We start from the raw sequence: 57,343 nt of genomic DNA on the forward strand, positions 1-57,343 counted from the left end.
ACCCGATGGACGGTCATGGCGGCATTCTAGCGAAAGTGGGCATTTCTGCCACTCGTGGACGCCGGACGACGTAGCGATGCTCAAGGCATGACCGGATCCGAACGCGTACTGCCCGCCGCCGGGAGCCCGCCGCGACACGGCGAGGCCGCCGTCCCCGCGCGGCGTCCCGGCGTCGGCAGCCTGGTGCTGCTGGCCTCGATCGTCATATCCTTCCTGGCCGCCTCCAGCGCGCCGACCCCGCTGTACGCGACCTACGCCCGCATGTGGGACTTCTCGCCGATCACCACCACCGTCGTCTTCGGCGTGTACGCGATCGCGGTGCTGCTCGCGCTGCTCGTGCTCGGACGGGTGTCCGACAACATCGGTCGCCGGCCCGTGCTGCTGGCCGCGCTCGCGGTGCAAACGGTCGCCGTGGTGGTGCTCACCACTGCGGGCGGGGTCGGTGCTCTGCTGGTCGGCCGGGTGCTGCAAGGCATCTCCACCGGCGGGGCACTCGGCGCGCTCGGCGCGGCGATGATCGACGTCGACCGCAGGCGCGGCACGGTGGCCAACGCGGCCGCGCCGGGAATCGGTACCGGCACTGGAGCGCTGCTGTCCGGGCTGCTGGTCCAGTACGCGCCGGCACCCACCCACCTGGTCTATCTCGTGCTCGTCGGCGTCTTCTTCCTGCAAGGCATCGGAGTGGTCCTGATGCCGGAGACCGTGCCCCGCAAGCCCGGTGCGCGCGTCGCGGTCCTCCCTGAGTTCACGGTGCCCGCCGGCCTGCGCGGCCCCGTGCTCGCGGCGGCGCCGATCTTGTTCGCCGTGTGGGCGCTCGCGGGTTTCTACGGATCGCTCGGTCCGGCGCTGGCGAGGCAGCTGTCCGGCTCCTCCTCTGTGGTGCTGGGCGCGCTCGGATTCTTCCTGCTCGCCGTGGTCGGCTCGCTGTCGACCGTCATGCTCGGCCGCATCGCACCCCGCACCGTGATGCTGGTCGGTATCACCATGCTCGTGGTGGCCGAGGGATGCACGATGGTCGCGGTCGACCAGTCCTCGACCGTCGGGTTCCTCAGCAGCACCGTCGTCGCAGGCGTCGGTTTCGGGGCCGGGTTCCAGGGCGGCATCCGCACCGTCGCCCCCCTCGCCGCCGCGCACGAACGGGCCGGCCTGCTGTCAGTCCTCTACGTCATCTGCTACCTGGGCATGGGCGTGCCCTCCGTCGTCGCCGGGGTGCTGGTCGTACACGGCGGAGGGCTCATCGCCACCGCCCGCGACTACATGTTGTTCGTCCTCGTACTCGCAGCCGCGGCCTTGGCCGGACTGCTGCTGACGAACCGCTCGGCATGACCCGCGCGGATGCTCAGCTCAGGCGGGCTCGCAGGAGGCAGAATTCGTTGCCTTCGGGGTCGGCCAGGACGTGCCAGGGCTCCTCGCCGGTCTGGCCGACGTCGGCCGGGCGCGCGCCGAGCTTCAGGAGGCGTTCGAGTTCGGCGTCCTGATCGCGGTCGGTGGCGTTGACGTCGAAGTGCAGCCGCAGCTTGCCCGTCTTCGGTTCGGTAGTGGGGCTGAAGATCAGAGTCGGCTGCAATCCGCCGAACCCTTCCTGCGGTCCGATCTCCACCGCGCCTTCGTCCTCGGTGTCGAGCACGATGAAGCCCAGCACCTCGCACCAGAACGCCGCCAGCCGCTGCGGATCCCGGCAAGGGATTATCAGCTCAGAAATGCGACAAGCCATGACCGGCACCCTACGAGGCATCGACCGAACACAGCCAATCATTAACGACCCAGGGCCGCGGCGCAGTGGGCATCCGGTCCCACCGCCAGGAAGCCCACCTCCCGGCTGCGGGGCTTTCAGCCGGCGCCGGCGTATCGCTTTGCGACGGTCACCAGGGGCTACGACGTGCGCGGCGTGCCGGTGCCGGCCGACAGGGCGGCCATGAGCGGCTTGGTCAGGATGGTCATCTCGGTCGGTGTTCGCGGGCATCCGCGCTGCAGCCAGTCGGTGGCCACACCGATGAGTGCGCCGGCGACGAACGCGGCGGGAACGTCGTGCGGGATGCCGGACGGGTCCGCGGTGTCCGGCGGCGGGGCGTCGTCCGTGGCGGGAAGCTGTCCGGAGGAGTGGGCGGCTGCCATGGTGCGCAGGCGTACGTGCTCGATGACGCGGGCGCTTCCTGTCGATCCGAGCAGGCTGCGGTAGAGGCCGGCGTGCTCGGCGAAGTGCGCGAAGAAGGCCGTCAGCGGCGGGTCGGGGTCCTCCGGGGGATCGGACGGGTTCGCGTGGGCGGGGTCGAGGGCGAGGACGAACCCGATCAGGTCGTCGATCATCGAGGTGCAGGCGGCCTCGGCCAGTTCGTGCACGTCCCGGTAGTGGCCGTAGAACGTCGAGCGGTTCACCTCGGCCCGGTCGACGACGTCGGCGACGCTGATCTGCGAAAGGTCCCGCTCCTCGACGAGGTCGATCAGGGCGCGCTGCAGGGCCGCCCGGGTGCGCCGCACGCGTCGATCGCCTGGCAGGGCGCTGCTGCTCTTGGTCATGCCCATGTGCCAGAGCGTACCTTCTCTCGTATCACATATCCAACATGTGTTGATTTTCAGTCATGTGTTGGAAAACCGACATCTGTGGGTTAACGTGAGCTCGGAACCGTAACCGCTGCGGGCCACCCATCCGGTTCGAGGCGGTCGGCCGCAGGCGGCCGGGCGCGACGACCGACTCCATGAGCCGAACCGGGGAACCGGTCTGGCCGACATGCTCACCATTCGCGTCTTGTACCTACAGCTCAGTAATTGGAGTGTCGTGAACCTCAACCTCACCGCCAAGACGGCTGTTGTCACCGGTGCCGGCCGGGGCATCGGACTCGCCACCGTCCGGACCCTGACCGACGAAGGCGTCCGCGTCGTGGGCGCAGCCCGCACCATCACGCCCGAACTGGAGGAAACCGGCGCACACGCGGTGTCGGCCGACCTGAGCACCGCGGAAGGAGTCTCCGCCCTCATCGACACCGCTCTCGCCGAGCTGGGCGGCATCGACCTGCTGGTGAACAACGTGGGAGGCGGGGACAAGGCGACCGTCGGCTTCCTCGAGGTCGACGACAGCGAGTGGGCCGGCACGTTCGACATCAACATGCTCAGTACCGTCCGTGCCACTCGTGCGGCTCTGCCCAGCCTGATCGAGCGTCGGGGAGCGATCGTCAACGTCTCCTCCATTCTGGCCCGGATGCCTGGGGGCTTCCCGGTCGCCATCAGTTCGGCCAAGGCGGCACTCACCGCGCTCGGCAAGTCCCTGGCCGAGGAATTCGGTCCCCGAGGCGTGCGCGTGAACACCATTTCCCCCGGTCTGGTCCGCACCTCCGTCTACACGGACCCCGATGGCCAGGTCGGCAAGTGGGCCGCCGCGGCCGGCACGAGCCTTGCCGAATTCGTCCAGCAGATGGCGAAAGCCCAAAACGTCACGACCGGCCGCATGACCGAACCCGAGGAAGTGGCGGCCCTGATCGCGTTCCTCCTGTCCGACATGGCCGGCAACATCACCGGCGTCGACTACGTCATCGACGGCGGCACGATCAAGACGATCTGAACCGGAAGCACGCCGCCGAAACGATCAGTCCGAACGGTGGCGCCGGCTTGGCGACGACACCGTTGCCAAGCCGGCAACGGTCAGGTCGGCGAAGGCGGCCCGAACGGCGAACGGAGTGAACGGCCAGAACTTCCCGCCCGTGACGCTGACGACCTGCTATCACCTCGAGCTCAATCCCGAATGGACGGATTACCCGATGCGACAAAATCGCGGCCGATTCGAGCCCCATCCGTGATCGAGCCGGTAGGGAAGGCCGCCGACTTTGATCGTCGATCATTATCGCCAGGCCGGCGACGCGGATTGGCTCCAGCGTGCTCTAGCCGGACTCTTGCCGACGAAGCTCCTTTACCTTACATTTAATGCGCAGGCCTTCGGGGGATAAAAAGGTCTGCGGTGAAACGGGTGGGAGGGTGCATGAGCTGGTATCTCGCCGTACTCAGGAATTATGCAGGTTTCGACGGGCGAGCACGTCGCACGGAATACTGGATGTTCGTCCTCTTCAACGTCATCATCACCTTCGTGCTTGATTTGATCGGCATGGCGGTGAGGGCGGTCGGCATCCTCGGCTTCGTTTACGGACTCGCGGTGCTCATCCCGTCGCTCGCGGTGGGCGTCCGTCGGCTGCACGACACCGGGCGGACCGGATGGTGGTTGCTGATCGGCCTCATCCCCATCATCGGGACCATCATCCTCATCGTCTTCATGGCCACCGCCGGCGACCGCGGAGACAACGCCTACGGTCCAGACCCGAAGCTGGAGCCGCAGCCCACGGCCTGATTCGTACGCGCCACGAAAGGCTGCCGTCTCGCCGGTAGCCTTTCGTGGGTGCGGATCGTGTGGACGACGAGTTCGGGTGCCGATCCCCGCCTGTGCCGCGCATTCCCGCAGGCTCGGGCCGACGCCGTCGTCAGCGCCGTGGTCGATGGTGTGCCGGTCTATGTGACGGCGACCGATGTCCACTACGACGGCGATTGTGCACGGCCGGACACCCACGACTGCGCCGCGACGGCGGTACAGGTGTGGGACGCCGCGACCGGCGAGTTGGTGCGCACGATCCACGATGCCGGCGGGACACATCTTGTCGCCACGGCCGTTCACGGCCGTCCGGTGGCCGTCACCTGCGACTGGAGCGCAACCCCGAAGCTGATCGACCTGGAGTCCGGCGTCGTACTGGGTGAGATCACAGGCCACAGGGATGTCGTGCAGGGGTTGGCGACCGTCGCGCTGGACGACGGACCGGCCGTGGTCTCGGCGGGCTGGGACCAGAGCATCCGCATCACGCACCTGACCACCGACGAAGTGCGGGTGATCGACACCGGAGAGCGACTCAACGCCGTATCGGCGATGGCCGTCGGTGGCCGCGCCGTCGCGGTCGCCGCAGGCGATGTCATCGGGCTGTGGGACCTGGAAGCAGGCGTGCGGATCGGCTCTCTCCCGGCCGCGTCGAAGACGAGGAAGATCGCCACCTGGCCGGGCGGGCACGCTCTGGTCGCCCTGCTGTCGTTCGACGGCGACGTGGAGGTCTGGGACACCGCCTCGGGGACGCGAGTGAACTGCCGGATGGCCGGCCATCGGATGGCGCATGACATCGCCGGCGTGGTCGCAGCCGACGGCCGGTGCCTGCTGGCGCTCAGCGACCACGAGACGGTGCGCCTGTGGGACGTCGACGCCGACCGGTCGGCGGGGCTGCCCATGGTCGGACCGACCAGCTGGTGCGCGCTGACCACTGACGGTCCGGGGACCGTGGTCACCGCGTCCGGCACCGACGAGGCCATCGGAGTCTGGCGGGTCGGATCCGAGACACGGCATCCGGGTGCCGGTGACGGTGCCGGTCATACGAGCACGATCCAGTGCATCGCCGTCGCCCCCGGAGGCCACGTCATCGCCGGTGGCACGGACGGGACCATCGGCTCATGGCGGCTGAAGGACGGTATGCGCGAACCAATGGTCGGTGCGCTGCCCGCGCCGGTCCGCGCGGTCGTGGCGACGCCGGTCGGCGGAGGCGCCGCTGTCCTGGCCGGCGGCGGTGACCTGCACGGCGCGCCCGATGGCGAGTTGCACCGATGGTCCGACAGCGGTCCGGATCAGCCCGTCATCGTCGACCATCGGGGTGAGGTGCGCATCGTCGTCATCGCCGACCTCGACGGTCGTCCGGTCGTGCTCACTGCCGGCTGCGACGCGACGCTGCACATCACCGACCTCGCCACCGCCGACCGCGTCGGCGACATCCCCGGCCGGCATCAACCCGACGGCATCGCGGTCGGTGACCTGCGCGGACGCCCGGTCGTCGCGGTCAGCCGCGCCTTCGGGCCATTCCAGCTGTGGGATCTCGCCGGTCGCGTCCCCGTGGCCACCCCGGTCACCGATGCCATCGACGTTCTTGAACGCGTGCACGCCTTCGCCCAGCTCGATGAAGGACCGGCGATCGTCACAGTGCGCCACCATGTGGTGCGCATCAGAAACCTCGGCACGGGCGCCACGTGGCATCTCGACCCGGACAACGACGACGCGGTCACCGCCCTGGCGGTCCACAGCCTCGGAAGGCCCTTGGCCGCCGTGGCCCGAACGGACGGCTCGGTGTCCCTGCTCGACCTCGTGGCAAGGACGGTCGTCGACGTGCTGGCACTGCCGTACCCGGCCACCGCACTCGCCTGGGCGCCTGACGGTGACCTGATCGTCGCATGCCGCAGAGATCTCCTCCGCGTCAGCCGGTAGAACGGGCCGCCGGGCCCGGCATCGAACGCACGCTCATGCCGCCGACCGCGCGACGGTGCCGATCCTGAGCAGTACTCGCCGCTGCCGACGGGCGAGTGTCGGGTTGCTGGGCCGGGGTCTGTGTGGCCGCCCTCGTACCGGCTGGACTCTCGTTCAGGGGCCCCAGCCGTTGTCGGCCACGTGGACGAAGCTGCGGACCAGCGGATTCCGTCCGGTCTTCGGCCACGCCACGACGAGGTCGCTCGGCGGGCGATCGGCGAACGGGACTGCGATGAGGCCGGCGGGCAGCGGTTGATCGATCGGGGCGAGCGCCGACGTTCCGTTCCACAGGGCCGCTTGCAGGCACTCTTGGATCGTTCGCATGACCGGCGATGGGTCGTCGTGCGCACCGCCGGTCCAGTACGCGGTCCACATCGGATCGGTGCCGTCCGGCAGCCGGACCCACCGCCGGCCGGCCAGGTCGGCCGAAGACACCGAAGCCCGACCCGCCAGCCGGTCATCGTCACGCATCACCACGCCGACGGGAACCGAACGCAGGACGCGCATGCCGATGCCGGTGTCGTCGAAGGGAGTTCGGGTCAGCGCCACATCGACCAGGCCGGCGCGAAGCCCGGCCGTCGGATCGCCGAGGTCCGATTCGTGGACACCGACGTTCACGTGCGGATGACGTGCCCGGAAGAGCGGGACCAGCCGACCGCCGACCTGTTCGGCCGCGTCCGCCAGCGTCCCGACGGTGAGGGTCGCCGCCCCCGCCATGGCGGTCACGCGGCTGCGGATCCGGTCGGCCTGCCCCAGCAACGCACTCGCTTCGTCGTACAACGTGGTTCCGGCGGGCGTGAGGGTGACTCCCTTCGGGGTGCGCTCGAACAGGGTGACGCCGAGTTCGTCCTCGAGTTGCCGGATCGCCCGGCTGAGCGGCGGCTGCGTCATGTGCAGGCGGCTCGCCGCCCTGCCGACGTGGCGCTCCTCGGCGACGGCGACGAAGTACCGGAGCGCGCGTAGGTCCACCGCGACACGATACCCGTGCGGTATCGGACGTGCCGAGATGGTCTTGGACAGCCGGTCCGCGACTGCCAACGATGGGAGGCGGTAACGCTGATGGGGAGTGATATCCATGACCGACCCCGCTCTCACGATCGGGTGCTTCCAGTACGACACGACGCGGCCGCTGTTCGACGGAAGCGCCACCGTCGACGGCATGAACGTCACGATGGAAACCGGGGCCACTCTGCCGGAGATCTTCGAGCGGCTGATCCGCGGAGACGAGTTCGACGTCGCCGAACTCGGGCTCACGTTCTACCTGCGGCTCCTGGAGACGGGCCTGCCGTTCGTAGCGTTGCCGATCTTCCCGAATCGCGTATTCCGGCACTCATGCGTCTTCGTCAACACCCGCAGCGGAATCACCGAACCAGGTGATCTCGTGGGCAAGACCATCGGTGAGTTCGGCACCTATGGTCAGGACTCCGGCGTGTGGGCCAAAGGGGTCCTGATGGACGAGTACGGGTTCAAACCCGAAGAAAGCCGTTGGGTGATCGGTGGCCTGGAACACCCCGCGGCCCCCTTCGACTTCATCCCCCACCCGCATCCCGCCGACGTCGACGTGACCGTCGCGCCGGAGGGAGGGACACTGAGCGCGATGCTCGACGCGGGCGAGATCGACGCCCTGTTCTCGGCGAACGTCCCACAGTGCGTGCTCGACGCATCCCCGAACGTCGCAAGACTGTTCCCCGACTTCGAGCCGCTGGAGCGCGACTACCACCGGCGAACCGGGATCTTCCCGATCATGCACACGATCGTCGTACGGCGGGATCTCCTCCGGAACCGTCCTGACCTCGCGCACGACCTCTACCGCGCATTCTCCGAGGCGAAGGACACCGCCGCCGACCGCTACCGCCGGAACCGCAGGCTCTACCAGGTCCAGACCATGGTGCCGTGGATGAACGCCCTGGTCGATCGCAACGGCGAAGAATTCCCCGAGGACTGGTGGCCGTACGGCATCTCGGCCAACCGCGCCACCCTCGATACCTACCTGCGGTATCACTACGAGCAGGGCCTGTCCACCCGGCAGTGGAGGATCGAGGACGTCTTCGCCCCGGAACTGCTCGACACGTAGGACGGTGGCAGCGCCGGTCAGGACCGGCGTTCCGCGTCGGTCATCGCCTGGAGGGCGACGGCGTGGGAGTAGGCGTCGCCGGTCTGCTGGAAGGCATGCTCGCTTTCGCCGGCTCGGCGCAGGTTCAGCAGGGCACTGCCATAGCCGGCCCAGGCCATCGCCTCGCCCGGCTGGTCTCCTACCTGCCGGGCGATCGGTTTCGATGCCCACACGTGATCAAACGCTGATGCGAGACGGGGCGGAGCCATCGGTGGCTGCCTCCGCCTCGTCAATGCTCGGTTCGTCACAGGGTCCCGGTGTCGATGACGAACCGGTAGCGCACGTCGCTGGAGAGCACGCGTTCGTAGGCGTCGTTGATCTGGTCGGCGGAGATGAGCTCGGTCTCGGGGGCGATACCGTGCTCGGCGCAGAAGTCGAGCATCTCCTGCGTCTCGGCGATGGAGCCGATGCCGGAGCCCGCGAACGATCGGCGGTTGCCGAACAGGGTGAAGATCGTGATGGGAAGCGGCTGCGCGGGGGCGCCGACGTTGACCATCGTGCCGTCCAGGCGCAGCAGCGTCAGGTACCGGTCGAGGTTGAGGGGTGCGCTCACGGTGTTGATGATGAGGTCGAAGCTGTTCGCGAGTGTGTCGAACGTGGCGTCGTCGTCGGTCGCGAAGTAGTCCTTCGCTCCGAAGGCGAGCCCGTCGTCTTTCTTCGCGAGCCTGCGCGAGAGGACCGTCACCTCGGTGCCCATGCTGACGGCGATCTTGACGGCCATGTGTCCGAGGCCGCCCATCCCGACGACCGCGACGCGCTTGCCCGGCCCGGCGTTCCAGTGCGCCAGCGGGGAGTAGGTGGTGATGCCCGCGCACAGCAGGGGAGCGGCGGCCTCGTACGGGATGGCCTCGGGGACGCGGAGGACGAAGTCCTCGTCAACGACGATGTGCGTGGAGTAGCCGCCCTGGGTGATGGTGCCGTCGCGGTCGACGCTGGTGTACGTGCCGGTGTTGCCATTGAGGCAGTACTGCTCCATGCCGGCGCGGCAGTTCTCGCACTCGCGGCAGGAGTTCACCATGCAGCCGACGCCGACGCGGTCGCCGACCTGGTGCTTGGTGACCTCGGAGCCGATCTCCACGACCTCGCCGACGATCTCGTGGCCGACGACCTGTGGGTAGGCGATCGGGCCCCAGTCGCCTCGGACGGTGTGGATGTCGGAGTGGCAGATGCCGGCGTAACGGATGGCGATCAGGACGTCCTTCGGGCCGACGTCCCGACGTTCGATCGTGGTCGGGATCAGGGGTTCGGTCGCGGACGGCGCCGCGTAGGCCTTGACGGTGAGCAATGGTTCTCCTTTTGTGGCTGGTGCGCAGTGGGTGTTCGTGCCCAATTGCCGTCGCGCCGGTGGCCCGCGGCACCCACGTCGGGCTTTCGTGACCATCGGCCGTTCGTCGCGTCTGCTGGCCTATCCGTCCGAGGCTCGTTGCTGCTCATTCCACGTATTGGCCGGTCAGAAAGATGACTGGGAGGACCTGTCAGGCCACCCCGGCGAAGGATGTGAGGCATTGCTTTCTTCGGCGGCCACGGTCTTCACGCAGCGAGTCGTCCGATGCGCGAATTGCAGCATCGAGCGGCCGGCGCGCGGTGTAGCCCGCGCTCTCGCAATGTCGGCGTCAGTCGTCGTCGACGTCGTCGCGGGCTTCGGTCACCTCGAAGTCCTGCGTGGCCGCCCAGGCGGCCAGGAGGATCAGCTTGTCGGCCGACGGGCTGCCCTCGTCAGCGTTGAAGGTGACGATCTGCAGGCCGGGTTCGCCGGGCATCTCGAGGTTTTCGAAGTCCAGCTCGAGGTCGCCGACGGCGGGGTGCCGGTAGGCCTTGGTCCCGGTGCGGTGTTCGTGGACGTCTTGGTCTGCCCAATCGCGGCGGAACTGAGGACTGCGCGTGGACAGCTCACCGATCAGGGCCGTGAGTTCCTCATTGAGGGGGTCCTTGCCGGCTTCGAAGCGGAGCGTCGCCGCAGTGAGGCTGCACGCCATCGGCCAATCCTGGTAGAAGTGCGGGGCGCGGGAGTCGAGGAATGTGAACCGTGCCATGTTGGGCCGGTCGGATTCGAAGTGCGGCGCGAAGAGGGCTCGCCCGAGGACGTTGGCGGCGACGATGTCCTGGGTGACGTTGTACAACACCGCCGGCGCGGTGAACGCGTTGAGCATGCGTCGCACAGACGGACGAATCACGGTTGTCCGACCGGCGGACGCTGCGTGCGTGACCGGGGCAGGCCGGGCGAGGTCGAACAGGTGCTCGCGCTCGACGTCGGTGAGCTGCAGAGCGCGCGCGATCGCGTTGAGGACGCTGTCCGAGGCGCCTTGAATGTTGCCTCGCTCCAAGCGCGTGTAGTAGTCCGTGCTGACACCGGCCAGCTGCGCGACCTCCTCACGGCGCAGGCCCGGAACACGGCGCTCGTCGCCGTAGTCGGGCAGCCCCATCTGCGCCGGGGTGACGTTCGCACGGCGCGAGACGAGGAACTGCCGAATCTCTTCCTTCGACCGCATGCCCACCACTTCTTCTACCTCACAACGACGATATGTCGATCCCGCGTGGGGTGGGAGGTCCGGTGAAGACCGTCCATCCCGGCTCCTTCCAGGATCAGACGGTGAGGAGCACCTTGGTGGCGCGGCGCTCGTTCATCGCCTTGTACCCCTCCGCGGCCTGCTCGAGCGATAGGGTGAGGTCGAAGACCTTCCCGGGGTCGATCTTCCGGTCCCAGATCAACTGGATCAGGTCCGGAAGGAACCGGCGCACCGGGGCGGGGCCGCCGAGAGTGTGGATGCCGGCGAAGAACAGCTCGATGCCGGGAATCTGCACTTCGTGGTTCACACCGACATAGCCGAGATGGCCACCGCCGCGGGTGGCACCGACCGCCTGCATGAACGACTCCTGCGTGCCCACCGCCTCGACCACCGAATGTGCGCCGAGACCACCAGTGAGTTCTTTGATCTTCGCGACACCCTCATCGCCGCGCTCCTCAACGATGTCGGTCGCGCCATAGAAGCGAGCCAGCTCCTGTCGATCCTTGTGCCGGCTCATTGCGATGATCCGCTCGGCACCCAGCTGCTTGGCCGCGAGGATCGCCATCAGACCGACCGCACCGTCACCGACCACGGCCACCGTCTTGCCCGGGCCCGCCTCGGCGGCGGCAGCGGCAAACCATCCGGTGCCGAGAACATCGGATGCCGCCAGCAGCGACGGGATCAGCTCCGGGTCGGGCTGACCAGGGGTAGCCACCAGGGTGCCGTCGGCGAGCGGGATACGCGCCCTCTCCGCTTGCGTGCCCGCTACCGCGTTGGCGAACTGCGCGTGCACGCACTGCGATTGGAATCCCGCCTGGCATATTTCGCACGTGTTGTCGGAGATGACGAACGAACCGACGACGAAGTCACCGACCTTGACGTTCTTCACCTCCGCGCCGACCTCCTCCACCACGCCCACGTACTCGTGACCCATGATCTGGTGGTCGACCGGCTCCACACCCCGATATGCCCACAGGTCCGACCCACAGATGCACGTCGCCGTGAGCCGGATGATCGCATCCGTCGGCTCGGCGATCTTCGGGTCGTCCCGGTCCACGACACGCACGTCACCGGGGGTATACATCACCACGCCACGCATGGCGCCTCCTCATGATTCCGAGCTTCGTGATCGCGTCGGGCCTGCCGTCGCGAAGATTCGACTCCACGTTACGAGCGCGGTCGCGCTGGCTGAGAGGGTCTTTCAGACCCCCCCGATCCAGGCGAAGCGAACGGACTCACGATGGGCTGGGGCCTGGGGGGTGCTGACCGGCTTTTCGAGAAACCCCAGGTCGGCGGGGATCGGTGACATTCCTTGATGCCGGTTCAGATCAGTTCAGCGGCCTGCGGCTTTCCGGGCGTCGGGGCCGTCGTCCAGCGTCCCTCGGCCTCGGGGGGAGCTCAGGCCTTGAGCAGCGCGGCGGTGAGTTCGGCGGGGCGGGTGAACTGGGCCTCGTGGCTGCCGGCGTACTCGATGACCGGCGTCCCGGCGCCGAGGCGTTGCGGGAATCTGGGGGTCCAGCCGAGTTCACCGGGCGGCAGCGCGAGGTCGTCCGGACTGGTCACATAGGCGGCGGGCACGCCGAGCGCCGCGGGATCGATCGGCGTAACGGTCTCCGTGAAGTAGCGCAGCGGCTGCGGCACGAGTAGGCCGTGCACCATGCGCTGGACGCTCTCGTCGGCGTCCTGCATGAACGCGGTGCGGAAGACCTCGAGGGGAAAGACGATGCTGTTGTTCCCGGATGCCGCGGCGACCTGCCTGAACATCTCGGCGTAGGACGGCGGAACCTCCTCGATCAGTGGTGTGTCCTCCGCCGGGACGAAGGCGCTCCAGTAGACGAGCCTGCGCAGCCGGGGGGCCAGTCGCGGCGCGGCGGCGGTGAGGGGATAGCCGCCCCAGCTGTGCCCGACCAGGGTGACGGCCCGCAGATCGTGGTGCTCGACGAGGTCGACGATGAAGTCGGCGACGTTCGCCAGGCTGTATCGCTCCGGGTCGTCGCCGTCGGCCAGTCCGGGCAGGTCCGGGGCGAGGACCCGGTGACCCGCGGCGCGGAGTTCCTGTGCCACGAGGCGCCAGGTCCAGCCGGGGTGGCAGGCTCCGGAGATGAGGACGAACGTCTCTGTCATGGCGTCTCCTTCGGAGTGGACGATCGCTCGGTACGGCGCGTGGCTAAAATGTGATCCATGTTAGAGACGGCCGTCAAGAAGATGACACGAAATTCCGCCGAACTGTCACGGGATCCCGAGGAGACGCGCATGAAGCCACGGTCACTGGTGCTCGACCTGTTCGGCGACTACCTGCGCTACCGCGGCGGCAGCGTCCGGCTGCGTGGCCTGGTCGCACTGATGGACTGTTTCGGCGTCCCCGAGACGACGGTGCGGGTCGTGGCGGCTCGGATGCGCAAGGAGGGCTGGCTGGAGAGCCGCCGCGAGGGCAGGGAGACCGTCTACTCTCTCACCGACGCCGCCTGGCAGCTGCTCGACGAGGGCAGAGAACGGATCTTCGCGCGCGAGTCCGGACCGTGGGACGGCCGGTGGCACATGATCATCTACTCGGTGCCCGAGACCGATCGCGCGCTGCGTGAGCAACTCCGCAAGCGGCTCTCCTGGCTTGGGTTCGGCATGCTGTCGGCGTCAGTGTGGATCAGCCCGCACGACCGCTCGGCGCAGGTCCGGCAGAGTTTCGCCGACCACACCTCGGTCCGGCTCGACGTTCTCCATGCCCGTTCGGAGAGCGCCGCGGCCGACCGGGACATGGCGGCCAGGTCCTGGGACCTGGTCGGCCTGAACAAGGACTACGGCTCATTGCTCGACCATTACCGGTCCCGGCTCGCCCGCCATCGCGCCGGCGAGCCGCGGGGCCGTGAGGCGCTCATCGAGCGAATGCGCCTGGTCCATGACTACCGCCTGTTCCCCTTCCGGGACCCGGATCTGCCGCCCGAGTTGCTGCCCGAGGACTGGACCGGCCGCGCCGCCCATGAGGTGTTCCTGGAGACCCACGGCCTGCTGCGCCGCGAAGCCGAGGCGTACGTCGACCGGCTGCTCGCGATCCAAGAGTCACCGACTTCGACGGAAGAATAGTGTCATCTAGTAGACGCTCGTCGACTAGATGACTTATGTTCGCGTCAGGTGAACCGACGAAGGAGAACGCCGCCGTGACGATCAGCGAGGAGACCGAGGAGCAGGCCGCGCTGGAGAAGCTCTACGCCGACTTCGCCGCCGCCCACCTGACCCCGTTGTGGACTCAACGCGAGGGCCTGATGCCGCCCCAGCCGCAGCCGGACGCCGTGCCGGCGCTGTGGCGCTGGTCGGTGCTGTACCCGCTGGCCGCCCGCAGCGGCGAGCTGGTGCCGGTGGGCCGGGGCGGCGAGCGCCGCGCCATCGCGTTGGCCAACCCGGGCCTGCCCGGAACCGCGTACGCCACGCCCACCCTCTGGGCGGCGATCCAGTACCTCGGCCCGGGCGAGGAGGCCCCGGCGCACCGGCACACACAGACCGCCTTCCGTTTCGTCGTGGAAGGCGAAGGCGTGTGGACCAACGTGGAGGGTGATCCCGTCGCCATGCGCCGCGGCGACCTCCTGCTGACCCCCGGCATGCACTTCCACGAGCATCACAACACCACCGACCGGCCGATGGCCTGGATCGACGGCCTGGACATCCCGCTGGTCCGCGGACTCGACGCCGGCTTCTTCGAGTTCGGCCCCGACCGGCTCACCACCAGGGCCACACCCACGGTCTCCCGCAACGAGCGGCTGTGGGGCCACCCCGGACTACGCCCCGTCGGAGCACCCGCGACACCCGCGTCACCGCTGCTGGCCTACCGCTGGAAGCACACCGACGCGGCGCTCACCGCTCAGCTGGAGCTGGAGGACGAGGGCTTCCCGGGCGTCGTCGAACCCGGTCACGCGGTCGTGCGATTCACCGACCCGGCCACCTCCCGCGACGCCCTGCCGACCATCCGCACCGAGATGCACCGCCTCCGTCCAGGCGCCCGCACCGCGACCACCCGGGTGGTCGGCTCGGCCGTCTGGCAGGTGTTCGCCGGCACGGGCACGGTCACCGTCGGCGACCAGCGCTACGACGTCGCCACCGGCGACCTGTTCGCGGTTCCCTCCTGGGCTCCGCTCACCATCATCACGGAGAGCGGGCTGGACGCCTTCCGCTTCTCCGACGACCCCGTGTACGAGGCCATCGGCCTGGCCCGCACCCACCGAGAGGAACCGACGGAATGAGGCTCGCGACGATCCGCACCGCCGACGGCACCCACGCCGTACGCGTGGACGAGGACGCCGCGGTCGAACTCGGCCACGCCGACCTCGGTGCGCTGCTGCGACGTCCGCAATGGCGCACCGAGGCCGCCGCCGCGGACGGTCCCCGGCACGACCTCGCCACTCTGGACTACGCGCCACCCGTGCCATCGCCGGAGAAGATCTTCTGCGTCGGGCTCAACTACCGGAACCACATTCTCGAGATGGGCCGGCAACCGCCCGAGCACCCCACGCTCTTCGCCAAGTTCGCGCGCGCCCTCGTCGGGGCGTACGACCCGGTGATCCTGCCGGCCGGATCGACCGCGGTCGACTGGGAGGCCGAACTCGGTGTCGTCGTCGGGGCCGAACTGCGGCACGGCACGCCCGCACAGGCCCGCGCCGCGATCGCCGGCTACACCGTGGTCAACGACGTCACCGCACGCGACTTCCAGAACCGCTCGCCGCAGTGGCTGCAGGGCAAGACCTTCGAGTCGAGCACGCCGGTCGGGCCATGGCTGGTGACGGCGGACTCGGACGATGAGCCCCTGTCACGCGAGCTGACCTGCACCGTCGACGGAGAGCCGACGCAGAAGGCCGACACCGCGGATCTGGTCTTCGGCCCTGCGGAGCTGATCGCCTACATCTCGCACATCATCACCCTCACTCCCGGCGACCTGATCGCCACCGGCACGCCGGGGGGCGTGGGGCACGCTCGCAGGCCTCCGCGCTACCTGCGGGCGGGCAGCGAGCTGGTGACCCGGATCGAGGGCGTCGGCGAGTGCCGCAACATCGTCCGTGCCGGGGAAGGGTGACCCGGCCATGCCCACGCCCATCCGCATCGGTGTCGCCGGAGGCGGTCCCGGAGGCCTGTTCTTCGCCGCCCTGATCCGGCACGCCGTCCCCTCGGCCGAGGTGACCGTCTTCGAGCGCAATCGCCCCGACGACGCGTTCGGATTCGGGGTGGTCTTCTCCGACCGTACGGTCGCCGCCATCCACGACGCCGACCCCGTGCTGCGGGAGGCACTCAAGGCGCACGGCCGCCACTGGCAGGACATCGAGGTGCGGCTGAAGGGCGAGCGGATCCGCTGCGGCGGCAACGGAATGGCCGCGATCGCGCGACGCACCCTGCTCGCCCTGCTTCAGGAGCAGGCCCATGACAGGGGCGCGCGACTGCGCTTCCGCACCGAGGTCACCTTGGCCGATCTGGACGACTACGACCTCGTGGTCGCCGCCGACGGCAGCGGCTCGCGGATCCGGACCGAGCTGGCGGAGCGGCTCGGCCCTTCGGCGGAGACGGCCACGGCGAAGTTCATCTGGTTCGGCACCGACTACATGTTCGACGGGCTGACCTTCGTGCACGAGCGCGGACCGCACGGGGTGTTCGCCGTGCACGCCTACCCAATCAGCGCGGACGTGAGCACGTTCATCGTCGAGACCGATGAGTCGTCGTGGCGGGCGGCGGGCCTGGACGCGTTCGACGTCGCCCAGGCTCCGGGCCCGAGCGACATGATCAGCAAGGAGTACCTGGAGGCGCTGTTCGCCGAGCAGATCGGCGGGAACCGGCTGCTCATCAACAACTCTCGATGGGGCAACTTCCGCACCCGTCGCACCCGCCATTGGTACGTGACCGATCCCCGGCCGGTCGTGCTGCTCGGCGACGCCGCGCATACGGCGCACTTCTCCGTCGGCTCTGGTACGAAGATGGCCATGGAGGACGCCATCGCGCTCGCGACCGCGCTGGCCGAGCACGGCGACGACATCCCGGCGGCGCTGGCCGCGTACGAGGCGGCGGCCCGGCCGCCGGTCGAGGCCGTCCAGGCCGCGGCGCGCCCCAGCCTGGGCTGGTGGGAGCACTTCGGACGTTACTACGACGCCTTCGAGCCGTGGCAGTTCGCCTATCACTTCCTGTCCCGCAGCATCACCGACGAGCGACTGGCCCGGCGAGCGCCGGACTTCGTACGCGCGAGTCACGAGCGATGGCGGGCCGAACACGGCGCCGATCCCCTGGACACTCCTCTCGACCTGGCCGGATGGTCGCTGCCCAACCGCGTCTTGGTGGTCGAGGCCGACGGCGCCGACGCGGCCGTCGCCCACCCCTCTGGGAGCGGCGGCTGGCTGCCGCTGCGCCCCGCACCGGTCTCTGGGCGGTCCCGCTGGGGCGCCTGGGTCACGGCACCGGACGACGAGTCCGGCCTCGCCGACGCTCGTGACGCCCTCGCGGGGCTCGCCGCGGCCGGCCCGGCGCTGGTCGCCGTGCACGGAGGTGCGGCGCACACCCGCGGGCTCCTCGCCGAGCAGGCCCGGCTGCGGCACGGGCTGCCCGCATTGCTCGTGGACGCCGCGATGGATCGCGACCGCGCGGTGACCGCCGTGCTGTCCGGGCGCACCGACCTCGTCGGTGCGCCCGCCGCGACGGTCGCCTCCTGGGGCGTGCCGTCATGACGGCGTCTACCGATGGCGCGGTGACCTCCGGAGCGCCGGGCCCGGCCCCGCGGCCGCACGGCGCCCGCCGTACGGCCGGGCTGGACGCCCTGTTCACACCGCGAGGCGTCGCCGTGATCGGCGCGTCCCGCGATCCCGCGAAGCTCGGCGCCGCGCTGGCCCGGTCGGTGCGCGGCTTCCGCGGACACGTGGGGCTGGTCAACGCCCGCGACCCGGATCCGTCCGCCGGGCTGCACCCGTCGATCCGGGACGCCGCCGAGCACGGTCCGCTCGATCTGGCGCTGATCTGCCTGCCCGCTCCGTCGTGCGCCCAGGCCGTCACCGAGGCGGCGGGAGCCGGGGCGCGGGCGGCGATCGTGTACGGCGGAGGGTTCGCCGAGGCCGGCCCGGACGGCGAACGGCACCAGCGCGACCTGGCCGAGGCGGCCGCCCGTACCGGCATCCGGCTGCTCGGGCCGAACACCTCCGGCTTCCTCGCTCCCGCGCATGGGCTCACCGCCAGCTTCGTCCCGGGCGCGGCCGACGTACCGGCTGGCGGGATCGCGGTCGTGGCGGCCAGCGGCGGGGTCAACCACGCGCTGGCGTTCCTGCTCGCCGAGGCCGGCCATGGGGTGAGCCTCGCGGTCGGCCTGGGCAACGGGGTGGATCTCACCGCCGCCGACGTGCTCGACCATCTGCGCGCCGATGAGCGCACCACCGCCGTGGCCCTGCACATCGAGTCGGTCGCCGACGGCCGCCGGCTGACCGACGCGGTCGCGCGGCTCACCCGCGCTCGTCCCGTCGTCGCGCTCGTCGTCGGCCGCCACGACGTCGGCGCGTTCGCCGCCTCGCACACCGGCGCCCTCGCGACGTCCTGGCGCACCACCCGCGCGGCTCTCGCCCAGGCCGGTGCGGTCCTGGTGGACGATGAGCGGGAACTGGCCGACGCGGTCGGCGCGCTGTCGCTGGCCCGGCTGCGGCCGGCGGCCGACCCAGGGGTGGGCGTCGTGACCGCGCAGGCCGGGCCCGGTCTGCTGCTGCTCGACGCACTGCGCCGCCGCGGCGCGAACGTCCCCGAACTCGGCGCGGAGTCGCGTCGTGCGCTGGCCTCCGTGCTGCCTCCACTGACGTACCAGCGCAACCCGGTGGACACCGGGCGCCCCGGTCCGAGCTTCGCGACCGTGCTCGAGACGGTCGCCGCGGACGACCGCGTGGATCTGGTCACCGGATACGCGCTGCACGAGCCCGGCGCGTTCGACCCGGTGCAGGCGGTGGACGCGATGGCGACCACGCGATCGGGCACGCCCCTGGTCCTCGGCGTCGGGGGCACGGGAGACGGCGTACGGCGGACCCGCCGCGCTCTCCTCGACCGGGGAGTGCCGGTCGCCGCCGATCCGGCCGGTCTGGCGGCCATGACCGCCGCGCTGCTCGCCGACGCCCGAGCCCGCCACCGCCTCCGGGCGAGCGGACCGGCGGCCACGGCACGCGCTCCCATCACGCGGCTCGGCCCGGGACCGTGGGACGAGCACCAGGCCAAGACCTTGCTCGGTGGCCTGGGCGTCGCGACCATGCCGCGACGGGCGTGCGAGAGCCGCGCCGAGGCCCACCGCGCGCACGCCGAACTGCCCGGCCCGGTCGCGGTCAAACTGCTCGACGCGGCGATCCCGCACAAGACCGAGATCGGCGGGGTGCGGCTGGGCGTGCGCACTCCCGGCGAACTCGACGCGGCCCTCGACGCGCTCGAGAAGGCGGGTGCCCGACGTTTCCTGGTGGAGTCGATGGCCCCTTCGGGGCTCGATCTGGTGGTCGGGGCGCACCGCGATCCGGTCTTCGGCCCGGTGGTCATGGTCGGGCTCGGCGGCACGGCCGCCGAGGCGCTGGCCGACGTGAGCCTCCGGCTCGCGCCGCTGAGCCGGGAAGAGGCCATGACGATGCCCGGTGACCTGGCCGGACACGCCCTCCTCGACGGCTGGCGAGGCGGCCCTGTGCTGGAGCACGCGGCGCTGTGCGACATCGTGGTGGCACTGGGCGATCTGCTGGCCGCCCACGAGGAGCTCACAGAGCTCGAGATCAACCCGCTGCGGCTGACCGCGCAGGGCCTGGTGGCCCTGGACGCGGTGTGCGTGGCCGCCGATGAGGAGGTGCCCGATGGCCGCACCCATCAGTGACGGAACGGTTCCGTGGCCTGAGGCCGACGCCGACCGCCATGTCGCCGCGGGATATTGGGCCGGCCGGCCGCTCGGTGACCTGTTGCGCGAGTCGGCAGGCCGCGTTCCCGACGTGATCGCGCTGGTCGACGGCGCGCAGCGGCTCAGCTTCGCCGAACTGGCCGATCGTGCCGACGCCACGGCCGGGCGGCTCCTGGACCTCGGCCTCGCCGCCGGGGACCGCATCGTCGTCCAGCTCGGCAACGGCTGGGAGTTCGCCGTGCTCACCTGGGCGTGCCTGCGCGCGGGGATCGTGCCGGTGATGGCGCTGCCCGCGCATCGCCGCACGGAGCTCGCCCACTTGGCCGCGTACTCGGAAGCGGCCGCCATCGCCGTTCCGGATCGGCTGCGCGGCTTCGACCACCAAGCGCTGGCCCATGAACTGACCCAGGAGGTACCCGGGCTCCGGCACGTCCTGGTGGCGGGAGACGAAGTCTCACCCGGCGGCGTCGATCTGCGCGCCCTCTGCGCCCGGGGCGACGACCCGGCCGCCGACCGGGCACGCTGCGACAAAGAGCCGCCCGGCAGCCGTGACGTCGCGGTGTTCCTGCTGTCCGGCGGCACCACCGGGCTGCCCAAGCTGATCGCCCGCACCCATGACGACTACGCGTACAACGCACGGGCCAGTGCCCGGATCAGCGGCGTCGACGACGGCACCGTTTACCTGGTGAGCCTGCCGGCCTCGCACAACTTCCCGCTGGCCTGCCCCGGGATCCTCGGCACCCTACTGGCCGGCGGCCGGGTGGTCATGCTGCCCTCGCCGGAACCGGTACGGGCCTTCGCCACCATCGCGGCCGAGCGGGTGACCCACACCGCCGTCGTGCCCGCGGTCGCCGCCCGATGGCTGGAACACGCCGACCGGCACGGCGCGGACGCGCTCGCGACGCTGCGCGTGCTCCAGGTCGGTGGGGCGAGGCTGGCCGACGAGCTCGCCCGCCGCGTCCGCCCGGTGCTCGGTACGACCCTGCAACAGGTGTTCGGCATGGCCGAAGGGCTGCTGAACTACACCCGCCTCGACGACTCCGAGGAGGTCATCTGCACCACCCAGGGCCGTCCGATGTGCCCGGACGACGAGGTGCGCCTCGTCGACGCGTTCGACCGCGACGTCCCGGAGGGCGAGCCCGGCTCCCTGCTCACCCGCGGCCCCTACACCCCGCGCGGCTACTACCGGGCCCCCGATCACAACGCCCGGGCGTTCACCGCCGACGGCTGGTACCGCAGCGGCGACATCTGCCGGCGGACACCGGAGGGCAACCTCGTCGTGGAGGGCCGGGACAAGGACATGATCAACCGGGGTGGCGAGAAGATCTCCGCCGAGGAGGTGGAGAACCTCGTCTACCGGCTGACGGACGTCCGCCAGGTGGCGGCCGTGGCCATGCCCGACACCGAACTGGGCGAGCGGGTCTGCCTCTATGTGGTCACGAAACCCGACCAGGACGATGTGACCCTCGACCGGATCCGGGCGGCCATGGAAGAGGCCGGGGTCGCCCGCTTCAAGCTGCCCGAACATCTCGTGCTCGTCGACGAGCTGGCCACCACCAAGGTGGGCAAGATCGACAAGAAGGCGCTGCGCGCCGACATCGCCGCCCGGCTCGACCGGCACTCCTTGTGATCGGCCGGGACCGGCACGATCTGGCCGTGGCCCTGCCCTGGATGCACGCCCCCACGGACACCGGCGGGCCGCCCGCCGCCGCGCCACCGGTTCTTCCGCGCCGGCTGTGACACCGGATGCCGTCCGTCGGCGGTGATCAACGCTCGGATTCCGTTCACGGCACCTGCAGGCGGCCTTCACTCCACCGCAATCCCTCATCGGCACTGTCCGATATGCCCAGTTCGGCGCGAGGAGTTCAGTATGCGGGAAGACCTGTCCGGCGGAATCACTCGACGTAGGCTCCTGGGGACCGCGACCAGCGCAGCGGCAGGGGCGGCGGGACTGTCGCTGCTGCCAGGGTCGATGAGGAAGGCGCTCGCGGCACCGGAACAGCGGCTGCGGTCGCTCGACCAGATCGAGCACGTCCTCATCCTGATGCAGGAGAACCGTTCGTTCGACCACTACTTCGGCACGCTCAAGGGTGTACGCGGTTTCGACGATCCGGACGCGATCACTCTGCCGACCGGGCGATCGGTCTTCTACCAGCCCGATCCCGAGCACCCTGACGGCTACCTGCTGCCGTTCCACAACGACACGAAGACGACCAACGCCATCCAGGCCTACGGCACCGACCATTCGTGGAAGGCGCAGCATCTGTCGTGGAACAACGGCCGGATGGACAACTGGGTACCGACGCATCGCGCCGCGGACGGCGAGGTACGGGGTCCGTTCACGATGGGCTACTACACGCGTGACGACCTGCCGTTCCACTACGCGCTGGCCGACGCGTTCACCGTCTGCGACAACTACTTCTGCTCGGTGTTCGGCCCGACGCACCCGAACCGGGTGATGGCGATCAGCGGCACCATCGACCCCGACGGCAAGCTCGGCGGCCCGGTCGTGGACAACCATTCCACGGCGTTCCGGTGGACCACCTACCCCGAGCGTCTTCAGGCCGCCGGGATCAGCTGGCGTTACTGCACCGCTTACCCGCCGGACACCGACCTTGGCTGGTTCAAGGCATTCCAGGACGCCAAGCCGGGCGAGCCTCTGTATGAGAACGCGATGGTCCCGTATTCGCCGTCGCAGGTGGCCGACATGATCCGCAAGGATGAGCTTCCGTCGGTCACTTGGCTGGACGCGCAGTACCTCCCGTCGGTCTACGGGCTGCCCGAGGCGGCCGAAGGGCCCGGTCATCTTCCCGCGGCCGGCGCCGAGTACATGTACACCGTCCTGGACGCACTCGGCTCGCGCCCGGACGTGTGGGCCAAGACCGTCTTCATCATCAACTACGACGAGAACGACGGCCGCTTCGACCACGTCCCGCCGCCCACCGCACCAGAGGGGACGCCGGGGGAGTGGGTCACTGTTTCCCCGCTGCCGAGCGGCGCGGCGGGGATCGCCGGCCCGATCGGACCCGGCTTCCGTGTTCCCGCGCTGGTGATCTCGCCGTGGAGCCGCGGCGGATGGGTGTGCAGTGAGCCGTTCGACCACACGTCGACGCTGCGTTTTCTGGAACGGCGCTTCGGTGTGAAGGAACCCAACATCAGCGCGTGGCGCCGCAAGACCCTCGGAGACATGACCTCGGCTCTGCGCCTCCACGATCGCAACCATTCGTTCCCCCGGCTGCCGGATCCGGTCGCACTGTACGAAGTCGAGCAGCAGGAGGCCGCAACCCTGCCGCCCCCGACCGTCCCGACGACTCAGCGAATCCCACACCAGGAACACGGCCACCGGCCACACACCCCCTGACCGTGTGACGCTCTTCCGCGACCCTTCGGCCTGCCCACCGAAAAGCGACGTGTTCATCGGGACGGGCGACACGCGTGCCGGGGTCGCGATGTCGGCCGGGGCGACGTTCAGTGATGAGTGGACAGCAGGGACGTCGTCAGCAGCAACGACCCCATGGACAACACGCTCGACGCGACGATCGTGTTGCGGACCAGTTCGGTCCGCAGGCCGTACTCGCGGGCGTAGATGAACGCGTTCTGCGCGGTGGGCAGCGCCGAGCACGTGACGACTGCCAGGAGGTCGGTCCGCGACAGGTGGATCGCGTACCGCCCGAGGACGAAGGCGACACAAGGCTGAACCACGATCTTGAGCGCCACCGCGACCGCCAACTCGCCGCGGGAGCGCGGCCCGGGTTCGGGCGTACGGCCGCGCAGCGACATGCCGAGGGTGATCAGCGCCGTCGGGACGGCGGCCGCGCCGAGCAGTCGGCACGGCGCCAGGACCTGCTGCGGAACGTGCCCGGACGCGACCACGCCGAGCACGCAGGCGATGATGATCGGATTACGTGCCGGAAGTAGCAGGAAGTCGCGGATCCGGCTGCCGCCGTCGATGATCGTCAGCACTATCGGCGTCACCATGAGGACCTGGAACAGCATCACCGAGACGATGAACGAGGTGTTGCCGAGGAGCTGAAGCGCCACCGGGATGCCGAGGTTGGCCGAGTTGACGTATCCGGCCGCCATCCCGCTGATCGCCTGGTCGCTGAGGCCCCGCCCGAACACCCAGCGGCTGGCCGCGAAACCGAGCAGGCAGGTCAGGGTGGTGCCCGCGCCGAACGTCACGATCGCCCAACCGGAGAACCGGTCCAGACTCGTCGTGCTCAGCGTCGCGAACAGCGCCGCCGGCATGGCGACATGAAAGACGAATCGCCCGAGCACGATCTCGCCCTGGTCGCCGAGGATCCGTGTACGGCCGGTGACGTATCCGACCGCGGTCAACAGCCAGATCGGCAGAAAGCCCGCGATCAATGCGTCTCCATGCGATAGATCGTAGGACCGGGTGGAACGGGCTCATGCAACGGGAGCCGCGACTGTTCGCCCACTGGGGTGGATGCCCCAGTTCTCGATGGATTCGAGGAAAGAGCCGGAGTCGGCCGCTCCACCTGGATTAAGGTCCGACCGAAAGTCGAGTGGGATTATCGCGGTGGACGCGCGCCATTACTGGCCGGTAAGCCTATTCCGTAAAGCCGACATATGAATCATAATCGGCATGCGCGCGAGCCGCGCGCTGAACGCAGCGCGTGCGCGGGCGCCGTCCAGGGCGGCGAACGGGAGCGCGGCGGGCTGACCTGGGGGTGATCGGCGTGGCAGACCGCACGGACGCACCCGAATGGCCGATGGACCTCGACGTCGGGGGGTTGCTTCGCGACGGCTGGCGCCCGACACCCTTCCGGCAATTCATTCTTAAGATCCATAGCCGGTGCAATCTCGCTTGTGACTACTGCTACATGTACGAGATGGCTGATCAGGGTTGGCGTGATCAGCCGCGCCGTATGACGCGTGCCACGATCAGCTTGATCACGTCGCGGATCGCCGAGCACGTCCGCACGCACCGCATCCCTGAGATCGATCTTGTCCTGCACGGCGGCGAACCGCTGTTGGCCGGTGTCGAACTCATCCGGTACGCCGTCACCTCGCTCCGGTCCTCCGTCGGCCCGGAGACGTCGGTCAACGTCCGCGTCCAGACCAACGGCCTGCTGCTCGAAGCCGCCTTTCTCCGCGCCTTCGACGAACTCGGCGTGCGGGTCGGAGTGAGCCTCGATGGTGACGAGCGGGGCAACGATCGGCACCGGCGCCACGCCGACGGGCGCGGCAGCCACCACGAGGTCCGGGCCGCTCTCCAGCGGCTGACCGCGAGCCGCTACCGACACCTCTTCGGCGGGCTGCTGACAACGGTCGACCTGCGGAACGATCCGGTCGCCACGTACGAGGCACTGCTCGAGTTCTCCCCGCCGGCGGTCGACTTCCTCCTGCCGCACGGCAACTGGGACTCACCGCCGCCCGGGCTGTCGCCGGCCGAGCACGCGACCCCATACGGAGACTGGCTCATCGCGGTGTTCGATCGCTGGTACGGCGCGCCGATCAGAGAGACACGCGTACGGCTTTTCGGCGAGATCATCCGGTTGCTGCTGGGCAGGGCCTCGCGTATCGAGTCGATCGGCCTCGCCCCGGTGGCCGTGGTCGTCCTGGAGACCGACGGGAGCATCGAGCAGGTCGACACCTTGAAGTCGGCCTACCCGGGCGCCGCCGTCACCGGCCTGCACGTCGCACGGGACTCGTTCGACGCGGTGCTGCGGCTGCCGTCGGTCGCGGCCCGCCAGATCGGCGACCGGGCCCTGTCGGCACAGTGCCGCGGCTGCGCCGTCCACCGGGTCTGCGGCGCCGGTCTGTACACGCATCGGTACCGCGCGGGCAGCGGGTTCGCCAATCCATCGGTGTACTGCGCCGACCTCGTACGCCTGATCACCCACGTGCGCCAGGTGATCGCCCGTGACCTGAGGAAAGGGACTGCATGAGACGGCACCAGGTACCCGCGAAGGTCTTCTACGCCCTGGCGGCCGGTGGCGGCGGCGCCCATGCGGTGGGTCATCTCCAGACGGCGCAGTACAGCAAGCGTCTGCTCCTCCTGTGTGCGGTACGGGACGTCGCGAGGCGGGGCGATCCTGTCGAGGCCCGGCGCGCGCGCCAGGCATTCGCACTGCTGGCGGAGATCCAGCGGCAGGCTCGCTGGGCCGTCGACGCCGTGGTGAGGCATCCGGCCGTCGGAGCCTGGGCGCGGGACGTGCTCCTCGGGTCCGGTGACACCGGGGGACTGGCGGAACTGGCCGCCGCGGCGGCGGTGCGGGCGGGTTTCCCGCGGCCGGTGCAGGTGGTGATGCGCGACGGAGCCGTCGTGCTGCCGTCGCTCGGCCGCGCGATGCTGCCTGAGGGCTCCGCCGCAGGAGGCACGACGGCGGCTCGGCAGGGGACGGCCGATCGGGCTCAGACGCCCGGTCCGCTCACGGCGGCCGGCCGGGATGGGGCGTCCGGTCCCACCATGGCGACCGTGCGACCCGGCCCGGGACGGGCCGAGGTGATAGGGCCCGGTGGGCGTGTCCGGATCCCGGCCGACCCGCATCGGGACGCGCCGGGTTGGCACGCGGTACGTCATCTGGAGGCCGAGTATCAGGGCATGGCCATCCGGCTGCTCCTGGATGACGTGGATCCGTACCGGCTCCCCGAGGCCGGTGTCAGGGCCTCGCGGCCGGACGAAGGGGAACTGGACGCGTGGCGTGCCACGCTGAGAAAAGCCTGGCGGCTGCTGGTCCGCCGGCACTGGACGACGGCGGAGGAGGTCGCCGCCCTGACGACCGTGCTGACCCCGCTCACCGCGCCCGATGAGGGGCTGAGAAGCGCGACCTCGACCGAGACCTTCGGCGCGATCGGTGTCTCCGCTCCGCCGGACGACCATTCGCTGGCCGTCAGCCTGGCGCACGAGGTTCAGCACGCCAAGCTCGGCGCGCTGATCGACCTTGTCCCGTTGACCCGGCCCGATGACGGCAGGCGCTTCTACGCGCCCTGGCGGGACGATCCTCGGCCGATCGGCGGGCTGATCCAGGGGGTCTACGCGCACGTCGGGGTCGCCGGATACTGGCGCCGTCAGCGCCTGCATGAACAGGGTGATGTGGCGATGCGGGCGCACGCCGACTTCGCCCGCTGGCGAGACGCCTCCGTGCTGGCCGCCCGTACCCTGCAGGGCAGCGGGCTGCTCACGCCGGAGGGGGAGCTGTTCATGACGGAGCTCACCCGCACGCTGAGCGCCTGGTGTCACGAGCCGGTTCCGGCCGCCGCGCTGGACCGGGCTCGAGCCGCCGCCGACGAGCACCGAGAACGGTGGCGGCGACGCAACGGCGAGCCGGTCGGACCGACGTCTCCCTGAGCGAGCCTCGTACGCGGCCCGAGCGGCCTCCCGCCGGTGCGCTTCCGGCCGCGTCACCCCGTGTACGCACGGGGGTCCCTTCCGGATCATCGCCGGCCCGGCCGGGCACGGCCCGAACGGCGATCAGATCGGGGGAGGGTCGAAGTCGCAGTCCAGGTGGCGTCCCTCAAGAGCGACCACCGAGTCGGGGTGATCGGGGCCGAGCACCCTGGCGTATCGGTCGATCGTGTCCTCGAAGAGCCGGGTTCCGTCTTCCTCCGCGCCGTCCGCCCGGAGATCGGCCGACAGGTTCGCGGCGCAGGCGAGTGTCATCGGATGGTCCTCGCCCAGCACGGCACGCAGGCGGCGCAGAGTGCCACGCCCCAGGCGGCACGCCGACTCCAGGTCGCCCAGGGCCGCCAGATCGCTGGCGAGATTGGTGGCGACGGTAAGGGAATAGTGGTGGTCGCGGCCGAGCTTGGCCTCCAGCCCGAGAAGGGACTTCTCGTTGAGCTCCCGGGAGCGGCGTACGTCTCCGGTGACCCGCAGCAACAGCGCCAGGTTGCCGGCGCAGCCGTGATAGTACGGGTGGTCGTTGCCGTAGACCTTCGGGTACAGCTCCAGCGTCTCGGAGGCCACGTCGAAGGCCTTCTCGATCTCTCCGGTGCTGCGCAGGACATTGGCCAGGCAGGTGGCCGAGGCCAGAGAGTCGGGGTGATCGAGGCCGAAGAGTCGCAGGTAGCGCCCGTGGACGTCTTCGGACACCTCGGCGGACGCGTCGAGCAGCCCGGCGCGGCGGCGGGCGATGGCCAGGTCTTTGGCCGTCCGCAGCGTCCACGGGTGCTCGGCTCCGAGTTCGTCCGCGCCGTACGCGTGCGCGTCCTCGCCGAGGTCGCACGACTCGCGGTAGCCGCCCGCGAGGCGGACGGCGCGGGCCAGCCCGCTCCAGGAGTTCAGGATGTCGGCCCGGCCGATACCGCGCGGACCGGCCCACATCTCCAGGTAGCACTTCTCGTGCATCGCGCGGGCGGCCAGGTAGTCGCTGGCAAGACCGTGGTCCAGTGCCAGGTTGTTCATCACACGCAGGGTGTTCGGATGCTGTTCTCCGAACGTCTCCAGGTGCCGGATAAGGGAGTCCTGGTCGTGATCCCGCGCGGCGAAGAAGTCGCCGGCGGCCCGCAGATCCGCGCCGATGCTGTTCAGCAGCAGCAACAACGAGTCCTGCCGGCCGGGATCGTCGTCCGTGCTCTGCTCCGTCCTGGCGAGCGTCTCTCGGTTGAGCTCATAAGCCTCTGGGAAGCGTCCAAGCTCGCGGATGATGATGCCGCGCTGCCGTCGGGCATCGAGCACGTCGGGGTCGTCGTTTCCGGAGTCGGCGCTCCAGCGTTCCTCGAAGCGTCGCACGAAGATCTCGGCCGAGCGGTAGTCACCGGAGTAGTAGAGGTAGTCGACGAAGTTGAGGGCGAGCTGGCGTACCGTGCGGTCGCCGCTCTCGGTGACCCCGGATGGCTCGACGTGAGCCAGGAGTTCGAAGTAGCGGTTCCAGTTCGCGGTGTTCTCTGGTGCCTTCGGGGTCGCCGTGACCAGGAGACGGTGCACCTCCTGACGGATGCGGCCCTGCTCGTCCGGCGACATTCCGTCGCGTACCAGTGCCTGGATCAGCCGGTGGACCTGGATGGTACGGCCGGGTGTGTCGACTCGGGCGAGGGCGTACCGCCCGAGCTCCCCGATCGTGCGGCTGAGCCGGATCGGATCGCCCAGCAGGTCGGCCAGTTGCTCACCGAGACCCGTTGGTACCCGGCTGAAGACCGCGCGGGGGATCGGCTCGGGACCGAACATCGCGCAGCAGCGCAGCAGTTCGACCGCCTCGGGCAGCTTCTCGCTCAGCTTGGCCACCGACAGAGCCCAGGCGGCCGTCATCGAGACGGGGTACTCCGTCGGTTTGCCTTCGGCCAGCAGCTGGCTCGTGCGTCCGGCGAGCAGCCGGAGATACTCCTCGACCGTCATCCCCGTCTCGGCCTGCAGTGCCGCGGCCTGCTCGAGCGCCAGGGGCAGGTCGCCCAGCGCTTCGGCCAGGCCGTTGGCGTCCCCGGGGCTCATGGCGCGGGGGACCCGCTTGTTCAGGAACTCGATGCTCTCCTCACGGGTGAACACGTCGACGGGGACCGTGTCGACGACGCCCTTCCACCGGTGGTTGCGCGAGGTGATGATGACGTGGCCCGGTCCGTGTGGGATGACATCGCTGATGTCCTCCGGCTGGTCGGCGTTGTCGAAGATGAGCAGCCACTTGGAGTAGGGATCGCCGCGACGCAGCCGGTCGAGCACGGAGTTGGCGGCGTCCTCGATGCCGGTGGTCGTGGCGGGCGGCAGCCCGAGGTAGGGCGCGAGGCTGGCCAGTGACGACCGTACGAGGACGGGCTGGTCGCAGGGGATCCACCACACCAGGTCGTATTCGGAGCGGTAGCGGTAGGCGTACTCGACGGTCATCTGCGTCTTTCCGACACCGCCCAGGCCGTGCAGGGCATGCGGCACGACCGCGGTGACGTCACCGGCGATGCCCGCCCGGAGCTTGGAAAGGAGCTCTTCGCGCCCCGTGAAATTCATGTTGCGCGGTGGTATTCGTCCCCAGATTTCCGGCGTCCGTCCCGCCGGCCGTCCCGTGTATGCCGAACCTGCCACGGATTTCGCCTCCGCGTCGCTATTCACCCGCTTGTCGTGCCGCCATAGTATGCCCTGGCCTTAATGATCAACCAGGCTGCCAGTGGCATATCGGCGATGTTCGCAGACAGTCCGGGTCGACGCACTCCAAGGCTTAATTCGGTCTACCGTAAATTGGTGTCCGTAAAGTCCGGAATCTACTCACGGATCGTGGATCGAGACAATCCTCGCTGGGGGTATTAAACGATTGGCCGGCGTGCTTGAATCGTAGACAAGGGCCGTCGATGCGCCCCGGCGAGGCGGCCGACGCGGTCCGGTCGGACTCTGCGGCGCGATCGCATGACTCCGGCGGCGAGCAGAGGGAGTGCGCATGGGTGAAGACGACTTCGGCGGCGGAATAATTGATCTGTCCGGCCTCTCGCTCCAGGACCTCGACGACCTTGCCGACTCGGTCCTCGTGGCGGAGGTTCGCGAGATGCTGGACTCCTCGTCGTTGGACGCGGGCGTCGTGGCCGGATTCAACTCCTCGGTATAGGCGACCGGCCGGCCTGGAGTCCCGTCGGAAAGACCATGGTCATGAGGTCACTGTCCGCTCCGCCGGGCGACCCGGATACGTCTCCGTATCCGGGGCTGCGCCCTTTCACGGAAGCCGATCGTGGACGGTTCTTCGGGCGCGATGAGGAGATCCGCGAGCTCGCGCGAATGTGGCGGCGCAACCGCGTCACCATCCTGTACGGCGAGAGCGGTGTGGGCAAGACCTCTCTGATCGTCACGGGTGTGCGCCCCCGGCTGGCGCGGGAGGCGGCCAACGTGCTGCCCATCGGAGCCGTTTCGCGCGCTTTCACGTTCCCCACGGCGGCCATTCCGGAGTACAACCCGTACACGCTGGCCCTGCTCTCATCCTGGTCGCCGATCGAACCACCGACGGTGCTGTCCGGAAGGTCGATCGGCGCGTTCCTGCGACGGCAACGGCGCACCGGCCGTTTCGGTGAGCCACTCCCTACCCTCGTCGCCATAGATCAGGCCGAACGACTGTTCCGCAACGCCCATCCGGATGCCGTGGGTCCGTTCTTCGACGAACTCATCGAGGCCCTGGCACAGGATGCGGACACCCATCTGCTCCTGTCCGTGCGCGAAGATCATCTCGAGGACACCCTGCGGATCGTCAAGCGGCTCGGGAGCGAATCCTGCGCCGAGTTCCCGCTCTTGCCGCTCGATCCGCAACGGGCGCTGGCGGCGGTCGTCCGGCCGCTGGAAGGCACCGGTCGTCGTCTCGATCCGGCACTCGCCGCGCAACTCATCGACGAACTGGAGTGGCCGTCCGCCGACGGCTCCTTCGAAGCCGTCGAGCCGGTGCTGCTCCAGGTGGTCTGCCGGAGCCTGTGGGAACGGCTGCCCACCGACGTACAGGTCCTGACCGATCGGATGCTTCCGGACATCCCCGAGGCGCTCGAGTCGCTGTGCTCGCACGCCGTGACGGCCATCGCGGCCGACCACGACAGGCGGCCGGGCCGGCTCGTCTCGTGGTTGCGCGATACCTTCCTCAAACCGCCCGGGCAGGCGGCGGTCCGCGAGGGATCCACTCATACGGCCGGAATGGCCAACGCGGTCGTGCACTCGATGGAGGACAGGTACCTCATCAAGGCGCGGCGGCGTGACGGCGCCCGGTGGTACGAACTGCGGCATCCCCTGCTGATCGCGCCGATCCGGCGACTGGTCACCGCGCAGTGGCCGGTCCCGCATTCCGACCCGGCGGGTGGCCTGAGAGCGGCGAAGGCGGCCCTGTCCGAGGGCGATGTGCCACTCGCCCGGCGACACGCCGCGGAGGCGGTGGCGGCCTGCGGTCGTGGCGACATGCGGATCCGTGGCGAGGCCGAATCCCTGCTTGGGAACATCGCCAACGAGAAAGGCGACCTCAAAGGCGCGATCGAGCATTATCGCAGAGCAGCGAATATCTTCGAGGCACTGCAGGAGACCTCGGCCGTCGGGCGCCTGCTGGCGGCGATGGGGCGGCTCCGGCTGGCTCAGGGAAAGCGAGGCGAAGCGGTCGAGGACCTCGAGGCCGCCGTAGGGCGGATGCCGAACGATCCGACGGTGCAGACCGGGCTCGGCCGGGCACTGTGGGACGCCGGGCAGCCCAAGGCCGCGCTCGCGGTGCTCGACGGCGTGCTGAGACGCGACGGTGACGCGCTTGAGGCGCTGCGGGCCCGCGGCGAGATTCTCGCCGACCTCGGCGAGGCGGCATCGGCTCTCCGGGATCTCGACCGGATCGACCGGCGCACGTCCCCATCCGCGCGCGCGGCGCGTGCGCTGGCCCTGGCCACCCTCTCGAAGGTCGATGCGGCTCGGCGCGAGCTTGACGACACCGTGGCCGAGGCCACCGGCAGCGGACCGGTGCTGTTGCGTGCGGCTCGGGTCGAGCACCTGTGCGGAGACCTCCGAGCCGCCGCGCGGCTGGCCGCCCGCGCCCTGAAGGCGGACGATCCGCCGCTGCCGCCGCATCAGCAGGGCGAGGCCGTCCGGGTCTCACGACTTGTGGCAATCGGCACGTCTCCGACCCGCCGCATCACTCACCCTTGAACCATGCCGGACACCGCATTGGTCGCCCTGTTCACCGGGGCATCCACCGCGATCGCGGCAGTACTCGGAGTCGGCTCACAGCTGCTGGGGGAGGGCCGGCGGGCGCTGCACGAACTCGAGCGGGTGCGGGACGCCCGCGACGCGGAACGCCAGGCGGAACGAGAAGAGCGGCTCCGGCGCGGTACCGACCGCATGCGCGCCGCCGTGCTGAGGCTGGCGGTGACCGTACGCGTCTGCGCGGACATCCGCCGCGACCAGCACGCGCGGCTGCACGAGCGCGACCTGGTCGACATGCTGGGTCAGGCGCGCGATCACTACTACCGGGCGAACGTGCGGATCGAGGCGCTGCGTACGCTCGTCAGCGGCAGTCCGGAGGCGCTTGCCGCGATCGAGGAGCTGCTCTCGGCGGTTACGGAAGCTTACGACCACGTTCGGTCAGCGAGTAGCACGCAGACTGATCCCGAGCGGGTGGAGAAGCGGATACGTTCGGAGCTGCGAAGAGTGTCCGAGATGGTACTCGCCGAGTGAACTGTCCGGAGGTGACCGGCTCGGGCTCTGTCGCCACCGGACCAGAGCCCGCGCCTGCCGGGTCGTCGATGTGCGCCGGGCCCTGTGTCGTCGGTGGCTCTTGTCCGGTCTCAGGCGCGTACGCACCGGCCGGGTCGTGAAGGGTGCCAGGCGGGTCAAGGATGGCAAGGTGGTCGGCCGTTCGAGTCGGCAGGGACGGCCGACGTACCGTGAGTATGACCGCGATCATGCCGAGGACGCCGACGACGCCGATCAGTGTGCCTTCGGTACCGAGTGTCGCGATGACGTAGCCACCGCAGAGGGTGCCGAGCGGGACGGCGCCCAGGGACAGGAATCGGTTGGCTCCGGCCACACGGCCGAGCAGCCTCGGTGGAATCCGCGAGGCCTGGTAAGTGTCCAGGGCGACGTTCATGTGCGCGCCCATGAAACCCACCCCGCCCCACGCGAACAGCCACACCCACGGGTGCGATGAGGCGGCGATGACCGCGATGAGACCCGTCCAGACCCACGCGCAGGCGACGATCACCACGGCCGGACCCCTCTTCCGCAGGACCTTAGGGGCGAACACGGTGCCGAGGATGCCTCCGAGGCCCGGCGCCGCCAGCATCGCGCCGATCATGATCGACGGAAGACCATGTTCCCTGCCGAGGATGACGAGCAGCAGGATGACGGCCTGGAAGGCGAAATTGGTGATCGTGCAGACGGAAAGGGCGGTGCGCAGGAAGATGTCCGTCCACAGCCGGGAGAGTCCCTCGGTGAGATCCCGCACGAGCGCGCGCACGCCTCGTCGTCGCGCTGCGACGCCGACGATCCGGATCCGGTCGGTCCGGATGCACCCGAGCGCCCCAGCGGAGACGAAAGAGCAGACGGCGTCGAAGAGGAAAGGGATCGTCCGGCCCACGCTGTAGAGCAGTCCTCCGAGCGGCGATCCCAGGAGCAGGGCGACATGGCTCCGGGCCTCATTGGTGGCCATGGCTTCGGCCAATCGCTCCCGCGGCACGATCTGTGCGACGGCGCTGATCTCGGCCACACTGTAGAACGCCACGCAGGTTCCGCTCACGGCCGCTGCGCACGCCAGCAGGGACATCGACCGTTCGCCGACCAGGAGGAGTACGGTCAGGGTCGCCGCCACCGTTCCCCGGAGCAACTGACTCACCAGCATGATGCGTCGCCGGTCGAGCCGGTCGGCCAGGACTCCCGCCGGCAGGTGCAGCAGCAGGTTGGGCAGCATCCCGGCGGCCGCGACCCAACCGGCGGCCACCGGTGACCTCGTCATCGACAAGGCGATCAGCGGCCCGGCGACGCTGGCGCTCGTGCTGCCGAGCAGCGATACCGATGAGCCGCCCCAGAGCAACAGGAAGTCGCGCCGCCAGCGAGTGCGGTTGACGGCGCGGGACGAATCACCGGGCGGCATCGCTGACCAGAGCCGTGGAAGCAGTCATCGGCTCTGCGCCTCCCCCCGTGACGGCCTTTGCGATCCCCTGTGAATGACGACAAGCCGTACTGGGGAGTCCCGGTACGGAGTTCGGTTCAGCGGGTCGGCGATGGGCGCCGCCCAAATGCGACATGGGCGATGCTCACCGCCGGTGAAACTACCCCCACTGGACCGAGCCACGCAGGGAAACCTCCAATAATGATCACTCCTTGACAACGCCGGGGTGCGGAGACGGGGGGCGATGTCAAAGGCTCGGTCTGCGGCGGCTGTAAATGGGCTCGTGGTGGGTGGGCGAAGAGCACTACGAACAGGAACAGCGGCAGCCAGGTCACGATCCCGCCGTTGGACCGGAAGCCCGGCAGTCCCTCGGCTCAGTGGTTCCGGAAGACCGTTAGGGTCGCGCTCACGCTTCTGGCACGAGAATCACCTTTCCCGCGACCGTGCGGGACTCGGCGAGGACCAATGCCGAGGCGGCGTCGACCAGCGGGATCTCCGCGGCGACCTGCGGGGTGAGCACGCCCTCGGCCAGCAGCTGGAACACCTGGGTGAGGTCGTCGGCCAGCCGACGCCGGAAGGATGCCAGGTGGCGGTGGCCCGCCCAGAAGTTGTAGAAGTACGCGTGTCTGCCGTTGGGCGAGGCGTTCCACATCTTCAGTTGCCCGAACAGTTTCAGTATCGGCAATTGTGAGTTGCCCTCGTCGTCCTTCGTCGCCGCGGTGCCGTAGGAGACCAGCGTCCCGGTCTTGCACAGCAGTTGCCAGGACCGCTTCAGCCCGGCGCCGCCGACGTGGTCGAACACCGCGTCCACGCCGTCCGGGGCGAGCGAGGCGATCCGGTCGTACATGTCCGGGGCACGGTAGTCGACGGGGGTCGCGCCCAGCTTGCGCACGGTCTCATGGTGGCGCTCGGACGCCGTGCCGATCACGGTGATCCCGGCGTGCCGGGCCAGTTGCACGAGCGTGGAGCCGACGCCGCCGTTGGCGCCCAGCACCACGATGGTGTTCCCGGAACGGACCTTGGCCAGCCGGTGCAGCATCTGCCAGGCGGTGATCCCGTTGACCACCACGGTCTCGGCGGCAGCCGCGGACACGCCGTCCGGCACGGGCACCAGATCCTCGGCGTCGAGCAGCACGTGGCTGGCCCACGCACCGATCTTGGTGACCGCGGCGAACCGGCGGCCGGCGATCTCGGCGGCCACACCGGGCCCGATGGCGGTGACCGTGCCGACCAGGTCGTAGCCGGGCACGAAGGGGAACGGCGGCTGGTTGTAGTACCTGCCGCGCCGCATCTGCTGTTCGGCGAACGAGACGCCGGTCGCGTCCATCCGCAGGATGACCTTTCCCGCGCCCGGCGCGGGAAGGTCTCGGGTCCGCACTTCCAGACCACTCGGCTCGACCGCGCCCGGCAGGACGACCTCGGTGGCGCGGGTGGTGACGGTGCTTGTCATGTCGTGTTTCCTCACGAGATCCCAGGGGATCGGTCAAGAGCGGCGAACGGGTCCGTCAGCCGTCCTCTGCCAGGGCACTGCTGCCGGTGTGGGACGGCAGGTCCGCCATCAGCTCCACCAGCTCCGGGTCGGTCTCGTAGTGGCGCTTCTGCAGCTCCGCGACCTTGGCGCTGAAGTCGGGGTCGTCATCGTCGGTGATGTCGTAGGTCTCGAACTTCGCCATCAGCGGGATGCCGAGCCGTTCGGTCCTGGCGTGGGCCGGGTGGACCAGGTACTCCCAGTAGCCCTCCAGGTCATCGAAGATGAAGATCGCGCCCCAGTCGAAATCGGTGCCGGACTCGCGGCCGACGATGTACGACCGCACCGCCGGAATCGTCCGGCCCTGCTCATGCAGGCTCTCCATCGCCTCCTCGACCCGGACCGGGTCGGCGCCTTCCCTGACCTTGATCCGGTTGCCGTGGAAGATCATCGGGTCTCTCCTCTTGTCGTGTGTTCGGGTTCCGCCGGCCGGCACGGCCATGACCGCGCGAGACGTGCTCGCGGGTCGACGGCGGGATGTCAGCCCTTCCCCGACTCGGCGAAGGGCTGATGCGACCATCCCGCGGCCGGGCACGCCATCGCGTCGGCGAACACTACGTAGACCGGCCCGCGACCGCCGTTTGGGCGACTCGCGCCGGAAGGAATCGCTAACGTACGGGGCATGCAGACGTCGGCCCGGGACGTGCTCGTCGGCAGGCAGGCCGAGACCCGGCGACTCGACGAGTTGCTCGGCGCCGCGCGCGCCGGCCGGGGCGACGCGCTGGTCCTGCGCGGCGAGGCGGGGATCGGCAAGAGCGCGTTGCTGGCCCACGCGCGGCGAGCGGCGAGCGGATTCCGGGTCATCGACGCGTCCGGCTCGGAGTTCGAGATGGATCTGCCGTTCGCCGCGCTGCACCGGCTGTGCGTGCCGGTGCTCGCCCACCTCGACGACCTGCCCGGCCGGCGCCGCGAGGCCCTCGAGATCGCGTTCGGGCTGGCCACGGGCACGCCGGATCCGTTCCGGGTCGGGCTGGCCGCCCTGGAACTGCTGGCCGCCGCGGCGCGGGAACGCCCGCTGCTGTGCCTGGTCGACGACGCCCACTGGTTGGACGTGGGGTCGTCGAAGGCGGTGGCCTTCCTCGCGCGGCGCGTCGCCGCGGAGCCCGTCGCCATGGTGTTCGCCACGCGCTCGCCCGGTGCGGGCGAGCTGGACGATCTGCAGGGCCTGGCCGTCGAAGGGCTGCGCGACGCGGACGCGCGGTCGCTGCTGCCCGCGTCGCTCGACGAGCAGGTGCGCGACCGGACCGTCGCGGAGGCGCGCGGCAACCCGCTGGCGCTCCTCGAACTGCCGCGCTCCGGTGGGTTCGCCCCGCCGGACCTATCGTCGGTGCCGGGGCGGATCGAGCTCGGGTTCCAGGCGAGGCTGGCGGACCTGCCGGTCGAGGCACGCATGCTGCTGACCATCGCGAGCGCCGACCCGACCGGCGATCCCGGTCTGCTGTGGCCGGCCGCCCGGGCGCTGGGCCTCGACGTCCCTTCCGCGAGCGCGGCGGCGGCCGCCACGGAGCTGGTAGAGCTCACCACACGCGTCCGGTTCTGCCACCCGCTGGCCCGATCGGCGGTCTACCGGGCCGCGTCGATGGACGAGCGACGTACGGCACACCGGGTGCTGGCCGATGTCACCGATCCGGTCGCCGACCCGGACCGGAGGGTGTGGCACCGCGCGCAGGCCAGTACCGGGCCGGACGACGATGTCGCCGCCGAGCTGGCGCGCTCGGCGGCACGCGCCCGGTCCCGAGGCGGCATGGCGGCAGCGGCCGCGTTCCTCGAACGCGCGGCGGCGCTGTCGCTCGCCCCGGACCGACGGACCGAGCTGGCGCTGGCGGCCGCGGCGGCCAAGCTCGACGCGGGCGACGCGGACACGGCGGCCGCGCTGCTCACGACCGTCGTCGCGATGGACGAACGCCAGCACGCGCAGGCCGACTCGTTGCGAGGCCGGATCGCCTTCGTCCGGCCGGGCGACGGCGACGGCGACGGCCCGATGCTCATGCTGCGGGCCGCCCAGCGGCTGTCCTCGGTGGACCCGGAACGGTCACGCGAGTGTTTCCTCGACGCGCTGGAGATGAGCCTGGTCGTCGGCCGCGCCAGCGGCGTGCAGGACATGGTCCTGGCCGCGGCCCCGACACCGCACTCACCCGACATCCTGAGCGCCCTCGCTCTGCTGCGCACGGACGGGCACCGCACCGCGGTCCCGCTCATCCGCGCGGTCCTCGACGGCCCGCAGTGGACGCGGCGACCGGCACTGGCCGTCATGCTGGCCTCCGAACTGTGGGACCCCCACACCCACGCGGCGATCGTCGAATGGCTGATGAAGACCGGCCGCGAATCCGGCTCACCATTCTTGTTGCGCCTCGGTCTCGCCCAAACCGCGTCGCAGGCCGTATTCACCGGCGACCTGGGCCAGGCCATCGCGGCGATCGCCGAGGAGGAGGCGATCGCCGACGCGACAGACGTCCCTCCATTCCTCTACCCCCGCCTGCAGCTGGCCGCGATGCGTGGTCACCGCGCGGAAGCGCTCGCGCTGTTCGAATCGGCGACGGCCACCGCCCGCGGCGCCGGGCAGCTGATCGCCAACGTCCACTGGGCGCAGGCAGTGCTCCACAACGGCTCCGCCGACTACCCCGCCGCGTTCACCGCGGCACGGCAGGCCGCCGCGGACGGCGATCTCTTCCTCGCCGGTCTCGCGCTGCCGGAGCTGGTGGAGGCGGCCGTGCGCAGTGGACGACCCGACGCTGCGGCCGAGGCGCTGGCGTCGCTGACCGAACGCGCACAAGCCAGCGGAACGGCCACCGGCCTCGGCGTCGCGGCATACGCACGCGGTCTGGTGACCGGCGAGGAGGAGCACTACCGGTCGGCGATAGAACATCTCGAAGAGAGCCCGCTCGTCCCCTACCGAGCACGCGCCCACCTTCTGTACGGAGAATGGCTACGCCGCGAGGGCCGCAGACGCGACTGCCGCCGCCCCCTGCGCACCGCCCACGAGCTGCTCACCAAGGCGGGCGTCGAGGCGTTCGCCCGCCGGGCCGCCACCGAACTCCGCGTCACCGGCGAGAAGGCGCGCAGCAGATCCGACCACACCTACGACCAGCTCACCATGCAGGAGATGTCAATAGCCCGCCTGGTGGCCACCGGCGCCACGTCCAACGAGGTGGCCGCTCGCCTGTTCATCAGCCCCCGAACGGTGGACGCCCACCTGCGCAACATCTTCCGCAAACTGGGAATCTCCTCCCGCCGACAGCTGAGAGACCGCCCCGACCTCAACACCGGTCCGCGCACGCAGGACTGAGCATGTTTGTAACGTTTTAATCGAGCCCGCAGTCTCGGTGTCGTCGCCGATGGCCTCAGCGGGCCTCGAAGAGCATGCCCCGATCCCCCTGGTCTGTCTGATCGTGCAGGGCGACGTCTTTCGAGCGTCGCCGTAGAAGCGCTCTGATCCCTGGTGTATCCAGGCCTTGAGCGGCGAAGACGCGCAGATGCGGGCACGCTGAGCACGTGGTTGCGAGGCGACGGGTCCTCGCCTGGCACGTGGCCACATGCGGACGCTGTCCTTGTGAGGTTTGTTACGTCAGTGTCAATCTGAGGCGAAGAGCTATTAAAACGTTTTAATAAGCGGTGTCCGGCTTCGAAGCAGAGCGGTTCAAAGCCGGGGTCCTGAGTTGGTGCCTTGGATTCGGCGGTAGCGCCGAGACACTTCCGGACGGAGTTTCGAATGTGCGGTGGTTGGCGGGCAACGACAGAGCGCCGTGCTCTCGCCATGCTCTGTGCCGTTCTGGTGGTGGCCCTGTCGGTCGTTCTCCCGGCCACGGTCGCCCGCGCGGCGCGGGCCACTCTGAGAGTGACGAAGCTGCAGGTCGACCACGCCACCGATCCCCTGGGGATCGACGACACGCATCCGAGCCTGAGCTGGCAGCTCGACTCCGGCGTGAACGGCGAGCGGCAGACGGCGTATCGGATCCTCGTGGCGAGCACATCGAGCCGGCTCATCCCCGGCCAAGCCGACGTGTGGGACAGCGGCAAGGTCGCATCGAGCTCGTCCGTCGGCGTGGAGTACGGCGGTCCGGGGTTGCGGTCGACGCGTCGCTATTACTGGACGGTGCAGGTGTGGGGCGCACAGGGTGGAGCGTCGGCCTGGGCGTCGGCCGCGTGGTGGGAGATGGGGCTGCTCCAGGCGGCCGACTGGCAGGGAGCACAGTGGGTCCGGCCGGACCTCGCCGGTCAGGATTCGTGGTCGAACTTCACTCTCGACGTGGACTTCACCATCCGCAAGGGCGCGGCCGGCGTGGTGTTCCGCGCGAAGGACGCGAACAACCTCTACATGTGGCAGGTCAATTCCGGGGTCGACCCGGGCAAGGTCATGCTGCGTCCGCACCTCGAGGTCAACGGATCCTTCAGCCACCTCGGGCCGGATGTCGACGTCAGTCAGGTGATCACGCAGGAGAACGTGAACAAGCAGCACCACCTGCGCATCCAGGCCGACGGGGCCACGATGAGCACCTCGATCGACGGTACCGCCGTCAATTCGCTCACCGACGCCACGTTCACCAAGGGCACGATCGGGTTCCGGGTGGGCGACTCGTCCGAGGACTCGCTCTACGACAACCTCACCGTCCACGGTGTCGAGGGCACGTTCTCCGACGACTTCTCCACCAGCCCCGATCCGGCGTTCTCGCAGACGACGATCACGGATGGGCAGCTCGAACCAGGCGGTGGCATCGTCCTGCTGGACCGCGATCCCGGCGCGCCGATGCTGCGGGACGCCTTCACGCTCGGTAAGACGGTCCGCCGGGCACGCGCGTACGTCGACGGTCTCGGCTTCTACGAGTTGCACATCAACGGCCGCAAGGTCGGCGACAACGTGCTCAGCCCCGCGAGCACCCCGTACCAGCAGCGCGACCCGTACAAGACCTACGACGTCACGAACGACCTGCGCCGAGGCGGCAACGCGGTCGGGATCTGGCTCGGCAATGGCTACGGCCCGCGTTTCAGCCCGTACGGCTTTCGGTGGCTTGGGCCAAAACAGGCGTCCTTGCTGATCGACGTCACCTACACCGACGGCACCCGCCAGGAGATCACCAGCGACAACGGCTGGACGTGGTCGAACGGTCCCATCACGTCCAACGACATCTACGCCGGCGAGACCTACGACGCCCGGCTCGAGCCGCACGGCTGGGACCAGGCCGGTTTCGACGCCTCGACCTGGAAACCAGTGACGACGGCCGCCGCGCCGAGCACGAACCTCGTCGCGGACGACGTCCCACCGGTACGGGTGGTGCAGACCCTGCGACCGGTGCACCTGACCGAGCCACGGCCGGGGACGTACGTCTATGACCTCGGGCAGAACATCGCCGGCTGGGAGCGGCTGAGCGTCAAGGGCCCGGCGGGCACCACCGTACGGATGCGCACCGCCGAGGATCTCGGCACGGATGGGATGCTCGACACGACCACCAACCGCAATGCCGCGTCCACCGACACTTACACCCTCGCCGGGGGCGCGACAGAGACGTACGAGCCGCGCTTCACGTATCACGGCTTCCGCTACGTCGAGGTCACCGGCTACCCGGGCACACCCACCCTCGACTCGATCGCGGGGCAGGTCGTGCACGCGGACGTGAGGTCGATCGCCGGTTTCAGCTCCTCGGATCCGCTGCTCAACCAGATCTGGCAGAACAACCGCCGGACCATCCTGAACAACTCGATGAGCACCCCCACCGACAACCCGGTACGCGACGAACGCACGCCCCCGGGCATGGACGTGCAGGCCTATCACGACGCGTCGACGCAGGAGTTCGGCATGGACCGCTTCTACGCCAACTACCTGCTCGACATGCCGCCGGGTACGGCTCTGCCCAACGACTCGGGGAACAGCCAGAACCCCGACATGGGCGGTGACCAGATCTCACTGGCCTGGAGCCTCTACGAGCAGTATGGCGACAAGGCCGTCCTCAACCGGATGTACCCGGCGATGAAGTCCTTCGTCGACACGAACGCGACGAACGTGCCCAACCACATCTGGCCGGCCGACCACGGGTTCGGCGACTGGTGCCCGCCCGTCTACGGTCCCGGCGTGAACGGGGGCCTCGGCAGCCCGGACATCGGCGCCTGTACGAGCGAGGTCTCGCTGGTCAACACGGCGCTGTCCTACCTGCAGGCCACCGACCTCGCCGCGGCCGCGCAGGCACTCGGGCAGGCTGCGGACAACGCGCGTTACACGACGCTCGCATCGAACATCAAGGACGCCTTCAACGCGACCTTCCTGAACGCCGCACACAACGGGTACGCCGACGGCCGGCAGGTCACCAGCATCCTGCCGCTCGCCTTCGGCATGGTCCCGGCCAAGGACGTCAAGGCCGTCGGCGACCAACTCGTCAACACGATCCTGAACACGGACCACGGCCACCTGGATACCGGCATCTTCGGCACCCGTTACCTCATGGACGCGCTGGCCCGCATCGGCCGGGTCGACGTCGCGATGACCGTCCTGGACCAGAGGACCTATCCGGGGTTCGGCTACGAGATCAGCCAGGGCGCGACGACCGACTGGGAGGAATGGACCTACCGGTCGAGCATGGAAAGCCACGACCACGCCATGTTCGCCGGCATCAACGCCTCGTTCTCCACCCAACTGGCCGGCATCGCTTCCACGGGACCCGGCTACGAAACGCTCACCATCGCGCCCAAGGTGCCCCCCGCTCTGCACCAGGTGTCCGCCTTCGTCGAAACAGTGCGCGGCAGGGTGGCCTCGTCATGGACGCGGGACCCGCGCACCTTCGAGCTCGACGTGACGATCCCGGTCAACGCGGCGGCGACAGTGTCCGTGCCGCTGTTCGGTCGCGGCCAGAACAGCGTGACCGCGGATCACGCCAGGTTGCTACGCGTCGAGGGTGCCACCGCGATATACGCCGTCGGCTCGGGCCACTGGCACTTCACCGTACATCTGTAGCAGCCGTCGGATGTCCTACGCCGCTCCTCACCGTCGGAAAGGGTGCCCCTGCCAACCCGCACGGCGAATGGAGGAATCGCGTTCGCCCGCCTCGTCGGTGACGGGCGAACGCGTTGGCACCGGCTCAGATCGACTTGAGCACTCGGATGCGGTCGGCGATGGCGCGCCGGGCGACGTCGGAGGTGAAGGCGATGGAGTCGAACTCGTGGGGGGCGCCGGGGCGCAGGTGGAACTCCACCGGCACGCCTGCGCGGCTGAGCTTGGTCGCGTAGGCGAGGTCCTCGTCGCGGAAGACGTCGAGCTGGCCGACCTCGATGTAGGCCGGCGGGAGGCCGGTCGCGTCCTCGAGCCGGGCCGGGGCCGCCGTGGCCGGGACGTCGGGCCCGCCGGCGGCCTCGCCGAGCAGGGCCGGCCAGGCGGTGAGGCTGTGGAGGATCGGCGTCAGGCGGCGGGCGGGACGACGATGACCTTGCCGTGCACCGCGCCTTCGGCGGCCCGGGCGTGGAGCACCGGCAGCTCGGCCAGCGGCACCCGCTCGGCGACGTCGACGCGCAGCTCGCCGCGGTCGATCAGCGCCACCAGCCGCGACAGTTGTTCGGCGTCGCTGCGGACGAACAAGTCGATACCGCGCACGCCGCGCTCCTCGTCGGCGGGCGCGGGCATCCACACCGTCGTGTTCACCACGACACCGCCCGGCCGGACCAGCGTGACGAGCGCGGCCAGCTCGGCCGGGTCGACCGGCGCGAGGTTGAGCACGACGTCGACCGGCTCGGTCACCGCCCCGGTCACCGCGGTGGTGGTGTGGTCGATGACCTCATCGGCGCCGGCGGACTTGACGGCCTCGCTGCTGCGCGGGCTGGCCGTGGCGATCACGTGGGCCTCGGCGCCTTTGGCCAGCTGCACGGCGTAGCCGCCGACCGCTCCTCCCGCGCCATTGATCAGCACGCGTTGTCCGGCCGTCAGCTTGCCGTGGTCGAAAAGAGCCTGCCACGCGGTGAGGCCCACCACCGGCAACGCGGCGGCGTCGGGCAGCGGGACACTCTTGGGCGCCGACGTGAGGACCTCGGCCGGCGCGAGGACATACTCCGCCGCCGCGCCATCCTCCGTCATCGGCAGGAAGCCGACGACTTCGTCACCGACCTCGATACCGTCCACGCCCTCGCCCAGCGCGTCGATCGTGCCGGCGACGTCGAGGCCGGGAGTGTGCGGCAGCTCCACCGGGATGGGACCTTGCATGAAGCCCCCGCGAATGTTGGCATCGACGGAATTGAACGATGTCGCGGCGACGCGGATCCGGACCTCGCCGGCTCCGGGGACGGGCTGCTCCGCGTCCTCGTAGCGCAGGACGTCGGGGTCGCCGTACTCGTGGAAACGCACTGCCTTCATTTGAGGTCTCACTTTCGCTTGATTCGGATTTGCTTCGAACTCGAAGCATCTGGCGGCCAAGCTACCACTGCTTCAAATTCGAAGCAAGCGATGTTCATCAGCCGGAGCGGCGCGGGGGACCCACTGCCGCGACGAACTCGGCGGCGGCTTGGTCGATGCGTTCGCGCAGTCGCCTCGAGCAGCCGTGAGCCGATCTCTCCCAGTCCTCCGGGCCGGCGACGACGACAGTGGGCACGGGCTCTGCCTGTGAACGGGTAAGGCGGTCACGCATCACCTGCCCGATGCCAGGTGGCCGCCAACGCGAGCCGCTGTTGGCGGCGAGCAGGACGGGTCTGCCGGACAGGACTCCGTCCTCAAGGATGTCGAAGAACGATTCGAATACGTCGCTGGGGGACGTGACGACCACCGGTGTCGCCACCACGAGCCCGTCGGTCGCCGCGATCGCCGCGATCGCCTCGCGCAGGTCGAGGCTGGCCCGGCCCTGTGTGGAGCACTGAGCGAGGTCGGCCGCCAGCCGGCACAGCTCCAGCACCTCCACCTCGACTCTCACTCCACTGGCCGTGAGCGACCCGCAGACGGACCTCGTGATCTGGTCCGCGAGCAGGCGGGTCGGGCGCGGGTAGCCCACGCCGGCGCTGACGACGGTCAGGGGCACGGGGCTCACCGTCCCTCCCCGCAGTCGGGCTGGGGTGCCGTCAGCGGGGAGGGCCGAGGACGACGTTGCCGGACAGTTCGGCGGCTTCGGCGAGCAGCTGCATCGGGATCTCGAAGCCCTCCGGGCGTGGCTTCCGCAGGTCGCGGCCCGCGTGGCGGAACATCTTCTCCAGCCCGCCAGGGGTCGCGATGAGCAGCAGGTCGGCCTTCTCGGAGGTGATGCGGTAGCTGTGCGGGATGCCCCGGGGCAGGAAGACGATGCCGCCCTCCCGCAGCTCGTGCCGCTCGTCGGCGGCCCATACCAGCGCCGAACCGGACAGGAGCAGGAAGACCTCGTCCTCGTTGTTGTGCAGGTGCCACGGCGGCGCCTCGCCCTCGCTGACGTCGAAGCGTCCGACGGTCAGCCGCCCATCGGTCGCCTCGGCATCGAGCAGGACGCTGAAGATGCTCCCGCCGATCCACTCGAGCTGCTGCTGGTCCTCCCGCTGAGCGAGGTAGGGGATGCTCATGGTCGGTCCTCGAGGTCCGTGGGCGGCGGCGCCGTCCTCCTACCGGCGATCCTGCGCCGCACCGCTGCCCGGTCTCCACGTCCTGCGGTGCTCACTCGGGCTCGGCTCTGCCCACCCCGAAGCGCTCAACCGATCTACCCAGCGGATTCGCGACACGGCAAGATGTGCCCTGCCGGGGGAGGAGCTTTGAGTGGGTTTGACGGGACTTGCGGGCAGGCTGGCCGCGGCACGAGCCGGTGCGCTGGTGGGCAGGGAGCCGGAGCGGGCGCTGCTCGACCGGATGCTGTCGGGAGCGGCGGACGCTCCGCTCGTGGCGTACGTCCATGGCCCCGGCGGCATCGGCAAGTCCTCGCTGTTGCGCTACGCCGGCCGGCAGGCGGAGCTCGCCGGCCGCGGTGTCGTGCACATCGACGCACGGTTCCTCGACGCGGACCCGCGTCGCCTCGAGGAGGCCGCCGCCCTGGCGTGCTCCGAGCCCGGCACCGTCCTGCTCCTTGACTCCTTCGAGCAGTGCCAGCCGCTCGAGCCGTGGCTGCGCGACACCTTCCTGCTCCGGCTCGCCGACGGTGCGCTCGTCGTGCTCGCGAGCAGGGTCGCCCCCGATGTCGAGTGGTCGCTGGATCCCGGCTGGGCGCAGCTCTTCGCCGAACTGGTCGTGCGACCGCTCGACGCCGCCCAGTCCGACGCCCTGCTCGCCGCGCGTGGTGTCCCCGCTGAGCAGCGCAGTGCCTACGTCGCCTTCGCCGGGGGCAGCCCGCTCGCCCTCTCGCTCGCCGCATCCGTGCCCGCCGCGGCGCCGGGCGCACCGTGGGAGCCTACCGGCGACGTGCTGACGACCCTGGTCGAGCGGCTGGTGGGCGACCTGCCGAGCGCCGCTCACCGACGCGCCCTCGAGGTCGTCGCGCAGGCCTACGTCACGCGCGAGCCGCTGCTGCGCTCGGTGCTGGGTGAGGAGGACACCGCGACGGTGTTCGCCTGGCTGCGTCAGCTGCCCTACGTCGAGGCCACGCCTGAAGGGCTGCATCCACACGATGCGGTGCGGGCGACGCTCGAGGCCGACCTGCGCTGGCGGGATCCCGAGCGCTACGACGACGTACGCGTCCGCGTCTCGGTCGCGTGTCTGCAGGCGGTGCGCTGCGCCTCCGAGGACGACGCACCGCTGCGCGTCGCGGAGTGGATGTTCCTCTTCCGCGACCAGGACGGCATGGAGGACCTGTACGACTGGCGGGCGCACCCCCACGTCGAGGACACTCCCCTCCGGCCCGGCGACGTGTCCGACGTGCTGCGCATGGCGGAGGAGGCGGAGGGCCCCGCGTCCGCGGCCGCGGTCGCGCACTGGGTGCGCCGCCAGCCGGGGGCCTTCCGCGTCTTCCGCTACGCGGGCACCTCTGCGCCCGTCGCGTTCATGGCCATGCTTCGGCTGGAGGCACCTCTGCCCGAGGACCGGGCAGAGGACCCGGTGATCGCGGCGCTCTGGAACCACGTGGAGGCGTCCGCTCCCTTGGGGGAGGGCGAGCACCTGGGCATCCGCCGCTTCGCGGTGCAGCCCGGCTGGCACCAGCGGCCCTCGCCCCTCATGGACCTCATCAGCCGGCGCACCATCGCCGAGGAGATGAGGACCCGCGGACGCGCGGTGACCTTCACCGTCTTCGAGGACGCCGAGCGGTGGCGGCGCTACCTCGCCAAGGCCGGGCTGCTGGAGGTCGCAGCCGTGGACGTCGGAGGGCGGGAACAGCACCTCTTCGGCAGGGACTGGCGGCAGCAATCGGTGGACCAGTGGGTGCAGGACAGGGTTCGCGCCGTGGTCGCGCCCGTGGCCGCGTGGACCGGAGCTCCAGCCGCCGGTGGCCCCGGCGACGAGCGCGGCGGCGACCTGCCGCGCGCCGCGTTCGAGGAGGGCGTGATCGAGGCGCTGCGTACGTGGCGCGCGCCCCGGGAGTTCGCGACCAGCGTCCTGCTGCACTCGCGCCTCGCGCCGCAGGACTCGGCCGACCCCGTGGCAGATCTGCGCAGCGCGATCACGACCGCCCTCGACGCGTTGCAGGTCGATCCCGCGGGCGTGAAGGCGTACGACGCGCTCACCGCCACCTACATCACGGCCTCCCGCACCCACAAGGCGGCCGCCCGACGGCTGGGGGTGCCTTACGGCACCTACCGGCGCCACCTAGCCCTGGCCAAGGAGCGGCTCATCGAACAGCTGCTGCGGCAGATGGCCACGGCGCCCGTGCCGTCCCCGCCGCACTCATCACCGGAGGGGTGAGGTCGCGAGGGCGGCGCGGACCGCAGGCACGACCTCCTCGGCGAAGAGCGCGTACTGCCGCTCGTGGTCGTCGAGGGGCCACAGGACGAAGCCGTTCGGCCCGCCAGCCCGTCCAGTGCATGCAATCGAGGAGAGTGGACCGCGCAGGCCGGTCGCCCGCGTGAACTGAATCACGTCGTCACGCTTCGTCTTTGCGACGGCGAGGCGCTGCTGAGCGAGGCGGCGTCGAGCGCATGTGGTCGCGCACCGGCGCCAGCAGGCCGGCGAGGGTCTTGACGTCGTCGCGCGAGAGCGGCTCGAAGAGCAGGCCGCTGACAACCTCGATGTGACCGGGCATCACCTTCGCCAGCAGCGCACGCCCGGTATCGGTGATGGTGACCGTGATGCTCCGCTCGTCATCCGGAGAGGGGGCGCGTACGACCAGGCCCGCCTTCTCGAGCAGACCTGCCTGATAGGTCAGACCGCTGCGGCTGTAGACGACGCCGTCGGCCAGGTCGGTCATGCGCTGGCTGCCCGTCGGCGAGTCCCCGAGACGCGCCAGCAGCTGGAACTGCACATAGCTCAGATCGCCGACCTCACGCAGCTGCTGCTCGACCGCGTGCCGAAGCAGGCTGGTCACCTCGATGAGATCGAAGTACGCCCCGAGCTGCACGGGGTCGAGCGACCGCGGTGAATCAGGCATTAATGAAGTCTACTGCTTCGAACTCGAAGGGTTTGGTGTGCATGTGTCGCTCGTTGGGTCGGGGGTCAGTGATGATCACCGGCTGGTAGGTGGTGGTCTTCCTCGGAGATCGCGTGGGCTGCGGGGGCGGCTCGGTTCCGCCCATGGCCTGGCCGGCGGATATGGAGGTACGCGCCGAGGTGAGGGATATGCCTGCGGCGGAAGGCGTGTCGGCCGAGCATGACCAGGAGGATCTTCCCGGCGACGATGGCCAGGACGACGTCGATGGACAGGCTGGTCCAGTGCGAGTTGGCCAGGATCGTTCCCCCCAGCCCGAGGTGGACGGCGACGGCGACGGCGATGAGCAGGGTGAGCAGGATCGTGTTGCGGCGGCTGCGGCGAGCCGTGGTCGCCGGGCCGGGAGACGATTCGGCGGTGCCGTTGGCGGTCGTGATTTCTTCGCTTGAGGTTGTGGGCGGTGGCCAGGTCAGGGCTATCTGGTCGCGTCGGCCGAACCGTTCCAGGTCTCTGGTGACGATGTCCTGAATGCGCTGCAGAGCGTCCTGGTCGGTGGCATCCACGCGCAGGGTGAGGGTGTCGTCGGTGGCGTCGAGGGTGGCTTGGCCCCACGGGGCGATGGTGATGACGCCATGGGTGTCGGAGTGTTCGGCGTGGACACGCAGGTCGCCGCGGGCCAGCGCCGCGCCGGTGGCGTGGGGCCGGGGTCGATGGCCGCCGCGGGTCTTTCCCATGGCTGCCGCGTGCCGGCACAACTGCACGAGATAGCGGCTCGGCCGGTCGATCTGGAGGGTGATTTCCGAGGTCAGCATGCAGGGTCCTTGGGAGAGAAATCCGGGTCGGTGCTGGGGGCGCTCAAATGCGGGTGCAGGTGGCCAGCCAGGCGGCGATGCCGTCGGCGTGAACGTTGGAGGAGCACACGGTGGGCTTGACCGACTCCAGGGCCCATCCGTCGGTGAAGCCGGATTCGAGGTTGTTCTGGGACAGTTTGTGTGGCACGTCCGGCTCGCTGGTGTGCCGGTCGCTGTAGCAGAGGACGAACAACCGGCCGCCCGGCCGCAGCACCGTACGTAGGCCGTTCACGTAGACCGCACGGTCCGCGGCGGTGAAGGCGTGCAGGAACAGCGAGTCCAGGACGGTGTCGAAGGTCTCGCCGAACTCTGCCACCCGTAGCGCGTCATAGTGGACGAACCGGGCCCGAACACCCCGATGGTGCGCCTTGCGCTCGGCTGCCTGAAGGGCACCGGCGGCCAGGTCGATGCCGGTGGCGTCCAGGCCGGAGGCGGCGGCCATCAGCGTGTGTTCCCCGGTTCCGCAACCGACGTCCAGCACACGCCCGCGGAACGCACCGTTCTGGGCGAGGGTGAGCATTGCGGGCTGGGGTGCTCCGATGTCCCATGGCGGACGCCCGACGTAGGGGTCGGCGGACCGGCTGTGGGCGTGCACTGCACACGGATCTGTCATCGGGCTCTCTTTCGTCAGGCGTCGCGGCGACCGAGGACCAACCGCGCACCGTTGCGGCGGCGTACCGGCAGAACACGACAAGGCCGGCCCAGGGGAAGGGGCACTCACCGTCCGTTTACAATACATGATGTCGCTATCGATACAACTGTCTCTGATCGCTGCAATGCGTATCATTGCGGCGTGCCGAGGATCTGGAGCGAGACGATCGCCGCGCACCGCGATGCCGTTCGCGACGCCGTCTTGGACGCCACCGCGGGCACGCGCTGGGTGCCGCAGCCGCCCTGCCACCCGAAGCCGCCGTCCGTCGTCTCGTCCACGTGACGATGAGGGGATTGGCAAGCGCCTTAACCTGCGGACGGAAGCGTTCAAAGACGCCTCTGGGGCGGCTCGACTTCGATCGATCGAAGTCGAGCCGCCCCAGCTGCCAAGAGCGCCTTTGCTACTGAACGTAGTCCGGGTAGCCGCCGTAGCCGACGACGTCGGAGGCGGGCCGGACGCGGACCTTGACGGCGTTGTCGGTGTTGCCGTCGACGGTCTGAATCGTGCCGTCGCCGTTGTCCTTGATGACCAGGCCGACGTGCTCGAGTCCGACGATGGCGAACGTCCAGGCGGTCACCAGAGCCGGGAGGATGCCGAGCCGACTTCGCCGGCGCGGTGTCTTCCGATGTGATCCGGCAGCTCGCAGTACTGCCACGTGAGATCCGTTACGGGCGGCTGGCGCCGTTGTAGTGGGAGACCCAGTACGGGTTCGACATGCTGTCCAGCCTGATGACCTCTCCCGTACGCGGCGCGTGGATGAACTTGCCGCCGCCGACGTAGATGCCCTCGTGGCCCATGTCGTCGAAGTAGACCAGGTCACCGGCCTGCAGGTCGGACTTGGAGACGTGGCGTGTGGCGCTGTACTGGTCGGGGACCACGCGGGGGAGGTTCACGCCGGCGGCGCGCCAGGACATCATCGTCAGTCCGGAGCAGTCATAGCCCTTCGGGCCGGTGCCGCCCCAGATGTAGGGCTTGCCGAGCTGTGCGTAGGCGTACTCCACCGCCTTGCGCGCCGGCCCTGAGGCCGGTCCGTTGTAGGTGCCACCGGCTCCCGAGCCGGGCGCGGCCGTGGCTTCACCGGCCTTGCGCAGCAGGCTCTTCTGTTTGGCGATGGCCTTCTCGACGGTGGCCTTGCGCTTCTTCAGCGCGGCGGCCTTCTGCGAGACGCTCTGGTACGCGGATTGCGCCTCCGCCTGCTCGCGGCGGATGCGCTGAGTAGAGGCCAGGAACGCCGACAGTTCCTGTCCGCGATTGTTCGACAGCTGCAGGAAGGCCGACATCTGGTTCAACGCCGCGTCGGGGTCCTTGGACGCGAGCAAGGTGGCGGTGCGCGAGTCGAGAGTGCCGTTCTTGTAGGCGTCGGCGGCGACCTGCGCGACCCGTGCACGCAGCTTCTCGTAGACGTTGCGCTCGCTCTTCACCTGGCCATTGAGCGCAGTGAGCCTCTTCTTCGCGGCATCCAGCTCGGTCTTGGCCTTGTTGTACTGATCAACGATCTTGTCGACCTGACCGTTGAGCTTCTCCAGCTCCTTCTTCGCGGCTGCGGCCGATGGTTTAGGAGCGGCCTCGGCCGGGAGCGCCGTGAGGGTCACGGCGGCCGTGACCGAGAGCGCCGCGCACAGCCGGAGCGACCGGCGCCGCCGCGGACGATCCACGGCGTACCCGTTGGTGGCAGGGTGGAAGAACGCCACGTGAGAAACTCCTCTCCTTCGCCGCCTACCGGGTTAGCTGTCGGGCTCGGGCCGGAGTAGCCCTACCGGACGTTCGCACGCCTCGGATTCGCCCCGGGATTCTCGGGTCCCCGGTTCCCTCACGGGATTCAGCGGTCGGCCGTGCCTCGTGTGAAGCAGGGGGCGGCCGACTCCGACGCAGTGTAGGAGATCTTCGCGGTCGCCTGCCACCCAATGAACGATTCGCCGGAGTTCCCCGACAAGCGGCCGGCCGGACGCCTGGTACGTCGCGGGGAGCGTGCAGGTCCTCTTCGCTCGCGTGTCGAGTGCCGGCACGCGGCCGCCGTCGTGTCCATGACGCTCGACGTCGCGCGCGGCATCACCCTGGCGTTGTAACCGACAGGGAAGTCCGTCAGCAGAAGAACGGCATCGCAGCGAGCCAGCCGGCGGAGATCACCCCAGGAAGGACCACCGAAGTCATCGCCGTGACCCACGTCAGACGCCGAACACGATCGTCGTCGGCGATCGCGGTCGGCGTCTCGAGGCGGGCGAGCCGCTGATCGAGTTCTGACCTGTCGGCGCTCTGGGCGGCCAGTCCGCCGATCGGGCTCGGGGCGATCGCCAGTTTCCGGAGCGCGACGGCGACCGTGCGGCGGCCGCACCGCCGCGCCGCGACATCGTCGGCGCTCATCTCCAGCAGGATCGGCAGGCAACGGCGGGCGCCCCGAAAAGTCGGCAGCCAGAACAGCGCAGCCGCCAGCGCGTCGACGACCGTGAGGAACAGATGGTGGCGGTAGCGCAGATGCGCCCGTTCATGCGCCAAGACAGCCTGAAGCTGCGTGTCGTCCAGCCGATCGAGAGCACCGCTGCTGACGACGATCGGGCGCTTGCGCGATGGCACGCAGTAGGCGACCGGCACCGGGTGATCAAGTACGCAGACATCTTCGATGTCCCCGGAAAGCCGCACGACGAACTGCAACGCCTCCTGATGGCGCCGGCGACGGGCCACCGTACGTCGGTACCTGGCGACGGCCACGCATGCGGCAGCGACCGCGCTGACGAGGAGCGCAAGGTTGAAGGCGTACGGGGCCAGTCCGCCGGATCCGTCGTGATGGTGCCAGCAATCGGCCGCCCATTCCGCGGCCCGGTGCACCAGGCCATGCCGGCCGGTCGAGACCAGCACGACCACCCCGACCAGACCGGCGATGGTGCCCGCCAGGGCTCCCAACCACGCCAGCGCGCCCACCCGGGGAATCCGCTGACACCAGGCGCTCCGGGCCAGCAACGGCCCGGCACCGATGCCGAGGGCGACGGTGACCGCGCCGAGCTCGACGAGCGGGCTCACCGGGATTCCGTCGGAGCCGAACGCTGCGCGAGCTCGACCAGCAGCCGGTGCGCGTCCTGGGGATCGATGGTCTCGGCGAATCGGGCCAGGACCGGTCCGCGGTCGGTGGTCTCGGCCAGTGCCTCGGCCATCACCTGCGCGACGTGATCCTCACGGCTGCGCGTCGGGGCGTACCGCCATGCGTTGCGGTCCGCCGTCCGGGAGAGGAAGCCCTTCTGGACGAGTCGGTCGGCGACGGTCTGCACCGTCGTGTACGCCGAGCGCTTCTCGGATCCGGCGTTGACCTGCTCCATCAGCTCGCGAATGAGTAGCGGCTTCTGGGCGTCCCACAGAGCCTCCATGATCGCTCGCTCGAGCGGCCCTGCGATCGCCACCTGTCCGTCTCCCTCCCTGGGCCCGCACTATTGTGACCTATCGATCACCCGGGCTTCCTCCACATTAGGACGCCTCCGTCTCACTCAGCGAGATCGCTGAGCAGGAAGCGGCCTTCCCTCACGTATCGGTGGCGGCTCCAGACGGGAGGGTCGCGAGGATTCCGCCGGTGATGAAGGCGACCAGTCGCTCACGGTCAGCGGCGCTTGAGCGGCCGGCCCGGCGATCGGTCTGCGGGGCGGGACCCTGTGTCTGCGGCCATTCCAGCGTCCTGAAAGCGCCGGTCTGGTGGAGGCTGAGAACTCCGAGCATGCTGGTGAAGGCGAATCCGACATGGTCTTCGTCGAGGTCGGGCAGGGCGTCGCGCATCGCGGCCAGGTACCGGCCCTCCACGGTGTTGACCTGATCGGCGAAGATCTGACGTACCTGCGGATCAGGCTCACCGATGACCCGCCCAAGGAAGCGAGCGATGTCGGGCCCGCTCGGCCCGTGTCCGTCCACAAGGTCTGCGCCCGGTTCCACGAAGGCGCGTACCAGCGCGGCCACCGACGGTGGCTCAGGCGCTGATTCGAGTTCGTTCAGGCGGCGGCGGCGTTCGTGGTTGACGGCGCGCATCGTCTGATCGATGGCGGCGCGCAGCAAGCCTTCCTTGGACCCGAAGTGATAGTTGACCGCGGCGACGTTGGTTCCGGCCGCATCGGTCAGCGCACGCAGCGAGGTCGCCGCGATCCCTCGCTCACCGAACAGCCGCACGGCCGACTCGATGAGCCGCTCTCGCGTGGACGCACTGCCTTGCGCCGTGGCCCTGCGGTCAGGTCCGACCACCGCATCTCCTTCTCGTGTGCTGGACGGACATGCTATAACACCTGTTTTAAACGATCGTTTGAAACATTCGCTTGAACGGGAGGCGTTAGGTGAGCGGGAAAACGGCGATCATCGTCGGCGCAGGTATCGGCGGGCTGACCGCAGCCCGGGCCCTGCAACGCGCCGGATGGCACGTGGCGGTGTACGAGCAGGCGCCCGCGATCGAACCGGTCGGGGCGGGTGTGGGCATCGCACCCAACGCCGTCAAGGCCCTGGACCACCTTGGCCTGGGGGAGGGCCTACGCGACAGCGGGCAGCGCCAGCACGCGCTGGAGATCCGGTTGCGCAAGGGCAGGCGCGTCACCCATATCCCCGCCGAGCGCTTCGAGAGCCGCTACGGCGCCCCGTTCTACGCCCTGCACCGCGCCGAACTGCACCGGCTCCTCATGGCAGGACTCGATCCAGCCGCACTGCATACCGGTCATCGCGCCCTGCAGATCACTTCCGACGCCGGCGCGGCCACGGTCACCTTCCAGGCATCGCACGGCACGAGGTCGGAAACGGCCGATCTGGTCGTGGCGGCCGACGGCGTCGGCAGCGTGCTGCGCACGGCACTGTTCCCCGACTATCCCGGCCCCAGGTACGCCGGATACACGGTCTGGCGTGGCATCGTCCCCGCCGACCGGGCTGAAGCACTGGGCATGCCGCCGGTGCTGTCGGAAACCTGGGGACGCGGTGCCCGTTTCGGGTGCGCCGCGATCAACGACGGCCAGATCTACTGGTTCGCCTGCGAGAGCGTCCCGGAGCACGCCGCTCCCAAGCATGATCTCGACGCGCTGGCCGCACGATTTTCCGGCTGGCACGAGCCCATCCCCGCTCTCTTCGCGGCCACACCGCCCGACACACTGCTGCGTCACGATGTCTACTACCTTCACGCCAGACTGCCCGGATTCGTGCGCGGCCGGGTGGCGTTCCTGGGCGACGCCGCCCATGCCGTCACACCCGACATCGGCCAGGGAGCCTGCCTTGCCATCGAAGACGCCGTGACGCTCGCCGCCACGATCGAGGATGCCGGGATCGACGCCGGACTGCGCGCCTACGACACTCTGCGACGGCCTCGCACCGAACGGATGGCGCGCACCTCCGGCCGGCTCGGTCACATCCTGCAGACCCGCAACCCCGCAGCGGCCCTGGTCCGCGACACCGCCGCCTCGGCGCTACCGGGTCCATTGCTGATCCGTGCGGCAGGAGCGGCCTTCGCCTGGACTCCGCCGATGGGCGCCACCAGCTGAACGAGCATCCATTGCCGCAGGGGTCCCTCGGTTGCAGAGCGAAAGTCCTACGGTCGATAGGAGACATGATGAGACGACCTGAAGACTCCGGCGTTCACCGGCGCGATCGCCGTGGTCGGCATCCAGGCGTGTTTCGGCAGCGGACACGAAAGCGAGGTCGTGCCCGGCATCCGGGTCTTCGACGTGACACACGGTTTCTGGCGCTGCGCGTGCCCCGAGCTCCATGTACCGGCTCTCTCGGGCCGGTACATGGAGACTCGAGCCTTGCTATCCGGTGACGCCGACCGGCTCCTGCTGCCTTTCCCCGTTGCATGGGTCGCTGAACTCGGTCATGCCGGGGACGAGGAGTGTCAGCAGGGCACTGCAGATCACCAGCAGTCCGGCGCCTGTGAGTACGGTCTGCGCTCCCAGCGCGTGGACCATGACCGGGATGAGGGCGAAACCCACGGGGCTCATCCCATAGGAGACGAGAAAATCCAGCGAGGAGATCCGGGCCTGCAGACGGGCCGGTACTTCACGTTGGATCGCGGTGAACCATGGAATGTTGAAGACTTCGATCCCTAGCCCGCCGATGGCGCAGGCGGCCACGATGATCCAGCTGTGTGACGCGTAGGCGAGAGAGATCGGGACGAGCCCGTAGCCGCCGAGCATGATCATGGCTGGGATGCCGACGCGTCGTGGTCTCCATCGGCTCATCAAGACGGCGCCCGCGATCGCGCCGACGGCGTAGGCGCCGAGGGCGAGGCCGATGAGCGCCGTAGAGTCGAACCGTTGCCGGCTGACGACGGGCAGCATCACGTACTTGGCCGCTTCACCGAGGGCGAGCCAGCAAGCGAGTGCGGTGAGGCCGGCGAGGAACCACCGGTGGCGGCGCGCTTCGGCCAGCCCTTGGCGGAACTCGGTCAGCGCGTTGGCGTCGGCCTTCGCCGTGGGCACGGCGTGGTGTTTCGGGATGGTGGCGGCGAGTAGTGCGGACACCATCCACAGGGCGGCCGAGGCTGTCAGGCTCAGGCTCTGGCCGGCGGTGGCGTACAGGGCCACCGCTGCGGTCGGCCCACCCACCAGGCAGATCCGCAGGCTGAGTGTGGTGAGCGCGTTGGCTTCCTGCAACCGGTCCTTGGCGAGAAACTCCGCGACGAGCGGTTGGTAGGCGCTGCGGAACACCCCCTCGCCCGCGCCCGCGCAGCAGATCGCGGCGGAGATGACGAGCAGGGGCAGACCGGCGACGAGCCCGATGACCGCGGTAGCGCCGCCGCGTACCGTGCTCGAGATGGCCAGGATGACCGCGCGCGGGTAGCGATCGGCGATGATGCCGCCGGGTAGGGAACCGACGACGAATCCGAGTGTCCGCGCGCCCAGCACCAGTCCGAGCGCGGTCAGGCCCTGATGCCGGTCGAGGACCGTGAGTGTCAGCGCCGTGGGCATCATCCCGGTCGCGGCCGCGGACGCCGAGTAGCTCAACCAGAGGCGGCGGAATGATCTTTCGCGCAGCAGCGTCAGCATCGATCCCAGCTCCTGTCCGAACGGACCAGCACCGGGCTGGGCGAACCGAGCTCGGCCGCCAGGCCGGGTAGGTGGTTCGCGCACTCCTCGGCCGGCCTGGTCGAGTACGGCATCAGCTCCTGGGCACGTTTGCGCAGGGCGTCCGGGTCGGCGGTGGTGGTGACTCCGTGGGCGCTCAACCAGTCGTCGTTGAAGGCGGTGGCCAGATACCGTTCGCCGCGGTCGGAGGCCAGGAAGGCCACCTGTTCGCCGGGACGCCCACGGGTCGCCTTAGCGAGGGCGACGGTGAGCGCCGCACCGGTGGAGACGCCGGCGAGCAGGCCTTCGGAACGCACCAGGGTGCGGCACGCCTGATAGGCGTCCTCATCGGTGACCTTGTACACCTCGTCCACCAGCGACAGGTCCGACAGATTGCTCGGTGTCCAGCTCAACCCCACGCCGGGTGTGAGGTAGGGGCGCGGTTCGCCACCGAACACCGTCGACCCCTCGATATCAACGCCGATCACCTCCACGACCGGGGAGCGTTCCTTTACCGCGCGGGCGATACCGCCGAGTTGACCGCCGGTGGAAACGGTGCACACGACCGCCGCCAGGTGGTCGGCCTGGTCGAGCAGTTCCT

The 57,343-nt window shown here is 69.6% G+C and carries 51 protein-coding genes and 1 riboswitch (2 of these 52 cut by a window edge); of the genes, 21 read left to right on the forward strand and 30 right to left on the reverse strand.

What is annotated here, in order from left to right; translation table 11 throughout:
- Nucleotides 1–17 carry the beginning of a helix-turn-helix domain-containing protein gene (locus ACQP2O_RS20810; RefSeq protein ID WP_433187548.1) on the reverse strand. 952 nt of this gene lie to the left of the window's left edge, so only the first 17 of its 969 coding nucleotides appear in the window; its start codon is at nucleotides 15–17; its stop codon lies beyond the left edge, outside the window.
- A 70-nt stretch (nucleotides 18–87) separates the two neighbouring features.
- Here ACQP2O_RS20810 and ACQP2O_RS20815 point away from each other — a divergent pair, with 70 nt between their 5' ends.
- On the forward strand, nucleotides 88–1,326 hold the full coding sequence (locus tag ACQP2O_RS20815) for an MFS transporter (protein ID WP_433187550.1): 1,239 nt from the start codon (nucleotides 88–90) through the stop codon (nucleotides 1,324–1,326).
- A 13-nt stretch (nucleotides 1,327–1,339) separates the two neighbouring features.
- Here ACQP2O_RS20815 and ACQP2O_RS20820 read toward each other — a convergent pair whose 3' ends face one another.
- Both ACQP2O_RS20820 and ACQP2O_RS20825 read right to left on the reverse strand, forming a co-directional pair.
- Entirely contained in the window at nucleotides 1,340–1,714 is a 375-nt protein-coding gene (locus tag ACQP2O_RS20820; protein ID WP_433191094.1) for a VOC family protein, read from the reverse strand.
- A 158-nt stretch (nucleotides 1,715–1,872) separates the two neighbouring features.
- Entirely contained in the window at nucleotides 1,873–2,523 is a 651-nt protein-coding gene (locus ACQP2O_RS20825; RefSeq protein WP_433187553.1) for a TetR/AcrR family transcriptional regulator, read from the reverse strand.
- Nucleotides 2,524–2,746: 223 nt separating this feature from the next.
- Here ACQP2O_RS20825 and ACQP2O_RS20830 point away from each other — a divergent pair, with 223 nt between their 5' ends.
- From ACQP2O_RS20830 to ACQP2O_RS20840, 3 genes are all read left to right on the forward strand, one after another.
- Nucleotides 2,747–3,556 carry an oxidoreductase gene (locus ACQP2O_RS20830; protein WP_433187556.1) on the forward strand — a complete coding sequence of 270 codons (810 nt, stop codon included), beginning with the start codon at nucleotides 2,747–2,749 and terminating at the stop codon, nucleotides 3,554–3,556.
- Between the two features lie 414 nt (nucleotides 3,557–3,970).
- Entirely contained in the window at nucleotides 3,971–4,333 is a 363-nt protein-coding gene (locus ACQP2O_RS20835) for a DUF805 domain-containing protein (RefSeq protein ID WP_433187559.1), read from the forward strand.
- Between the two features lie 48 nt (nucleotides 4,334–4,381).
- Nucleotides 4,382–6,271 carry a WD40 repeat domain-containing protein gene (locus ACQP2O_RS20840; protein WP_433187562.1) on the forward strand — a complete coding sequence of 630 codons (1,890 nt, stop codon included), beginning with the start codon at nucleotides 4,382–4,384 and terminating at the stop codon, nucleotides 6,269–6,271.
- A gap of 153 nt (nucleotides 6,272–6,424) precedes the next feature.
- On the opposite strand, the gene ACQP2O_RS20845 is transcribed toward ACQP2O_RS20840, so the two are convergent.
- Entirely contained in the window at nucleotides 6,425–7,279 is an 855-nt protein-coding gene (locus ACQP2O_RS20845; RefSeq protein ID WP_433187565.1) for a LysR family transcriptional regulator, read from the reverse strand.
- 106 nt (nucleotides 7,280–7,385) lie between these two features.
- Here ACQP2O_RS20845 and ACQP2O_RS20850 point away from each other — a divergent pair, with 106 nt between their 5' ends.
- Nucleotides 7,386–8,384, forward strand: coding sequence for a hypothetical protein (locus tag ACQP2O_RS20850; protein WP_433187568.1), 999 nt, complete (start codon nucleotides 7,386–7,388; stop codon nucleotides 8,382–8,384).
- 17 nt (nucleotides 8,385–8,401) lie between these two features.
- Here ACQP2O_RS20850 and ACQP2O_RS20855 read toward each other — a convergent pair whose 3' ends face one another.
- The 5 genes from ACQP2O_RS20855 to ACQP2O_RS20875 form a co-directional block, all read right to left on the reverse strand.
- Nucleotides 8,402–8,596, reverse strand: a complete 195-nt coding sequence (locus ACQP2O_RS20855) for a hypothetical protein (RefSeq protein WP_433187570.1) — start codon at nucleotides 8,594–8,596, stop codon at nucleotides 8,402–8,404.
- A gap of 71 nt (nucleotides 8,597–8,667) precedes the next feature.
- On the reverse strand, nucleotides 8,668–9,708 hold the full coding sequence (locus ACQP2O_RS20860; RefSeq protein WP_433187573.1) for an NAD(P)-dependent alcohol dehydrogenase: 1,041 nt from the start codon (nucleotides 9,706–9,708) through the stop codon (nucleotides 8,668–8,670).
- Between the two features lie 328 nt (nucleotides 9,709–10,036).
- Nucleotides 10,037–10,912 (reverse strand): helix-turn-helix transcriptional regulator, encoded by an 876-nt coding sequence (locus ACQP2O_RS20865; protein WP_433187576.1) that lies wholly within the window; start codon nucleotides 10,910–10,912, stop codon nucleotides 10,037–10,039.
- Nucleotides 10,913–11,006: 94 nt separating this feature from the next.
- Nucleotides 11,007–12,029 (reverse strand): zinc-dependent alcohol dehydrogenase family protein, encoded by a 1,023-nt coding sequence (locus ACQP2O_RS20870; protein WP_433187579.1) that lies wholly within the window; start codon nucleotides 12,027–12,029, stop codon nucleotides 11,007–11,009.
- A 299-nt stretch (nucleotides 12,030–12,328) separates the two neighbouring features.
- Nucleotides 12,329–13,054, reverse strand: coding sequence for an alpha/beta fold hydrolase (locus tag ACQP2O_RS20875; RefSeq protein ID WP_433187581.1), 726 nt, complete (start codon nucleotides 13,052–13,054; stop codon nucleotides 12,329–12,331).
- Between the two features lie 129 nt (nucleotides 13,055–13,183).
- Between ACQP2O_RS20875 and ACQP2O_RS20880 the strand changes: the two genes are divergently transcribed.
- The 7 genes from ACQP2O_RS20880 to ACQP2O_RS20910 all read left to right on the forward strand — a co-directional run bounded on the left by ACQP2O_RS20880 (nucleotide 13,184) and on the right by ACQP2O_RS20910 (nucleotide 23,145).
- Nucleotides 13,184–14,008 carry a PaaX family transcriptional regulator gene (locus tag ACQP2O_RS20880; protein ID WP_433187584.1) on the forward strand — a complete coding sequence of 275 codons (825 nt, stop codon included), beginning with the start codon at nucleotides 13,184–13,186 and terminating at the stop codon, nucleotides 14,006–14,008.
- 74 nt (nucleotides 14,009–14,082) lie between these two features.
- The gene (locus tag ACQP2O_RS20885; RefSeq protein ID WP_433187586.1) at nucleotides 14,083–15,159 is read left to right on the forward strand and encodes a cupin domain-containing protein; all 1,077 of its coding nucleotides are present in this window, start codon (nucleotides 14,083–14,085) and stop codon (nucleotides 15,157–15,159) included.
- The gene (locus ACQP2O_RS20890) at nucleotides 15,156–15,986 is read left to right on the forward strand and encodes a fumarylacetoacetate hydrolase family protein (protein ID WP_433187589.1); all 831 of its coding nucleotides are present in this window, start codon (nucleotides 15,156–15,158) and stop codon (nucleotides 15,984–15,986) included. The genes ACQP2O_RS20885 and ACQP2O_RS20890 overlap by 4 nt, the downstream gene beginning before the upstream one ends.
- A gap of 7 nt (nucleotides 15,987–15,993) precedes the next feature.
- On the forward strand, nucleotides 15,994–17,616 hold the full coding sequence (locus ACQP2O_RS20895; protein WP_433187592.1) for an FAD-dependent monooxygenase: 1,623 nt from the start codon (nucleotides 15,994–15,996) through the stop codon (nucleotides 17,614–17,616).
- Entirely contained in the window at nucleotides 17,613–19,763 is a 2,151-nt protein-coding gene (locus tag ACQP2O_RS20900; RefSeq protein ID WP_433187595.1) for an acetate--CoA ligase family protein, read from the forward strand. Before ACQP2O_RS20895 ends, ACQP2O_RS20900 begins: the two co-directional genes overlap by 4 nt.
- Entirely contained in the window at nucleotides 19,744–21,414 is a 1,671-nt protein-coding gene (locus tag ACQP2O_RS20905; RefSeq protein ID WP_433187598.1) for a (2,3-dihydroxybenzoyl)adenylate synthase, read from the forward strand. Before ACQP2O_RS20900 ends, ACQP2O_RS20905 begins: the two co-directional genes overlap by 20 nt.
- A 240-nt stretch (nucleotides 21,415–21,654) precedes the next feature.
- The gene (locus ACQP2O_RS20910; RefSeq protein ID WP_433187600.1) at nucleotides 21,655–23,145 is read left to right on the forward strand and encodes an alkaline phosphatase family protein; all 1,491 of its coding nucleotides are present in this window, start codon (nucleotides 21,655–21,657) and stop codon (nucleotides 23,143–23,145) included.
- Between the two features lie 107 nt (nucleotides 23,146–23,252).
- On the opposite strand, the gene ACQP2O_RS20915 is transcribed toward ACQP2O_RS20910, so the two are convergent.
- Nucleotides 23,253–24,152 (reverse strand): AEC family transporter, encoded by a 900-nt coding sequence (locus tag ACQP2O_RS20915; RefSeq protein WP_433187603.1) that lies wholly within the window; start codon nucleotides 24,150–24,152, stop codon nucleotides 23,253–23,255.
- A gap of 368 nt (nucleotides 24,153–24,520) precedes the next feature.
- On the opposite strand from ACQP2O_RS20915, the gene ACQP2O_RS20920 reads away from it, so the two are divergent.
- Nucleotides 24,521–25,699 (forward strand): FxsB family cyclophane-forming radical SAM/SPASM peptide maturase, encoded by a 1,179-nt coding sequence (locus ACQP2O_RS20920; RefSeq protein ID WP_433191096.1) that lies wholly within the window; start codon nucleotides 24,521–24,523, stop codon nucleotides 25,697–25,699.
- Nucleotides 25,696–27,102 (forward strand): HEXXH motif domain-containing protein, encoded by a 1,407-nt coding sequence (locus ACQP2O_RS20925; RefSeq protein WP_433187606.1) that lies wholly within the window; start codon nucleotides 25,696–25,698, stop codon nucleotides 27,100–27,102. The genes ACQP2O_RS20920 and ACQP2O_RS20925 overlap by 4 nt, the downstream gene beginning before the upstream one ends.
- A 123-nt stretch (nucleotides 27,103–27,225) precedes the next feature.
- Here the strand turns inward: ACQP2O_RS20925 and fxsT are convergent, their stop codons facing one another.
- A complete protein-coding gene (gene fxsT, locus ACQP2O_RS20930; RefSeq protein ID WP_433187608.1) occupies nucleotides 27,226–29,787 on the reverse strand; it encodes an FxSxx-COOH system tetratricopeptide repeat protein in 2,562 nt (853 codons plus the stop codon).
- A 322-nt stretch (nucleotides 29,788–30,109) separates the two neighbouring features.
- Here fxsT and fxsA point away from each other — a divergent pair, with 322 nt between their 5' ends.
- The 3 genes from fxsA to ACQP2O_RS20945 are packed head-to-tail and all read left to right on the forward strand — an operon-like array spanning nucleotide 30,110 to nucleotide 32,847.
- Nucleotides 30,110–30,274: an FxSxx-COOH cyclophane-containing RiPP peptide gene (gene fxsA, locus ACQP2O_RS20935; protein ID WP_433187610.1), complete on the forward strand. Its 165-nt coding sequence runs from the start codon at nucleotides 30,110–30,112 to the stop codon at nucleotides 30,272–30,274.
- A 41-nt stretch (nucleotides 30,275–30,315) separates the two neighbouring features.
- Nucleotides 30,316–32,319, forward strand: a complete 2,004-nt coding sequence (locus ACQP2O_RS20940; RefSeq protein ID WP_433187613.1) for a tetratricopeptide repeat protein — start codon at nucleotides 30,316–30,318, stop codon at nucleotides 32,317–32,319.
- A 3-nt stretch (nucleotides 32,320–32,322) separates the two neighbouring features.
- Nucleotides 32,323–32,847, forward strand: a complete 525-nt coding sequence (locus tag ACQP2O_RS20945; RefSeq protein WP_433187616.1) for a hypothetical protein — start codon at nucleotides 32,323–32,325, stop codon at nucleotides 32,845–32,847.
- Here the strand turns inward: ACQP2O_RS20945 and ACQP2O_RS20950 are convergent.
- From ACQP2O_RS20950 to ACQP2O_RS20960, 3 genes are all read right to left on the reverse strand, one after another.
- Entirely contained in the window at nucleotides 32,729–34,261 is a 1,533-nt protein-coding gene (locus ACQP2O_RS20950) for an MFS transporter (RefSeq protein ID WP_433187619.1), read from the reverse strand. The two genes, ACQP2O_RS20945 and ACQP2O_RS20950, sit on opposite strands and share 119 nt — an antisense overlap.
- 424 nt (nucleotides 34,262–34,685) lie before the next feature.
- Nucleotides 34,686–35,729, reverse strand: a complete 1,044-nt coding sequence (locus ACQP2O_RS20955) for a medium chain dehydrogenase/reductase family protein (protein WP_433187622.1) — start codon at nucleotides 35,727–35,729, stop codon at nucleotides 34,686–34,688.
- Between the two features lie 55 nt (nucleotides 35,730–35,784).
- Nucleotides 35,785–36,198, reverse strand: coding sequence for a Dabb family protein (locus tag ACQP2O_RS20960; RefSeq protein WP_433187625.1), 414 nt, complete (start codon nucleotides 36,196–36,198; stop codon nucleotides 35,785–35,787).
- Nucleotides 36,199–36,429: 231 nt separating this feature from the next.
- Between ACQP2O_RS20960 and ACQP2O_RS20965 the strand changes: the two genes are divergently transcribed.
- Entirely contained in the window at nucleotides 36,430–39,093 is a 2,664-nt protein-coding gene (locus tag ACQP2O_RS20965) for an AAA family ATPase (protein WP_433187627.1), read from the forward strand.
- A gap of 468 nt (nucleotides 39,094–39,561) precedes the next feature.
- Nucleotides 39,562–42,747, forward strand: a complete 3,186-nt coding sequence (locus tag ACQP2O_RS20970; RefSeq protein ID WP_433187630.1) for a family 78 glycoside hydrolase catalytic domain — start codon at nucleotides 39,562–39,564, stop codon at nucleotides 42,745–42,747.
- A 124-nt stretch (nucleotides 42,748–42,871) separates the two neighbouring features.
- Here ACQP2O_RS20970 and ACQP2O_RS20975 read toward each other — a convergent pair whose 3' ends face one another.
- The 4 genes from ACQP2O_RS20975 to ACQP2O_RS20990 form a co-directional block, all read right to left on the reverse strand.
- Nucleotides 42,872–43,192 carry an alpha/beta hydrolase gene (locus ACQP2O_RS20975; RefSeq protein WP_433191098.1) on the reverse strand — a complete coding sequence of 107 codons (321 nt, stop codon included), beginning with the start codon at nucleotides 43,190–43,192 and terminating at the stop codon, nucleotides 42,872–42,874.
- A complete protein-coding gene (locus tag ACQP2O_RS20980; RefSeq protein ID WP_433187632.1) occupies nucleotides 43,189–44,133 on the reverse strand; it encodes an NADP-dependent oxidoreductase in 945 nt (314 codons plus the stop codon). The genes ACQP2O_RS20975 and ACQP2O_RS20980 overlap by 4 nt, the downstream gene beginning before the upstream one ends.
- A gap of 97 nt (nucleotides 44,134–44,230) precedes the next feature.
- On the reverse strand, nucleotides 44,231–44,797 hold the full coding sequence (locus tag ACQP2O_RS20985) for an NAD(P)H-dependent oxidoreductase (protein ID WP_433187635.1): 567 nt from the start codon (nucleotides 44,795–44,797) through the stop codon (nucleotides 44,231–44,233).
- Between the two features lie 31 nt (nucleotides 44,798–44,828).
- Nucleotides 44,829–45,296: a cupin domain-containing protein gene (locus ACQP2O_RS20990; RefSeq protein ID WP_433187638.1), complete on the reverse strand. Its 468-nt coding sequence runs from the start codon at nucleotides 45,294–45,296 to the stop codon at nucleotides 44,829–44,831.
- Between the two features lie 190 nt (nucleotides 45,297–45,486).
- On the opposite strand from ACQP2O_RS20990, the gene ACQP2O_RS20995 reads away from it, so the two are divergent.
- The gene (locus tag ACQP2O_RS20995) at nucleotides 45,487–47,556 is read left to right on the forward strand and encodes a hypothetical protein (protein WP_433187640.1); all 2,070 of its coding nucleotides are present in this window, start codon (nucleotides 45,487–45,489) and stop codon (nucleotides 47,554–47,556) included.
- Here the strand turns inward: ACQP2O_RS20995 and ACQP2O_RS21000 are convergent.
- The 10 genes from ACQP2O_RS21000 to ACQP2O_RS21045 all read right to left on the reverse strand — a co-directional run bounded on the left by ACQP2O_RS21000 (nucleotide 47,542) and on the right by ACQP2O_RS21045 (nucleotide 53,950).
- Complete coding sequence (locus ACQP2O_RS21000; protein WP_433187642.1) at nucleotides 47,542–47,730, reverse strand: hypothetical protein; 189 nt, start codon at nucleotides 47,728–47,730, stop codon at nucleotides 47,542–47,544. The two genes, ACQP2O_RS20995 and ACQP2O_RS21000, sit on opposite strands and share 15 nt — an antisense overlap.
- 4 nt (nucleotides 47,731–47,734) lie before the next feature.
- Entirely contained in the window at nucleotides 47,735–48,238 is a 504-nt protein-coding gene (locus tag ACQP2O_RS21005; RefSeq protein ID WP_433187644.1) for a MarR family winged helix-turn-helix transcriptional regulator, read from the reverse strand.
- A gap of 65 nt (nucleotides 48,239–48,303) precedes the next feature.
- Nucleotides 48,304–49,047 carry a DUF2218 domain-containing protein gene (locus ACQP2O_RS21010; RefSeq protein WP_433187647.1) on the reverse strand — a complete coding sequence of 248 codons (744 nt, stop codon included), beginning with the start codon at nucleotides 49,045–49,047 and terminating at the stop codon, nucleotides 48,304–48,306.
- A gap of 43 nt (nucleotides 49,048–49,090) precedes the next feature.
- Complete coding sequence (locus tag ACQP2O_RS21015; protein WP_433187650.1) at nucleotides 49,091–49,699, reverse strand: class I SAM-dependent methyltransferase; 609 nt, start codon at nucleotides 49,697–49,699, stop codon at nucleotides 49,091–49,093.
- Between the two features lie 170 nt (nucleotides 49,700–49,869).
- Complete coding sequence (locus ACQP2O_RS21020; RefSeq protein WP_433187653.1) at nucleotides 49,870–50,016, reverse strand: hypothetical protein; 147 nt, start codon at nucleotides 50,014–50,016, stop codon at nucleotides 49,870–49,872.
- Between the two features lie 122 nt (nucleotides 50,017–50,138).
- Nucleotides 50,139–50,393, reverse strand: a complete 255-nt coding sequence (locus ACQP2O_RS21025; protein ID WP_433187656.1) for a hypothetical protein — start codon at nucleotides 50,391–50,393, stop codon at nucleotides 50,139–50,141.
- Between the two features lie 10 nt (nucleotides 50,394–50,403).
- Entirely contained in the window at nucleotides 50,404–51,429 is a 1,026-nt protein-coding gene (locus ACQP2O_RS21030) for an NlpC/P60 family protein (protein ID WP_433187658.1), read from the reverse strand.
- 6 nt (nucleotides 51,430–51,435) lie between these two features.
- A riboswitch (cyclic di-AMP (ydaO/yuaA leader) is annotated at nucleotides 51,436–51,573 on the reverse strand.
- Between the two features lie 247 nt (nucleotides 51,574–51,820).
- Nucleotides 51,821–52,753 (reverse strand): M56 family metallopeptidase, encoded by a 933-nt coding sequence (locus ACQP2O_RS21035; RefSeq protein ID WP_433187661.1) that lies wholly within the window; start codon nucleotides 52,751–52,753, stop codon nucleotides 51,821–51,823.
- A complete protein-coding gene (locus ACQP2O_RS21040) occupies nucleotides 52,750–53,127 on the reverse strand; it encodes a BlaI/MecI/CopY family transcriptional regulator (protein ID WP_433187664.1) in 378 nt (125 codons plus the stop codon). Before ACQP2O_RS21040 ends, ACQP2O_RS21035 begins: the two co-directional genes overlap by 4 nt.
- A 118-nt stretch (nucleotides 53,128–53,245) precedes the next feature.
- Entirely contained in the window at nucleotides 53,246–53,950 is a 705-nt protein-coding gene (locus ACQP2O_RS21045; protein WP_433187666.1) for a TetR/AcrR family transcriptional regulator, read from the reverse strand.
- Nucleotides 53,951–54,039: 89 nt separating this feature from the next.
- Here ACQP2O_RS21045 and ACQP2O_RS21050 point away from each other — a divergent pair, with 89 nt between their 5' ends.
- Complete coding sequence (locus tag ACQP2O_RS21050; protein WP_433187669.1) at nucleotides 54,040–55,221, forward strand: FAD-dependent monooxygenase; 1,182 nt, start codon at nucleotides 54,040–54,042, stop codon at nucleotides 55,219–55,221.
- Nucleotides 55,222–55,488: 267 nt separating this feature from the next.
- Here ACQP2O_RS21050 and ACQP2O_RS21055 read toward each other — a convergent pair whose 3' ends face one another.
- Nucleotides 55,489–56,724, reverse strand: coding sequence for an MFS transporter (locus tag ACQP2O_RS21055; RefSeq protein WP_433187673.1), 1,236 nt, complete (start codon nucleotides 56,722–56,724; stop codon nucleotides 55,489–55,491).
- Nucleotides 56,718–57,343: the 3' portion of a PLP-dependent cysteine synthase family protein gene (locus ACQP2O_RS21060; protein WP_433187676.1), read on the reverse strand. The gene runs 502 nt beyond the window's last position; only the last 626 of its 1,128 coding nucleotides appear in the window; its start codon lies beyond the right edge, outside the window — the gene reads right to left on this strand; it ends in the stop codon at nucleotides 56,718–56,720. Before ACQP2O_RS21060 ends, ACQP2O_RS21055 begins: the two co-directional genes overlap by 7 nt.

The organism is Actinoallomurus sp. CA-150999 (assembly GCF_050942425.1).
Taxonomy (GTDB): domain Bacteria; phylum Actinomycetota; class Actinomycetes; order Streptosporangiales; family Streptosporangiaceae; genus Actinoallomurus.

Coding starts and splice junctions, on each gene's coding strand:
- ACQP2O_RS20875 (WP_433187581.1), bottom strand. CDS start 13,054: ATGACAGAGACGTTCGTCCTCATCTCCGGAGCCTGCCACCCCGGCTGG.
- ACQP2O_RS20945 (WP_433187616.1), top strand. CDS start 32,323: ATGCCGGACACCGCATTGGTCGCCCTGTTCACCGGGGCATCCACCGCG.
- ACQP2O_RS20880 (WP_433187584.1), top strand. CDS start 13,184: ATGAAGCCACGGTCACTGGTGCTCGACCTGTTCGGCGACTACCTGCGC.
- ACQP2O_RS20910 (WP_433187600.1), top strand. CDS start 21,655: ATGCGGGAAGACCTGTCCGGCGGAATCACTCGACGTAGGCTCCTGGGG.
- ACQP2O_RS20925 (WP_433187606.1), top strand. CDS start 25,696: ATGAGACGGCACCAGGTACCCGCGAAGGTCTTCTACGCCCTGGCGGCC.
- ACQP2O_RS20990 (WP_433187638.1), bottom strand. CDS start 45,296: ATGAGCATCCCCTACCTCGCTCAGCGGGAGGACCAGCAGCAGCTCGAG.
- ACQP2O_RS20835 (WP_433187559.1), top strand. CDS start 3,971: ATGAGCTGGTATCTCGCCGTACTCAGGAATTATGCAGGTTTCGACGGG.
- ACQP2O_RS21055 (WP_433187673.1), bottom strand. CDS start 56,724: ATGCTGACGCTGCTGCGCGAAAGATCATTCCGCCGCCTCTGGTTGAGC.
- ACQP2O_RS20825 (WP_433187553.1), bottom strand. CDS start 2,523: ATGGGCATGACCAAGAGCAGCAGCGCCCTGCCAGGCGATCGACGCGTG.
- ACQP2O_RS20890 (WP_433187589.1), top strand. CDS start 15,156: ATGAGGCTCGCGACGATCCGCACCGCCGACGGCACCCACGCCGTACGC.
- ACQP2O_RS20895 (WP_433187592.1), top strand. CDS start 15,994: ATGCCCACGCCCATCCGCATCGGTGTCGCCGGAGGCGGTCCCGGAGGC.
- ACQP2O_RS20960 (WP_433187625.1), bottom strand. CDS start 36,198: ATGATCTTCCACGGCAACCGGATCAAGGTCAGGGAAGGCGCCGACCCG.
- ACQP2O_RS20955 (WP_433187622.1), bottom strand. CDS start 35,729: ATGACAAGCACCGTCACCACCCGCGCCACCGAGGTCGTCCTGCCGGGC.
- ACQP2O_RS21005 (WP_433187644.1), bottom strand. CDS start 48,238: ATGCCTGATTCACCGCGGTCGCTCGACCCCGTGCAGCTCGGGGCGTAC.
- ACQP2O_RS21015 (WP_433187650.1), bottom strand. CDS start 49,699: ATGACAGATCCGTGTGCAGTGCACGCCCACAGCCGGTCCGCCGACCCC.
- ACQP2O_RS20900 (WP_433187595.1), top strand. CDS start 17,613: ATGACGGCGTCTACCGATGGCGCGGTGACCTCCGGAGCGCCGGGCCCG.
- ACQP2O_RS20870 (WP_433187579.1), bottom strand. CDS start 12,029: ATGCGTGGCGTGGTGATGTATACCCCCGGTGACGTGCGTGTCGTGGAC.
- ACQP2O_RS20850 (WP_433187568.1), top strand. CDS start 7,386: ATGACCGACCCCGCTCTCACGATCGGGTGCTTCCAGTACGACACGACG.
- ACQP2O_RS20970 (WP_433187630.1), top strand. CDS start 39,562: ATGCTCTGTGCCGTTCTGGTGGTGGCCCTGTCGGTCGTTCTCCCGGCC.
- ACQP2O_RS20905 (WP_433187598.1), top strand. CDS start 19,744: ATGGCCGCACCCATCAGTGACGGAACGGTTCCGTGGCCTGAGGCCGAC.
- ACQP2O_RS21010 (WP_433187647.1), bottom strand. CDS start 49,047: ATGCTGACCTCGGAAATCACCCTCCAGATCGACCGGCCGAGCCGCTAT.
- ACQP2O_RS20950 (WP_433187619.1), bottom strand. CDS start 34,261: ATGCCGCCCGGTGATTCGTCCCGCGCCGTCAACCGCACTCGCTGGCGG.
- ACQP2O_RS20815 (WP_433187550.1), top strand. CDS start 88: ATGACCGGATCCGAACGCGTACTGCCCGCCGCCGGGAGCCCGCCGCGA.
- ACQP2O_RS20920 (WP_433191096.1), top strand. CDS start 24,521: ATGGACCTCGACGTCGGGGGGTTGCTTCGCGACGGCTGGCGCCCGACA.
- ACQP2O_RS20940 (WP_433187613.1), top strand. CDS start 30,316: ATGAGGTCACTGTCCGCTCCGCCGGGCGACCCGGATACGTCTCCGTAT.
- ACQP2O_RS20820 (WP_433191094.1), bottom strand. CDS start 1,714: ATGGCTTGTCGCATTTCTGAGCTGATAATCCCTTGCCGGGATCCGCAG.
- ACQP2O_RS20865 (WP_433187576.1), bottom strand. CDS start 10,912: ATGCGGTCGAAGGAAGAGATTCGGCAGTTCCTCGTCTCGCGCCGTGCG.
- fxsA (WP_433187610.1), top strand. CDS start 30,110: ATGGGTGAAGACGACTTCGGCGGCGGAATAATTGATCTGTCCGGCCTC.
- ACQP2O_RS20980 (WP_433187632.1), bottom strand. CDS start 44,133: ATGAAGGCAGTGCGTTTCCACGAGTACGGCGACCCCGACGTCCTGCGC.
- ACQP2O_RS20965 (WP_433187627.1), top strand. CDS start 36,430: ATGCAGACGTCGGCCCGGGACGTGCTCGTCGGCAGGCAGGCCGAGACC.